Source organism: Ruegeria sp. BB10 (assembly GCF_056535725.1).
Genome location: NZ_JBQFIW010000001.1, coordinates 2,637,493 through 2,693,045, shown reverse-complemented (window position 1 = coordinate 2,693,045; position 55,553 = coordinate 2,637,493). Strand labels below are relative to the sequence as shown.

The window sequence follows — 55,553 nt, the reverse complement described above, 5'->3', positions numbered from 1 at the left end:
AATCTGCACTTTGCGACCAGTCAGGCCAAGACGAGCAGCAGCTACAGCCGTCGCGCAGGACGATGATCCCGAGGCCAGCGTGATCCCCACGCCCCGCTCCCAAACGCGCATACGGATGTGATCTGGCCCGATGACCTGCGCCACCTGCACATTGGTGCGCTCAGGGTACAGCGGGTGATATTCGTACCGCGCGCCAAATTCTTCCAGGGGAATCGCCTCGGCGTTTTCGACAAAGAACGTGCAATGGGGATTGCCCATACCGGTCGCGGTCGGAGTACCCTCGATCGGCAATTCCAGTGTATCAACCTCTTCGGCCAGCGGAATCTCGTGCCATTCCAGCTGCGGTTGCCCCATGTTCACCGATGTCATGCCGTCCCCGGCATCGCAGGCAAAAAGCGTGCCGCGTTCGGTGGTCAGCGTCAGTTCCGATTTGCCGCTTTCTTCCATCAGGAAACGGGCGATACAGCGCGTGGCGTTCCCGCACGCCGCTGAGGTCGTCCCGTCGGCGTTATAAAACACCAGATGCGCATCTGCGTTACCGTTTTCTATCACGGCCAGTTGGTCGAAACCCACGCCGAACTGTCGGTGCCCGATTCCCCTAGCAAGCGCAGGCGAAATCTCAACACTTTGCGCGCGCGCATCTACAATGACAAAGTCATTGCCAAGCCCGTGCATCTTCATGAAGGGCAAACCAGAGGTCATCATACGTTGCATGGCCGGCATATAACCACGCGTTTGAAAGGAATCCACCCTGCGATGCAGATTCCTGAAAAAAGGGGTTGACCCCCCCGCGTCACCTCCCTAATTAGGCCGCCTATCGGGACGCCGGAAACAAGTTAAGTGACGGTGAAACGAGGTGCAAAATAAGGGCTTGAACCCAGTTGGGAAAATACCTTAGAGAGCGCCACGGATCGAACAGATCCAGCAAAAGAGTGGGCCGTTAGCTCAGTTGGTAGAGCAACTGACTTTTAATCAGTGGGTCGCAGGTTCGAATCCTGCACGGCTCACCACTTTTTCAATAAAAGCAAGATTTGTCGTGGGGCAGAAGCTGACGTTACCACGAGGTTTGTTTGCACTCCTTCCCCGATAGCTATTCACGTGTGAGTGTGCTTGCGAACGAGAATTTTAAGCCGATCAGACCTGAAGTGGGCGCAGGTCCGACATGTAAGTCTGTTCGTGCCAGTGAGTGGACTGCGCGATGACAAATAGGACTGCCTGCAACTGCCCCAGTGACATCAACTAGAGCAGCACGCTGTTGCCCTTGACCCAGCAATAGGGTTGAACGGGTCGAAAATCGCACTTTATCACAAAGATGTCCGCAACCCTTTCGCGCCCCAGCGGTCTTGGATAAGACGGACATAGCGCTGTCAGAACCTCTGCCTGCGTGAAACAATTGGGAGCGTATTCATGAAGTTTCGCCCTTTAGCCCTTGCTGCCATCGTTAGCACGCTGCCCTTTGCGGCTCAGGCCCAAACGGCGAAGGATGCGCCGGGGTTGGTGGTCGAGCTGAACGCGACTGAAGATGTCGAAGGCGCCTGCCGTTTGACCTTTCTGGTCGAAAACGAAACTGCAACGGCGATCGACACTGCCAATTATCAGGTGGTGATTTTCGATGCCGCTGGTGTGTTCGAACGCTTTACCCTTTTTGGATTTCGGGACCTGCCAGCGGAACGCCCCCGCGTGCGCCAGTTTGATGTACGCGACATCGCCTGTGAAAATCTTGGGCGGGTTCTGATCAATGGGCTAAGCGGCTGTACCGTCGACGGTGCTGACAGCGAAATCTGCGACAAGACACCAACCTTGCGCAGCCGTACTGAAGTGGAGCTTTTGGGATGAGTATTCTTGACGCCCTGCGTGAAATTCTGGCCCTGGGCGGGCCGGTTGTGGCCATCCTGATCGCCATGTCCGTGGTGACGCTGGCGGTGACGCTTTACAAGCTTTGGCAATTCGCCGCCTCGGGTGTTGGTCGGCACCGGGTGCTGTCGCAGGCGCTGGACGCTTGGGATGCCGGTGACAAGCAAGCCGCCCGCGCGCGACTGGCCAAAAGCAACAGCTATCTTGCGCCGCTGGTCGGCGTGGCGATGGATGCGCCGGACGCACCCGGTCTGGATCAACGGTTGGATGCCGAGGCGGGGCTGGCGCTGGCCGGGCTTGAACGTGGGTTCCGTCTGCTGGATACGGTGGCGCAGCTGGCGCCGCTGTTGGGTTTGTTTGGTACGGTTCTGGGCATGATCGAAGCGTTCCGCAGTCTGCAAACCGCCGGGTCTTCGGTTGATCCGTCGCTGTTGGCGGGTGGTATCTGGGTGGCGCTGGTGACCACTGCGGTGGGCCTGGCGGTGGCGATGCCGACCTCGATGGTGCTGTCGTGGTTCGAAAGCCGCACCGCACGGGAACGGGTGTTCGCCGATAAGGCGCTGCGCACCGTACTGGTGCCGGGGCAGGCCATCCCGCTGGCCGAGGACGCACAGAGCATGGCGGCCACGCCCGGACATGCGTAACCTCGCACCCTTTGTCAGGCGACCACTGGCGATGACACCGCTCATCGACGTGATCTTTCTGTTGCTGCTGTTTTTCATGCTGACCTCGACCTTTTCCAAATATGGCGAGATCGAGCTGAGCGCTGCCACAGCGGGCAACCCGACCGCGGACACACCTCAAGATCGCGCCTTTGTGCAGCTGGGAGAAGAAAGGCTGGTTCTGAACGGTACTCCGGTCACGCTTGCGGACCTGACCACACAGGTGACGACCGGGCAGGTGCTGGTCAGTTTGGACCCTGACACGACGGCGCAGCGGCTGGTGGACCTGCTGGTTTTGCTGCGCGGGCGCGAGGGCCTCAGCGTTCTGGTGCTGGAATGATCCGTCCTGGCCGCCCCCGCCGCAAACGCGACTCGACCATTGCGCTGATCAATGTCGTGTTCCTGATGCTGATCTTCTTTTTGATCGCGGGAACGGTGGCCACGCCGCTGGACCCTGATCTGAATCTGGTCGACACGTCCGAGTTGGAAGGCCGCGAACCGCCCGACGCATTGGTGTTGCACCGGAACGGAACGCTCAGCTTTCGCGGCGCGCCGATGGACCCCGAAACCTATATGACAGGGCGCGACCCCGGACCGGTACGCATCGTCCCGGATCGCGAGGCGCCGGGCGCTCGGCTGATGGAAGTGACGGCTGAACTGCGGCGATTGGGCGCCGTATCCGTGTTTGTCGTGACCGAAAAGGCGCTGGAATGATCCGGGGGTCGGTGGTCATTGCGGTTCTGGCCGCGCTTCTGTCGCTGCTGCTGCATCTGACGGGGCTAAGCCTGACCGCACCCAGACTGACCGGACAATCAGGTGACACTGATACACCCGACAGGGTTGAACTGGGCAACAGTTTCGAAGATCTGGTTGAAGCCGTCGCTGAACCTGTTGAACCCGAACCGGAGGAAACGCCTGAACCTCCGGTCGAAGACCCGCCCGAACCTGCCGAGATTCCAACCAGCGAAGTGCATGTGGCCTCGGACGATCCCCAACAAACCTTTGCGCCCGATACGGGCACCTCAGAAGTGTTGCAGCCCGTTTCCCCCGAACCGGTCGAGTCAGAAGCCCCCGAACCCCAAGAGACCACGGATGGCGACCAGAGCGCCAGTGACGAGGTGGAAGAAACTCCGGACGTAGAAACTGCCGAGGTTGTCGAAGCCCCAGAAAGCAACCCCGAGGTGACCGAGCCGATTACTGAGGCCGCGGCACCTGAACCGGTTGAGGCCGAGCAGCTTGCCGCGCTGCCGGACCCGTCGGAAGACGTATTGCCATCAGTTGCGCCGGATATCCCCACCGAAAGCGAGGCGGTCGAGCCCGATATTCCCGCAGCCCAAGCCGAATCCGCACCGCAGGCAGAGGAAAGCAGCGAAGGATCAGAGCTGGCTGTGGCCTCTTCGATCCGCCCACAACTGCCGGATCGTCGCCCACAGTCTGAACCGCGGGACGTGTTGCGTAGCGTGCGGGATTTCAGCAACCTTCGGTATCCATCGCGCGAAATTGAATCCCCCCTGACCACATACGCGCGCCGGGGTGTCGACAGGTTTACTTCGGGCAATAGCGGCAGGCGCTCAGGCGGGCGAGGGCCCGGAAATTCTGACCGGACGAATTATGCCGGAGAGGTTCTGGTTCACCTGAACCGCGCGCCGATCGTCTATACAGCGGCGCGGGGCTTTGCGAGGGTGTTTTTCGTGATCAAGCCGGACGGAACCCTGGATTATGTCGAAGTGGTGGATACCAACGGCACACCGGATCTTGAACGGGCAGCCAAGGCACAGGTGGCAGCGGCCTCACCCTTTCCGAAACCGCCCGGAGGTGTCAGCCGGTCGCTGTCATTTGTCTATTACGGCAACTGATCTGCCGAAGAGCTTGGCAGGCTGAGCAGGTATATTCGAAAGCGTTGGATTTTACCGATCAGCGTGGCCGAAAGGCGTTGGCATGAGTATCGAAAACACCATTTACGGCTATTGGGCCAGTCTCTCTAAATTAAAGTGGTCGCGGCCTTTTTCTGCGATCAACTTTTTGTAACGGCTTCTGGAAGCTATGCTAATTATCTAAAAATAAACAATAAAAATTAGTTTATCTGATTTCACCTGTGCAAAGTTGCAACGCAAGCCGAGGGCAAGACGTTCGAATGTCCGGGGGCCCTGTTGAGCATGCCCGCGATTTGTTCGACTAGGCGCTCAGCCACACTTTGTAGCCAAACTCCACTCACTCTCATGGACTTATCATGAAACAACTTCTTTTTGCGTCGACCGCAACAATTGCAACCGCAGGCATCGCAGCGGCCGAATCCGGCATCAACCTCAGCGGCTATGGCCGTTTTGGTATTGGTTACCTTGAGGACCGTCAGAACACGACACTGACCACCACCACAGCCAATGGTACGGTAAACCAATTCACGGCAGATTCTGACGAGGCCATCCTGATCTCACGTTTCCGTCTGAATATTGACGGTTTCACGGAAACTGACGGTGGCGTTCGGTTTGAAGGTCGTGTTCGTCTGCAGGCCGACGAAGACTCCGACACTGGTGAGGCCAACAACGCCGGTCTGAACGGCGCGCGGTTCTCTGTTATCTATGGTGGCTTACGTGTTGACGCCGGCAACGTGGCCGGTTCATTCGACAACCTGGATGACTATTTCGGCACCGAGCCCGGCTTGGAAGAGTTTCTGGGTCAGTATTCGGGCGTGAACTACTCGTTCCTCGAGTATGAATCGACCGGTTCGGGCGACAATGCCGTGTTCTTCCAGTACACCGTCGGTGATTTTGCTGTTTCGGCGTCCTACGACCAGAACACCATCTTTGCAAACAATGGCACTGGCTCAACCACGGACCGTGACCGCTGGGACGTAAGTGCGGCTTATACTATCAACAACATCACCGCCTCGCTGGTTTATGGTGAAACCGATGAAGGTGATGGTGTCGAAAAGGAAAGCCTGACCGTCTTCACTTTGGGTGCCGAATTCAATGACTTCTACGGAACGCTGTTCCTGGCGGACGACGATGTGGCCGATGATGATGAAAACGGCACTGCTTACGGTTTCTCGGTCGCCTATAACCTGGGTGCAGCGACCACGTTGCAGCTGGTCTATGGTGACGGATCGGCCGATAATGACACGCGCAACATCGGTGTGGGCGCCATCTATGATCTGGGTGCGGGCGCTTCACTGCGTGGTGCCGTTGGCGAAGTTAAAGACGGTGACGACGACGGCCGGATTCAGGCCGACTTTGGTGTCTGGTTCAACTTCTAAAGTGACCTGATTGACCTAGATTCAAGGGCGGGCCTTTAGGTTCGCCCTTTTCGGTGGCCTACTGTTTTTCAAAGAACAGGATGACCTCGCCCAGCCGTACGCCATATCGCGAAACATAGGCGCGGTTCAGCAGACGATCATCGCTTAGCAGCCACATCCAGTCGTCAAAGTTGACCCGCATGGTGCCGTCTTTGATCGGCAGATCGATCTTGTATGTCCAGTTGAAGGTATCACCACGCTCGACCCCGCTGGCAGCGCCTAGAACGCCAGGCGCAGTTCCGGTCCAGGTGTCCTGACCGGTTTTGATTAGGGTCCAGATGCGTTGTTCGGTGGCGCCGTCGTCATAGACGAAATCCTCGATCAGGGTCAGGGTTTCACCATCCCAAGTGCCTTGGATATCCACCGTAAATCGGCGGGGGACATTGCCCAGAACATCCTGAAACTGACCATAGGCGACGGTTTTGCCTTCAAAGAACTCCTCAAGGTTCAACTGCCGGTCGGACAGAAAGCTTTTAGGTACGCGCGGCTTGGCGGAACAGGCGGTCAGCGCGGCAAGCCCCGCGATGGCAAGGGCCGCGATCAGGATGCGGCGGGGCGTCATTGCAAGGTCCTCGTTTCTACCGCGGTGTCATAGCCATTTGAACCGCTGACATGCGCAGCTTTAGCTTCGGGCGCGGGGCGCATGGTGGCGACCAGTTCAGCGACCTTGATGCCGAATTTGCGCATCTCGGACCGGTTCATGATCACACCGTTCTCGGTCAGGTACATCCAATCGGTGACGTCCAGTGTGTGCCCGCCCGCGTCTTGGGGCAGGATGATCCGATAAGTCAGCTTCACGGTCGATCCCGAAACTGTGCCGTGACCCTCACCGACGATATCATCTGCCGTCGCGGTAAACGTGTTGCCCGTGCCCAGCGTCAGATGCCATTTGCGGACCATCTTCTTGCCGTTGGAATAGGTGAAATACTCGGTCAGCGTGCCGGTGTTGCCATCCCATTTCCCCACCATACGGGCGACAAAGCTGTTCGACATCTTCCCATTGGGGCCATAGATCAGCCCTTCGGACAGGATTTCGCCGTTCAGGACTCCTTTCATTTTAAAGGCAGGCCCGGTGCCGCTGTAATCGGCAGGGGATTGCGAGCGAAAGCTTAGGAACCGGCGCTGAGCTGCGACCAGAACAAGGATGGCAAGCAGTAGGATAGCTACGATAGTCATTTGGCTGAGACCTCAGAAGGCAACGTCAGGAGCAGCCCGAACGCGCCGAGTTTCAGGATGCAGGGCAGCACGGCATAGGCGAGGGTGAGCGTCCGCAACGCCTCGGCCGAGTTTGCCTGTCCTGGGGTGAACCCGCTGCGTTCCAGCAGCGGCAGAGTGAAAAAGGCAGCGAGCGCGAGGCCCAGCTTGCCAGCGAATGACCAGATGCCAAATGCGGCGGATGCGTTCAGCCCCGCCCGCGTCAGCGCGACTGAGAACATCGCGGGTAGCACCACCATATCCGCCCCCAGTGCCGCGCCCGAAGCCAGGCAGATTGCGGCGAACCCGGTCAGATTACCGGCGGACAACAAAGCTGCGCCAACAAATCCCGCGATCGACAGGGGCATGGCGATGATCAGTGTTCGTTTCGGGCCAATCCGATTAGCCAGCTTTGCCCAAAGCGGAACGCTGGCCCCGGCGCTGAGGAAGAACAGGATCAGCAGTGGTCCGGCTTTTCCCGGCAATTGCAGGCGATCTTCGACAAAGAACAAAAACAGGGTCGAAGTGATGGCAACTGGCAGGCTGTTGACCAGCGCCAGCAGCAGCAAGCGCAGCGCACCAGCTTGTGCGAGCCCATTGAACGACAGGCCGTCGCCAGTAATCGGGGGTCGGCGCCAGATTGGGATCGTCAGGGTCAGGGTGAAGATCGCGATCAGGCCCAGAAACAGGCCAAAGGCGGGATAGCCCTGCGCGCTGGCTCCGAATCCTACGAAGAAGGCTGGGGCGCTGGCTGCAAGGATGACGCCTGTCAACTGCCCGCCTTCGCGCCATGCGGCCAATCTTATCAACTCTTTCGGCTCTGGCTGTATGGCAAGCGTCGCGCTGCGACCGTAAAGCAGGATGGTGCCTAAGCTGTAGGCTGAGAATAGTAGAATTAAAACAGAGACTAATAAGGCAATATTTGTTCCTGGCGGCAGTCCAAACAGCATTGGAAACCCGATCGCCAAACCAATCGCAGCGGTCGCAGCAAACAGCAGTTGCGCGTTTGGCCAGCGGTCTATGGCCCAACCAATCAGCGGATCCTGCACCAGATCGATTAACCGGATCACCAGCAGAACGGTGCCGATCACACCCAACCCGATACCAAGATTGACGGCAGCAAATCGCGGCAGATGGATATATAGCGGTATCCCCGCCGCAGCGAGCATCAGCGCATACAGACTGACACGCGGGTACAGCATCATCCGCCCTTCAATTGTCGGGTGAAACTGCCCGATCGGGTGTTGTCGCCCAGAAAAATGGACATAAAGGCGCTTTTGGCGCCGGGATAGGACAGGGTACAGGTCTTTTGGCCGTTTCGCCAAAATCCAACTTTGTTCGGGCCTTCCGAAATTGCAGTATAGTTGTCGCCCTTGCTAACCGCCTGAAAACACTTCTGTAACTGGGCCTGCGTCGGGGCAGGGTTTCCTTGTCGAGCCATCTCATCCAACGTCGATTCAACCAGTGCTTTCTGTTTCAGGGATTTGCGATAGGTCAGCTGCAATGCAAAGTCCTGCGTCCAATTGAGCGTGCTGCCTTGCGGCGTATACAGCTTGGCTTCGTAGATTGGCATGCCCAAAAACCGGAAGGTTGCGCTGCCTCTGAGTTGCGCATCAGTCAGCGTCTGGGTGATCGGTGACGCGGCCAACCCGCCCGGGGCCAGCACGATCACAGAAAACAGTGCAGCGCGGCAGGTATCAGAGATCAGCCGATGCAGGGATGGCCGGGTCTTGTGCAGGAATGCCATTGTCAGCTCCGAGTGTGTGCGGGGTGCCGTTAAGGCGCTCAACAACATGCATCGCGCTGGCAATCCCGTCTTCGTGAAAGCCATGCCGGTTGTAAGCCCCGGCAAACCAGGTTCGGTTCTGTCCCTGCATCTCGCGGATTTTTCCCTGAGCTTTCAGGGCCGCTTTGTCGAACACCGGATGGGCAAACTCGACCTTGTCATAGATTTTACCCGCGGGAATTTCCGAAGATGCGTTCAGCGTCACAAACAGCGGATCGCTGTCTGGAATATTCTGCAGTCGGTTCATCCAGTAAGTCACGCCAACATTCCCCGCTTGCGAACGGTAGGTCCAGCTGGACCAGCACGCGCGACGGCGGGGCATCTGGCTTGGGTCGCAATGCAGGATAGCCGTGTTCGGTTGGTAACGAATAGAGCCTAACGCAGCTCTTTCCGCATCTGTTGCAGTCTCGCCCAGAATGGCAAGGGACTGATCGGAATGGGTGGCCAATATGATTTCGTCGAACAGATCAACCTGACCCTGGCTCTGGACAGTCACACCGGCATCGCCGCGTTGAATATGCTCAACCGGGCAGGCCAGACGGATTTCACAACCGCGCTCACGTAACGCGGCATCGATGCGGCGGACATATTCGATGCTGCCGCCCTTGACAGTGTACCATTGATGCTGATTGGCGCGACCACTGGCCAGCAGGGCATGGTTGCGGAAGAATTGTACCAGCGAGCGGGCCGGGAACTGATCCACAAACTCCACCGGAGTGGACCAGATCGCGCCACACATCGGCATCAGGTAATTGTGGCGGAACCAATGGCCCAGGCGCAGTTGATCGACCAGCTCTCCGATCGTGGTGTCATCGTCACGTGCGGCTTCTGGGGCTTCTTTGCCAAAGCGCAGGATGTCCGCGATCATCTTATAATAGGCAGGCCGCGCGAGGTTGCGTTTCTGCGCCGTCAGGGTGCGCAGGTTGTTCAGACCGTATTCAATGCGGCCGTTGTCGATGGTGGCACCAAAGCTCATCTCGGATTTGATGACGGGCACGTTCAGCTCATCGAACAGGCGCGTCAGATAGGGGTAGGTGGCATAATTGAAGACGATGAAACCGGTATCGACAGGTTGGTCGCCGTTTTTGCCTGCCATGACGGTTCGGGCATGGCCGCCCAGTCGGGGTTCGGCCTCGAACACGGTCACATCGTTGTTTTTTGACAAATAGTAAGCGGCCGACAGACCTGAGATACCTGCACCTACTACCGCGATTTTCTTGCGTACGCCTCGGGTTTCGTCGAACATGCCATCCTCTTTGTGCGACATTTTACAATAGGATACGCAGGAAATGCCGGGGTGGATCAATCGGATTAGAAGTTTTTCGCAAAAGCACTATGTTGTCGCGTCTGGAGTTTTGATCCAGTGCGTCGCTCTGGCCGTAAAATCATAGACGCAACTGTATTGGCCAGGGCATGAGCAGCTTTGAAGGAAAAACCTATTGGATCGTTGGCGCCAGCGAAGGGCTGGGCCGGGCTTTGGCCGAGGCGCTGAGCCGTCAGGGCGCACATCTGATCCTGTCTGCCCGCAATACCGAGCGTCTGACCGAGATTTGTTCTGCCCTGCCAAATGCGCAAGCTGTTCCGTGCGACGTGACAGATTTGGACGCTGTACGTCGTGCCGCGGTCGAGGCCGGAGAGGTGGACGGGTTGGTCTATAACGCCGGAGCTTATGAACCGATGCGCTCTGCCGATTGGAATTCCGAGGCCGTGCTGGCGATGACGGATGTGAATTACACGGGTGCCCTGCGGGTTCTGGGTGAGGTTGTACGCAGGTTCGTACGCAGGGGGCGCGGGGATATCACGCTGATTGGGTCTTTGTCGGGGTATCGGGGTTTGCCTGCAGCGGTGGGGTATGCGGCCAGCAAGGCAGCACTTGTTTCGTTGGCCGAGACCATGCGGTTCGACCTGGCGGGCACAGGGGTGACGGTGCGCATCGTCAATCCGGGCTTTATCAAGACCCGCCTGACCGAGAAGAACACTTTTAAGATGCCGATGCTGATGACGCCCGAGGAGGCGGCAGATCGTGTGGTCAAAGCGATGTCACGTCGCCGATTCCGTACGGATTTTCCAGCACCATTTTCCTGGCTGGTGCGTCTGATCGACTATCTGCCTGATTGGCTGGTTTATCGTGGAAAATAGACTCTAACAAAACTGTCCCTGGCAAAACCATCCTGCCGACATGGTACCGCCATGGCCATAAAACAGCCACAGCCGCTCGCCCTGTTCGGTCACCACCACCCAGTAATCGCGCACGCCGCTGCGCCAGTTGGGATCGTCCAGCCACCATTCCGGCGCAATGCGTTCCGGGCCCGTGGCCTGCGCCAGTTGCCAGTCGCGCCCACGCCAGCGAAAGGCGCTGGGCACGTCCGGGGTTTCCGGCGCCATCACCGGTTCGGGTTGCCACATCTGCAAGGGGCGCGGGCGCGGAGGGGCAGGCCAGTCATGCGCCGGTTCCGACCAGGCTGCGGCCAGCGTCTGCGCCGTCTTCTCGGGGATATGTGAGGCCGCCGGGTGCCGCCGCGTGATCGCCTCCAGCCCCACGCGTGCGCCCAGCTTACCGATCAGGTCGTCGACGCCGGTGTTGCCTTCCAGCCGATCCCGTACGGCGCGACGGGCCTCGGCATGGCCCGCCATGGTGCGGGCGTGGATAGGCTCGGTCTGGACCGCCACAAGCCGCAACATGTCGATGCCATAGCCTGCATCAATCTTGTCGACTTTCATCTCTAACAACGGGCGAATGCGGTATTTGTCAAAGGTCGGACGGGCCAGACCGACTTCGACAATCTCAGCCGCCTGATCAGCGCGATGTGCCTCAAGCCGCAGGGTGCGAACGCCGCGGCCTTTCTCCTCCAGTTTTGCGCAAAGCGTGGGCAGTATCCGATCAATGGCGGCCATGACGTCTTCGATCAGACCGATTGGGTTGGGCAGGGTCATCCGCACCGCAAAGCGATGGGGCGGACGGGCGGGCGAGACCGGTTCGGGCGCGCTGCCCATGGCCTGATCCAGCCGCAGCACCAGACCCCGCCCGAACCGCCGCGCCAAACTGGCACGCGGCTGGCCCAACAGATCGCCGATCCGGCGCAGGCCCAGCCGGTTCAACTGCGCCACGGTCTGATCCTCCAACCGCAGCGCCGCGATGGGCAGGGGGCTGAGCGCGCCATAGGATTGTCCCGGCGCTGCAATCCGCGCGCCACCACCCAAGGCCATCACCTGCGGCGCGGCGCCACCTTTGGTCCAGTGCCGCCGTTTGGTGGCGCGGGCACGGGTGGCACGGGCCTCTTGGCTGATGGCGTCGCCGTTGCGGTCGGACGTGACTTCTTGCCCGGCGTATCGCGCCAACGCCCAGGCCGCGCCCAGCGTGTCGGCGATGCCCATCTGTACGCTCAGGCCCATATCGGCGCAGTCGACCTCAAGTACGCTCAGCAACGCCTCTTCGCCGCCGAACAGATGGGCGCAGCCCGACAGGTCGACAATCAGCCCGTCCGGTGATTCTTCGGCTACCCAGGGGCTGAATTTGCCTGCCCAGCGGCGCAAAGCGGTTAGAAACGCGGTCTCGGCGGGGGTATTGCGAGGGCGCGTCACAAGATTCGCGCACATGGCATGGGCATCGCGCACCGGCTGACCCACGCGCAACCCGGCGGCCTGAGCCTGTGCATTCAGCGAGGTGACAACCTGCATGTTCGCCTGCTCGGCCACCACGGCCAAAGGCCCATCCTGCAGGCCCCGCGCAGCGCGGACCAGCCGTTCAGCCCCCAGACGGGGAAACCAGAGTGAGAGTATTCGTCGTTTGGGCATCGGCAGACATCAAAATGTTCCCATTTTGTTCTTACCGTAGAATCATGCCCCGAGTCCACGCCTACCCGCAGGTCAGACGCTGAATGATCCCGGCGTCATTGACGAACACGTTCAACCGGTCGATGCGGTAATCCTGCGTGGCCAAATCATCCGGCCCTAACACACGCGCGCGTTCAGGCAGCTGGCCCTGAATGGTCGAAACCGGCTGACCAATGGAATCGCCAAAGGGTTCACCCTCGCAAAAGGCCAGATCGACCGGTGCGGCTTCGGGTGCAAGGCGGGCGTCTTCCGGTGCGGGTGGCGTTTCGGCACAAGCGGCCAGCAAGATCAAAATCGGAATAAATCGGCGCATTGGCGTTCCTCTTTGCGGCAATGTCGTTTCTGCAATATCAAATCATTAGCCGATCTGTCACCAAAGCGCAGTTGAAAACCCTCTGCGATTGACGCAGGGTCGGGGCAAAGAAGACAGGGAGACAACGATATGCGTACCCGTGCCGCCGTCGCCGTTCAGGCCGGCAAACCCTTGGAAGTGATGGAAGTAAACCTCGAAGGCCCCAAAGCGGGCGAGGTTCTGGTGGAAATCAAGGCCACCGGCATTTGCCACACCGATGAATTCACCCTGTCGGGTGCTGACCCCGAAGGGCTGTTCCCCGCCATTCTGGGCCACGAAGGCGCGGGCGTGGTGGTCGAGGTCGGCCCGGGAGTGACCAGCCTGAAGCCGGGCGATCACGTGATCCCGCTCTACACCCCGGAATGTCGCGAATGCGAATACTGTCTGCACCCCAAGACTAACCTGTGTCAGGCGATCCGCGAAACCCAAGGTAAGGGCCTCATGCCCGATGGCACCTCGCGCTTTTCGACGCTGGATGGCGATCCGATCCTGCACTACATGGGTTGCTCGACCTTCGCTAACCACACGGTCCTGCCCGAGATCGCGCTGGCCAAGGTGCGTGAAGACGCTCCGTTCGACAAGATCTGTTACATCGGCTGCGGCGTGACGACCGGTATTGGCGCGGTGATCAACACCGCCAAGGTCGAGATTGGTAGCCGCGCCATCGTGTTCGGTCTGGGAGGCATTGGTCTGAACGTGATCCAGGGCCTGCGTCTGGCCGGAGCGGATCAGATCGTTGGTGTCGACCTGAACCCTTCAAAAGTGGAAATGGCCACCAAGTTTGGCATGACCGATTTCGTGAACCCCAAAGAGGTCGAGGGCGATCTGGTCCCCTATCTGGTCAACCTGACCAAGGGCGGCGCGGACTATACTTTTGACGCCACCGGCAATGTCGGCGTAATGCGCGCGGCGCTGGAATCGGCGCATAAGGGCTGGGGTGAATCGATCATCATCGGTGTGGCACCTGCGGGGGCCGAAATCTCGACCCGCCCCTTCCAGCTGGTCACAGGCCGATCGTGGCGCGGCACCGCCTTTGGCGGCGCGCGGGGCCGGACCGATGTGCCCAAGATCGTTGATTGGTACATGGACGGGAAGATCGAGATTGACCCGATGATCACCCACACCATGGGCCTGGACGACATCAACCACGGGTTTGACCTGATGCATAAGGGCGAAAGCATCCGCTCGGTTGTGGTTTACTAAGCCTCTAGCTCCGAGAAATTTGCCTGCGGCGCGCTGATTGGCGCGCCGTATTCATTCACCCGGACGCGACGCACCCGTATCCGACCGCGGTGATCGCACCCGCAGAACCGGAGTGTTGGCGGATGCATTTGCCCGGCTCTCACGCCAAACCACAAACACGCCGGATGCAATGATGATGCTGGCTCCGACGGCGACCCAAGCGTCGGGTTTTTCGCCGAAGAAGATCATGCCAAACAGCGTGGCCCAGATGATCTGGCTGTATTGGCTGGGCGCAATGACACCGGCGGGCGCGGCGCGGTAGGCAAGGATGATCAGGTGCTGGGCGATGACCGAGAACACGCCGACCAGCGCCATCATTGCCAGATGCAGCAGCGAGGGCGGCAGATACACGGCGGGTTGGGCAAGGCTCATCGCTGCAATGGCTAACAGCATCGGGTATAAGATCAATACGGCCGAGCGTTCCTCATTCCCGATCTTGCGCACCAGAACGGATGCAAAGGCGCTGCAGAACGCGGCCGTCAGGGCGGCGAGGTGGCCCAATGTGATATCGGTCGCGCCAGGACGCAGGACGATCAGCACGCCGATCAGGCCGACGCCGACAGCAGCCCAGCGTTGGGCGCGCACGACCTCTCCCAATATCGGAATCGACAGGACGGTGACGATCAGCGGAAAGGAAAACAGCAGCGAGTAGACCTCAGCCAGCGGCAGAACCGAAAAGGAATAGAAAGCACAGACCATGGACGAAACCATCAAGGCTGAGCGAAGCAGTACCAGCCAAGGGTGATGGGGCAGGAAGTTCCCGGTTGTCCGGTCGGTCAGGATTGTCACCGCCATCGGCACGAAGGAAAACAGCGTGGCGAAAAAGATGATCTGCATCACCGAATAGGTCCCGCCCAGCACTTTGATCAGTGCGTCATGACTCGCAAAAACTGCAAAGCCTGCAAACGCATAGCCAAGACCCCGGAGGGTAGTGTTTTGAGTGCTCATGAGTCTGGCCTCGGGTGATGTGCGGTGTTTAGGGCGGCACGGAGTGATCTCGGGCTGTCTATTCGCGCTGCATAAACCCATTTTGCAGAGTCTGATAGCCCCTATTTTACCGCTAACATGTCAAAGCCGGTATGATATCCGATCATCGCAGGATCGGTGGCGCGTCCTTAGGCTGACGGGCAGACTGAACACCCGCTTTCATCCCCACACCGATACGACGCGCCAAGGCGACCCAGGGAATGGCGGTTTCCGGTGGCAGCATCCGGGTGGCGACCTCTTCGAACAGATCCAGCCAATGGGCGAAGAATTCGGGTTTTACATCGGGCCGCTCGATATGAACCCGCTGTGGATTGCCGTCATAGCTACGCTCGAACAGGATGGCGTTGCGCCAGAAGGCGGCAATTTTTTCCTCATGCGCGGGCCAGTCATCGACATGTCGGTCGAAGATTGGCCCCAGCACTTTGTCTTCCCGGACGCGAGCATAGAAGGCGCTGACCTGCGCGTTGATTTGCTCGGGCGTCGCGGGGAATCGCGGGGGCATGGTTGGTCTGGACATGCGTGATCTCGGGGTTTCGATTCTGTTCGCGGTCAATAGCCGGTTCAGGGGTTACGCTACAGGGGTGGTTTTGTCGCGCTGGTCCGGTGTCAGAATATGCCGCAGCAGGGCCACCGGATGCGCCTTGAGGCTGAGACGGGTGGCCACATAATCCTCGACCACCTGTTCGCCCAGCGTCATCTGGGGCAGATAGGCTTCGGGCTCGTCCAGCGCCTCGCCTTCCAGATTCTGTGAGAACAGCGGTAGAGGTTTGGCGGTGGCAATCGCCTTGGCTTGCCACAGCGCCTCGCGCCGGGTCAGGTCGCAGGCGGCGAAGGCATCGGCTTCGGCCAGCCGTTCGATCACCGACGGCCCCAGCCCGGCACGACGCCAAACATCGTCGACCTGGGTGTAGCCGTTGCCGCGCGCGGCGGTCAGCCAACTGGCGTCTTCCTCGCTGAGGCCTTTGATCTGGCGAAACCCCAGCCGCAGGGCCAGCCCGCCATGACCGTCGGGTTCCATCACATTGTCCCAGAAACTGGCATTGATGCAGACCGGGCGCACCTGAACCCCATGTTCGCGTGCATCCCGCACGATCTGAGCAGGCGCATAGAACCCCATCGGTTGCGAGTTCAGCAGCGCGCACGCGAAAATCCCCGGGTGATGGCATTTGATCCAGGCCGAGGCATAGACCAACAGCGCAAAGCTGGCCGCGTGGCTTTCGGGAAAACCGTAAGAGCCGAAGCCTTCGATCTGAGAAAAACAGCGCTCGGCAAAGTCGTCGTCATAGCTGTTGCGCTTCATGCCGCGCAGGAACAGCGCACGGAATTCGCTGACATTGCCATGTTTCTTGAAGGTTGCCAGCGACCGGCGCAGGCGGTCGGCCTGTTCCGGGGTAAACCCGGCACCGACAATGGCGATCTGCATTGCCTGTTCCTGAAACAACGGAACGCCCAGCGTTTTCCCCAGCACCTCGCCCAACGCGTCCGAGGGGAAGCTGACCTCCTCTTCTCCGTTGCGGCGGCGGATATAGGGGTGGACCATGTCGCCTTGGATGGGGCCGGGGCGGATGATGGCGACCTCGATCACCAGATCATAGAAATTGCGGGGCCGCATCCGGGGCAGAAAGTTCATCTGCGCACGTGATTCTACCTGAAACACGCCGATACTGTCTGCCTTGCACAGCATGTCATAAACCATTGGGTCCTCGGGCGGCAGGGTGGCCAGCGTATAGCTGGTCTGGTGGTGTTGGCCGATCAGGTCGAACGCCTTGCGGATGCAGGTGAGCATTCCGAGGCTGAGGACATCGACCTTGAGGATACCCAGAGAGTCGATGTCGTCCTTATCCCAGCAGATGACCGTGCGGTCCTCCATCGTGGCGTTTTCGATGGGGACCAGCTCGTCCAAACGCCCCTCGGTGATGATGAAACCGCCGACATGTTGCGAAAGGTGGCGGGGAAAGCCGTTGATCTCATAGACCAGCATTAGAGTCTGTTTTAGGCGGCGATCCTCGGGGTCGAGACCGATTTCGCGCATGCGTTCAGCCTCGAGCCCGGCGGCAGAGAAAAAGCCCCAGAGTTGTGAGGATAAGGCTGAAATGGTGTCTTCTGTCAGGCCCATCGCCCGTCCGACCTCACGAATGGCGCGTTTGCCGCGATAGTGGATCACGGTGGCGCAGAGACCCGCACGGTGGCGGCCATAGCGGTCGTAGATGTGCTGGATCACCTCTTCACGCCGTTCATGTTCGAAATCGACGTCGATATCGGGGGGCTCATCGCGGGCCTCGGACACGAAGCGTTCAAAGACCATGGTGCCCATCTCGGGGCTGACTTCGGTGATGCCAAGGCAGAAGCAGACCACCGAGTTGGCCGCCGAGCCCCGCCCCTGGCACAGGATACCGCGCGAGCGGGCGAAATGGACGATGTCGCGGACGGTCAGGAAATAGGGCTCGTATTTCAGCTTACCGATCAGGGTCAGTTCATGCGCCAGCATCTTTTGCGCCTTTTCCGACGCGCCCGCCGGATAGCGCCATTTTAAACCCTCATGCGCCAGGCGGTGCAGGCGTTGGGTCGGGGTTTCCTGATCGCTGCCCTCGCTGGGATATTCATAGCGCAGCTCGTCCAGAGAAAAGGTTAGCTGTTCGCTGAGTTGATGGGCGCGGGTGACCGCGCCTTCGTGGCCTTTGAATATCCGCAGCATCTCGGCCTCAGACCGCAGGCGCTGTTCCCCGTTGGCCAGCGCCTCGCGACCGAGCTCATCGACTTTGCGGCGTAGGCGGATGGCGGTCACCACATCGGCCAGCTTGCGACGGGTGCCGTGATGCATCAGCGGTGTGCCACTGGCTAGGGTGGGAATGCCGAGTTGCTTTGATTCAGTCTCTAATAAAGAGAAATAGACAGTATCTGCGCCATCATACCGGGGGTGCATCAACAGATGCATCCGTCCGGCAAAGCGGCGCGTCAGCTGTTGCGCCTGTGTCCGCCATCCGTTCGCGCCGCCCGGAGACGGTGTCGCCTGTGGCCAGAGCAGCAGGTGGAGACCGTCGGAAAACTCCAGCAGATCGGACAGCTGTAGAATGCAGTCGCCCTTTTCGGCGCGCAGGCGGCCAGCCGACAGGATACGGCACAGGTTGGCCCAGCCCTGCCGGTTCAGGGGGAGGGCGGTGACGGTGGGCGCGTCGGTAAAGATCAGCCGCGCCGCTGGGATCAGGCGCGGCACCGCGTGGATGGGGTAAGAGGGCGGTTTGGGGATGTGATCGGGGCAAGGTGGGCCGATAGAGGTGTTCTGCGCTTCCCACTCCAGCCGTTCACGTACCTTGCGGGCGATTTCGCGCGCTTGGGTATGGGCGCGGACGATTCCGGCGACCGAATTGTCATCGGCAATCGCGATGGCCGGTAGGCCAAGGGTGACGGCACGCTCCATATATTCCTCGGGATGTGAAGCCCCGGTGAGAAAGGTGAAATTCGACGTGATCGACAGTTCGGCATACATGGCGATTCCATATTATATTCACGTTTTGTTCTTTTTCGAGTCCTTTGCGCAGAAAACGGGTCGATTGGGATTTTCCGGGTGGGCATGATTGGGCAAAAGGAGACGCAAAATGTTCAAGATCACCGCATTGGCAACCGACGAAGTGCGCGCCCTTCAGGCTGGTCACCCGGATGCTTATGGTGCCACGCCAGAGCGCGCGACATCCACAGGCACAGGCAATCCATGCCGCCATTGCCTGCAGAATATTCCTGAGGGCGAAGAGATGCTAATATTGGCGCACCGGCCTTTTCTAGAGACACATCCTTACGCGGAAACGGGTCCGATATTTCTATGCGCTGCACAGTGTGAGCGGTACGAGGGGAAAGGGCTGCCTGAAATTCTGACCACGTCACCCGACTATCTGATCAAGGGCTACGGAACCGATGACCGAATCGTCTATGGCACCGGAGCGATCACAGCCACAGACCAGATTGCCACTGCGGTCAGGGATATCTTTGCCCGCCCCGATGTGAGCTATATCCACGTCCGATCCGCGCGAAACAATTGCTACCAGGCCCGAATCGACCGGGTCTAAAGCTTGACCCGGTGCATGCCCCGGCGCGGCTGATCCTGATCGTCCGCCGGGGTTTCATTCGCGCGGGATGAGGTGAGGGCGAGGAAGACATCCTCGAGATCCGCTTCTTCGGTACGAACATCGCGGATGCGAATGCCGGCAGAGCGTACGGATTCCAGAACCTGTTCGGCGCTGGTCTGGGCGCTGCGATAGCTCAATACCAGGGTGCCATCGTCTCGCAAAGCGGCTTCGACGCCTTCGGTTGTGGGAAGATTCACAATCGGGCTGTCCGGAGCAATCACCATGGTGCGGCTGTCCACCCGGCCCAGCAGGTTGGCGGTGCTGTCCTGCGCGATCATTTCGCCGTGGTTGATGATGGCGATCTCGTCGCACATTTCCTGTGCTTCTTCCAGATAATGCGTGGTCAGGATGATGGTCATGCCCTGTTCATTCAGCTTGCGCACATTGGCCCACAGCATCTGACGCAGTTCGATATCCACGCCCGCCGTCGGTTCATCCAGCACAAGGATCTTAGGATGATGCACCAGCGCCTTGGCCAACAGCAGCCGCCGCCGCATCCCACCTGAGAGCGTTCGCGCATAGGCCTCGGCCTTGTCGCTGAGGCCAACCAGCTCCAGAATCTCATAGCTGCGGCGCTGTGCTTTGGGCACGCCGTAAAGGCCAGCCTGCACCTCAAGCGCACCGCGCGGTGTGAAGAACGGGTCGAGGTTCAGTTCCTGCGGCATCACCCCAATGGAAGCACGGGACTGGCGTGGGTTCTGGTCCTGATCGTAGCCCCAGATCGATACATGGCCCGAGGTTTTCACCACCAGCCCGGCCAGGATGTTGATCAGGGTCGATTTTCCGGCCCCGTTCGGCCCCAGCAGGCCAAAGACTGACCCTCGTGGAACGGTCAGGTCGATGCCTTTCAATGCGCTCTTCTCGGGCTGGCCCTTGCCGCCACGATAGGTTTTGCGCAGCCCTTCGATCCTGATTGCCGCATCGGCCATGTGACCCTTGCCCCCGGTTTGCTCATCGCTCATAAACGCACCTAATGCATGCCCGCGAGGCCGACAACCGAAGAAGGATCGCCAGCCGTGACAATCGAAGCGCCGGAAACCAAGATCGTCGAAACCGCCCGTGTCGCCTGTGACGGCGGCGAAGGCGCATTGGGCCATCCGCGCGTCTGGCTGCAAATCCCCGAGGATATCGGTTGGGTCGAGTGTCCGTACTGCGATTGCAAATATGTGCTGTCCGGCAGCCAGGCACAAAGCTGACAGAGTGGCAGGTGCCGCGCGAAACGGAGGCCGGATGCCATATGCAGTGCAGCTTTTGCGGCTATCGGATCAGGAGCCTCTGGCAAAAGGCGGCCACAGAAATGTGTATGCCTACCCGGATCAGCCCGCGCTTTTGATCAAGGTGACACGGCCCCGTACACGCCGGAACCGCTCGTTCTCTAAACGGTTGGTGCGGCGGATTTTGCCGGACACCGCCTTTCGCAACGCCTTGAAAGAGATCGAATGTGAGATGAAAGCCGCGCTGAAAAGCGGTGAGGAAATCGCGCAGCTGCCATTGGCACGGTCGTTCGGCGTTGTGCAGACAGATGTCGGGCCGGGGGTTGTGGTTGAACGGATTCAATCCAGCGATGGCCAGCTTGCGAACCATCTTTTGTCGATGTGCCGACAGCAGGGGCTGAGCGATCAGATGCTGGGTGACCTCAACCGTTTTGTGAAAAAGTTGTTCGAACTGCAGATTGTGGGCCGTGACATCCACGCGGAAAACATCGTCTACGGGTTGCGCGGTCAGACCCGGATGTTTCTTCTGATCGATGGGTATGGTGAGCGTAACCTTGTTCCCTTGCGGTCACTGAGTCGTCGTTTGAATGATCGGTCCCTAAACAAGCAGATGCAGCAAATCGCAGATCGTACAGGGCTGGTCTGGGATAAGGCGCGCAGGGTATTCAACCTCGGCTAAGCAAGCGGATCCGCAGTTTGTTTGTCTTCTGCGCTGGTCACCTGCACGGCCCTGTGGCAGAACCGTTCCCAACCAGAACGGAGCGCGTACATGAGCAATTTCGGAAAAGGATGCCATCTGCATCTGATCGACGGATCAGCTTTTATTTTTCGGGCCTATCACGCGCTGCCCCCACTGACGCGGAAATCCGACGGGTTGCCGATTGGCGCTGTGTCTGGGTTCTGCAACATGCTGCAGAAATATGTCGAAGGAAACGCCGGGCCGGACGCGCCGACCCATGTGGCCGTGATTTTCGACAAGGGATCGCACACCTTCCGCAATGACCTGTATGACCAGTACAAGGCCAACCGCGAGGCGATGCCCGAAGATCTGCGCCCGCAGATGCCGCTGACGCGCGAGGCGACGCAGGCGTTCAACATCGCTTGCAAAGAGTTGGAGGGCTATGAAGCCGACGACATCATCGCGACCCTCGCCGTGCAGGCGCGCGATGCCGGCGGACGGGTGACAATCGTTAGCTCGGACAAGGATCTGATGCAGTTGGTCGGCGGCGGCGTGGAAATGCTGGACGCGATGAAGAACAAGCGCATCGACCGCGATGGGGTGTTCGAAAAGTTCGGTGTTGGGCCGGAACGGGTGGTCGACGTACAGGCGCTGGCAGGTGACAGCGTCGATAACGTGCCGGGCGCGCCTGGGATCGGGATCAAGACGGCGGCGCTGCTGATTAATGAATATGGTGATCTGGAAACCCTGTTGGACCGCGCCGAAGAGATCAAACAGCCTAAGCGCCGTCAGACGCTGATCGAAAAGCGCGATCAGATCGAGCTGTCGAAAAAGTTGGTGCAGTTGGACGAACAGACGCCGCTGGATTTCACCCTTGATGATCTTGAGGTGAAAGACCCCGAACCGGACACTCTGCTGGGTTTTCTGGCCGAGATGGAGTTCCGCACCCTGACCAAGCGCATCGCCGACAAGTTGGGGGCCGAGGCCCCGGTAATCGCCGATGCGCCCGCAACTGCGGTCGAAGAGGCCGAGGCTGAGGCCGTCCCCTTTGATGCGTCGAAATACGAATGCGTACGCGATGCCGGGGCGCTGCAAAAGTGGATTGATCAGGCATATGAGCGTGGCTGGGTCGCGGTGGACACCGAAACCACCGGTCTGAATGAGATGATCGCTGAACTGGTCGGCATTTCGCTTTGCGTTGAGGCGGGCGAGGCCTGCTATGTCCCGTTGATTCACCGCGAAAGCGCAACAGATGATCTGTTCGGGTCGGATGCGTTGGCCGAGGGGCAGATGCCGCTGGATGAGGCTCTGAACCTGCTGAAACCGATGTTCGAAGACCCGTCGATCCTGAAAATCGGGCAGAACATGAAATATGATGCCAAGATTTTTAAGCGGTACGGCGTCGACGTGGCACCGATCGATGACACCATGCTGATGTCCTATGCGATGCATGGGGGCGAGCACGGACATGGTATGGATACCCTGTCCGAGCGGTATCTGAGCCACACGCCGATCCCGATCAAACCATTGCTGGGCTCGGGCAAGTCGGCGATCACTTTCGACAAGGTTCCGATTGATCAAGCTACGGCTTACGCTGCCGAGGATGCGGATATCACTCTGCGCCTGTGGAAACTGTTCAAGCCGCAACTGCATCAGGTGCAGGTGACCACAGTATATGAGACGCTCGAACGCCCACTGGTGCCAGTTCTGGCCGAGATGGAGATGCATGGCATCAAGGTCGACCGCGATGTGCTGAGCCGCATGTCCAACGCATTCGCGCAAAAAATGGCCGGGTTAGAGGCTGAAATCCATGAGCTGGCGGGTGAGAACTTCAACGTCGGCTCGCCCGCACAACTGGGTGAAATCCTGTTCGACAAGATGGGTCTGGAAGGCGGCAAAAAGGGCAAGACCGGTAAATATTCGACCGGGGCGGATATCTTGGAAGATCTGGCAACCGAGCATGAGTTGCCGCGCCGGGTGTTGGATTGGCGGCAGCTGTCCAAATTGAAATCGACCTACACCGACGCGCTGCAGACCCATATCAATCCGGATACGGGCCGGGTGCATACTTCTTATTCGATCACTGGGGCGAACACGGGGCGTTTGGCCTCGACCGATCCCAACCTGCAAAACATCCCGGTGCGCACGGAAGAAGGGCGGCGCATACGCGAGGCGTTCATTGCCGAGCCGGGCAATGTGCTGGTCAGTCTCGACTATAGCCAGATCGAATTGCGGATTCTGGCGCATATCGCCGATATTTCGGCTCTGAAACAAGCGTTTTCAGATGGTTTGGACATTCACGCTATGACCGCGTCCGAGATGTTTGATGTGCCGCTGGACGAGATGACGCCGGATATCCGCCGTCAGGCCAAGGCGATCAACTTTGGTGTGATCTATGGCATCTCGGGTTTTGGACTGGCGCGCAACCTGCGCATCCCACGAGCCGAGGCGCAGGGTTTCATCGACCGTTATTTCGAGCGGTTCCCCGGTATTCGCCGCTACATGGACGACACCGTCGCCTTTGCCAAAGAGCATGGTTACGTGCAGACGCTGTTTGGGCGCAAAATCCATACGCCCGAAATCAACGCCAAGGGACCGCATGCAGGATTTTCACGCCGGGCGGCGATCAATGCCCCAATTCAGGGCACAGCAGCGGATGTGATCCGGCGCGCAATGGTTCGAATGCCGGATGCGATCAATGGGTTACCCGCAAAGATGCTGTTGCAGGTGCATGACGAATTGCTGTTCGAAGTGGCTGAGGACGCGGTGGATCAGGTGATCGACGTGGCGCGCGATGTGATGGAAGGCGCCTCGAATCCGGCGGTAAAGTTGGATGTAAAGCTGAGCGTGGACGCGGGGCAAGGGGCCAACTGGGCCGAGGCGCACTAGCTGTTAAAAACAAGGGCGGCGCAGTTCATCAGGCCCGGCGGGCCCTCTTCACAGCGGGTCAGTCCTGTGGCCTGACCAGGCGGTTGACCAACCGTTGCACGGATGGGCCAAGCAGCAGGATGACGGTGAAGGCGATGGGCCAGCAAAAGGCCCAGGACGCTATCCAGTCGCTGAAGGTGCTGGGGCCAAACCCGATGGCTTTTACCGTCGCGATCCCTGTCACCAGACAGGACATGAGGCCCGACATGATCAGGCTGAACAAGGCGCGGGAAAAGCGGGCGGGGATCATTGCGGGCATCCTGATGGTCTTGTTTCCCCTGATGTGCTGTATTTTCCGTCAAAACGCCAGAGCTAGCCCCGCATCCAGTCAAGGCTGTCCGTTGTTCGTGACGTGGAGGCAATATATTCGGCGCTGACCCAGCCGGAATAACCCGTTGCGTCCATCGCTGCGAACAGACGTTGGAAATCTGTCGGGCCGCGCCCCGGTTCACAGCGGTCGGGGGCGGCGCCGATCTGGGCGTGGACGATCCGCGGATGAAAGCTATTCCAGACAGTTTCCGCGTCATCGTGGATCATATGAGCATGAAAGCTGTCATATTGCAGGCCGACATTGGGGCGGTTCACATGGTCCAGCACCTGCATTGCCAGATCGTAATCGTTCAGAAAGTACCCGGGCTGGGAAACCGGATTCAGCGGTTCGATCGTGAACTGCTGTTGCGGGGCAAAATCGGCGGCCCATTGCAGGTTGTGCACGAAACAGTCCTGTGCGTCCGAACCCGTGGCATACCCCGACATGATGTGGATCAGCCCTGGTCGCAGGATCTCGGCATAGCGCAAGACACGGCGGATATCGGATTGAAACCGCGCCTCGCCACCCGGAACTGCGGCATAGCCGGGCTCACCCCCGGTGTAATTGGGCGGCGGCGCGTTGATCAGAACAAGTTCCAGTCCATTTGCCAGCAGCGCGCGGCGCGTTTCCTTTGCAGCCAGTTCATAAGGAAACAGAATTTCGACCGCTTTGAATCCGGCGTCGGCCGCCGCCTGGAAACGCTCCAGATACGGAAGCTCGGCAAAGAGCAGTGAGATATTGGCGGCAAATTTAGGCATGGGCGGTCTCGGGCAGCTGTTGGCCGGACCTTAACGGGACGGCGATTTTTGGGGAAGGGGATCAAAAACGACAGATTGTCGAAAATCGGCCAGATCGCCTGGATCAAATCAGAGACTTTTGGGGCAACGCGGCGAATCATTTTTGCGCGCCGTGCCAACAGAAGGTTTGAACACGATGGCAATGAGCCCTGACCCCGTGCGCGGGAACACCCTTACTGTGTCTGGCGGACGGACATCCGCGGTGTCTGGCAATGGTCTGGCGGTTGCATCCATGCTGACTTGGGCGGCGGGATTTCCGGCCGCCGAGGTGCTGTTGCAAAGCTGGCCTCCGGTGGCCCTGTTTGCAGCACGACTGGTATTGGCGGTGGCGTTTCTGGTTCCGGTCTGGTTGCTGATTGACGGTCCGTCACGCGTATTGCGCGCCCGTTGGGGACATGCGTTGTTTGTTGGCGGGACGCTGGGCGCTGGCATGTTCCTGATCATTGTGGCGCAAAAACTGACTGACCCGGTAACAGTGGCCATCATCGCCTCTTGCGCGCCTTTGTTCGCGACGCTGTTGGAACTGGCGACTGGCACACGGCGGTTGCGGTGGAATTTTGCGGTAGGTCTGGTCGTGTCGATCGTCGGCGGGCTGATTGCCACCAGTGCGGTAGCTCCGGCGCAGCTGGGGTTGGGTGCGGGCTGTGCCATCCTGTCAACCGGGCTGTTTTGTTGGGCCAGCATGGCGACAGCGCGGGATTTCCCCGACCTCAGTCAGACCGGGCGCAGCACGATTACCTTGGTTGGGGGGCTGATCGTGGCTGCATTCCTGTTCTTTGCGGCGGGTCAGGCTGGCATGGATATCCTGCCCTCGGCACCGATTGATGTGCAGCAGATGGGGATGCTGGTCATCTATGCGCTGGTTTCGCTGGGGCTGAGTCAGGTGCTGTTCATCGCGTCGGTGGGCAAGCTGGGCGTGGCGTTGGCCTCGTTTCATATCAACATCGCACCCTTCTATGTGATGCTGATCATGCTGGTATTGGGCGAAGAGTGGAATTGGACCCGCGCGCTGGGCGCGAGCATCGTCGCTGTCGCTGTGGTTCTGGCGCAGGATCGCCGGGTCCCGCGACGGGCTTAATCCGGCAGGTCCTCGGACGGAATCAAAGGAAAAAACCGCCCCCCCGACCGAACGCCGAACCAGCCATCCTGATGCTGGGCAAGGTCCACAAGGCGGTAAAAGCTTTTACGATCAATCCGCGCCTCAAGGTTTGTGCGCACCAATACATAGGGCGACGGCTCTTCTGTTTCCTCGTCGATGACAATGCGAATGGGATGATCCGGCCCCGCCACAGCGCGGTCACCGACATGCGTGCTAAAAGTCACCCTTTGCCCGTCACCTTCCCCTTCGACATCGAAATCGACGGCCACAAAGGGCGCATCCTCGACAGTGATTCCAACCTTTTCCACCGGGGTTACCAGGTAATACTTCCCGTCTTCTTTCTTAAGAATTGAGGAAAAAAGCTTCACAAGCTCGAACCGGTTGATGGGCGACCCTAAATAACTCCAGGTGCCATCTTTTGCGATCTTGATGTCCAGATCGCCGGAAAACGGAGGATTCCACAGGTGAACAGGCGGCAAACCCTTGGATTTGGTTGCTTTGACTGATGCTGCCAGACCATCAGGTGAAGGGGTCACAGGTTTTTGTCCGCTCATTGCTTTTGCCATTTCCTCTCAGCGCGATACACTTCAATCATAATAGTCCACGGAAGGGAAAGTCATGAGCGAACCTGCCGACCTCGTGTCCGAGATCGAAGCGCTGGAAAACAAGCTGCAAGAGGCCAAGGCTTCGATCACCCGTCGCTTTATCGGACAGGAACGGGTCGTTGACCTGACCCTGACTGCGCTGTTGTGCGGCGGTCACGCTTTGTTGATCGGCTTGCCGGGGCTGGGTAAGACGCGATTGGTTGAAACCTTGTCGACGGTGATGGGCCTGCATGGCAATCGTATCCAGTTCACGCCCGATCTAATGCCTGCCGATATTCTGGGGTCCGAGGTTCTGGACACCGCCGATGACGGCACCCGTCACTTCCGCTTCATCTCTGGCCCGATCTTCTGTCAGTTGCTGATGGCGGATGAGATCAACCGCGCCAGCCCGCGGACTCAGTCGGCTCTGCTACAGGCAATGCAGGAACGCACCGTAACCGTGGCGGGCGAAGATCGCTCGCTGGGCGAACCGTTCCACGTTCTCGCCACGCAAAACCCGATTGAACAGGAAGGCACCTATCCCCTGCCCGAGGCGCAGCTGGACCGGTTCCTTGTTCAGGTCGATGTTGAATACCCTGACCGTCAGACCGAACGAGACATTTTGCTTGCAACCACAGGGGTCGAAGAAGACGAAGCCCATCAGATTTTCACCAAAGATGAACTGCTGGCCGCGCAGGTTTTGCTGCGTCGCATGCCGGTGGGAGAGTCGGTTGTGGAGTTGATTCTTGATCTGGTTCGTGCGTTCCGCCCAGAAGAGGCAGGTGCGTCCGAGCGCGTCGCAGAAACAGTTGCCTGGGGTCCAGGTCCCCGTGCGGCGCAGGCGCTGATGATGACGGTGCGGGCCCGCGCGATGTTGCAGGGGCGGTTGGCGCCAAATGCCGAAGATGTCCTGGACATGGCCCGCCCGGTGCTCAGCCACCGGATGGCGCTGAACTTCGCGGCGCGCGCGCGTGGTGATAGTCTGGCTGAGCTGATCGACTCGACGGCCGCCGGGTTAATCCGTACCGAGGCCGCGGCGTGAATGCCGCGCTGACCCTTCGAGAAAGATCCGAGGCCGAGGCATCCCGGCTACCGCCGCTGTTGGCACGTGCCGAACATCTGGCCGGAACCGTGTTGCTGGGCGATCATGGACGCAGGCGCTCGGGCCTTGGTGACGATTTCTGGCAATACCGCCCGGCGCAGATCGGTGACAGCCGTCGGATGATCGACCACAGGCGCTCGGCCCGCGGGGATCAGCAGTTTGTGCGTGAACGGGAGTGGCAAATCGCGCAATCGGTGATGCTGTGGGTGGATCAGGGTGCCTCGATGCGGTTTGCGTCCAACAAGAACCTTCCAACGAAAGGTGACAGGGCCCGTTTGCTGGGTTTGGCAATCTCGATCCTGCTGGTACGCGGTGGAGAGCGCGTGGGCCTAACCGGCACCACGCTGCCGCCCCGGCGCGGAAACGCGCAAATCGTCCGACTAGCGCAGGCCTGGTCAGGCGATGTGCAGGACGATTACGCCTCGCCCGAGCATCGCGCCATGATCCCGCGCGCGCGTGCCGTGTTCATATCGGACTTTCTGGGCCCGATGAGCGAGGTGGAACTGGCCCTGACCAAAGCTGCCGACCGTGGTGTGCGGGGCGTTTTGATGCATGTTCTGGACCCCAGCGAGGAATCTTTCCCCTATCACGGCCGCACCGTGTTCGAGAGTGTCGGACGAACCTTGAAACACGAGACCTTGAAAGCTGGTGCTTTGCGTGGCCGGTATCTTGAGCGGCTGGTGGAGCGCAAAGAAGCGCTACAGCAATTGTGCCGGGCGACAAATTGGCAATATGGCCTGCACCACACTGAAGACAGCGCACAGGCGGCGCTGCTGTGGCTGTACCGCGCTTTGGACGGGAGCTTGCGATGACGGCATTTCTGTCAGTGATCAGCTTCACATCCCCTTGGGTATTGCTGAGCCTGCTGGCCCTGCCGATCCTGTGGCTGATTCTGCGCGCGGTTCCACCTGCACCGATCCGCCGCTTGTTTCCCGCGGTCACTTTGCTTTTGGGACAGAAGGACAAGGAAAGCGTTTCGGACCGTACCCCGTGGTGGTTGCTTTTGCTGCGGATGGTGGCAGTTGCCGCGATCATCATCGGATTAGCCGGACCGGTATTGAATCCGTCACGTATTCAGGCCGGGTCCGGCCCGTTGCTTTTGGTGTTGGATGCAAGCTGGGCCGGGGCTACTGGATGGCCAGCAACGCTGGAGCAAATTGACGCCCAGTTGGTTGAGGCCGGACGCGCGGGCCGTCCGGTATCCATTTTGCGCCTTACAGAGCCGGAAACCCCTGTCTTTCAGGCGGCAGAGGCCTGGCGCGGGCGGTTGCCGGGGATGGTTCCGGTGCCATGGCAACCAAGCGAAACCCAGATCACGCAGGTAATTGACGTGCTGGATCAGATCGAAGAGGACTTTGACACATTCTGGTTCAGCGACAAGCTGGCTTACCCGAACAGCGCCCGAATTCTGGACACTTTGCAATCGCGTGGTGACGTGACGGTGTATCAATCTGCCGCCCCGGTGCTGGCGATGGTTCCGGCAGTGTATCAGGATGGGGTTATTCAACTGACTGCAAGACGATCTGAACCCGGGCCGGCGACGGCTGTCACGCTTGTGGCTCAGGGCCGCGACCCGGCGGGTGTCATGCGCATTCTACATAGCGCTGATGCCGTTTTCGAAGAAAATGAAACAACGGCGCAGGTGGAGCTTGCCCTGCCATCCGAATTGCGGGGACGGATCACAAGGTTCGAGATTCAGGGGCAGCGTTCGGCCGGTGCGGTAACGCTGACGGATGACAGCCTTCGCCGACGCGAGGTTGCCCTGATCGCCGGAACGTTGAACCGTGAAGGGTTGGAACTGCTCTCACCGCTGCACTATCTGACCCAGGTCCTGAGCCCCACTGCGGATTTCGTGGATGGAGGGTTGCTGGAAGTTTTACCTGCCAATCCTGATGCCATCGTTCTGGCCGATGTGGCCAAACTGTCGCCCGGGGAGCAGACGGCATTGGTGGAATGGGTCGAACAGGGCGGATTATTGCTGCGCTTTGCCGGTCCACGCATGGCCGCCAGCGACCTGGGCCGCGATTCCGAGGATGTATTGCTGCCGGTACGTCTGCGCAGCGGCGGTCGCTCGGTCGGTGGCGCGATGAGCTGGGGTGAGGCCAAGGGGCTGGCACCCTTTCCGGAAAACTCGCCTTTCTACGGCTTGCAGGTGCCCGGCGATGTTACAGTCACAACACAGGTCATGGCACAACCAGACCCTAACTTGGCGGATCGGGTTATTGCGTCGTTGTCCGACGGCACGCCCCTGGTCACACGCAAGGCGCTGGGCTTGGGCCAGGTGGTTCTGTTCCATGTGACGGCAGATGCAGAATGGTCCAGCCTGCCGCTTTCGGGGCTGTTTGTTGAGATGTTGGACCGTCTGGCCGTGGCCTCAGCGGCGAAATCCCGGCAGGATTCGCAGCTACAGGGCACCACGTGGGAGCCGTTGCAAGTGATGGACGGCTTTGGCGCCCTGTCCGATGCGGGCAATCTGACTGGCGTGGACGGGGTCGAGCTGATCTCGGGCACAACCGGCCCCGATTTGCAGCCCGGCCTTTATGAAAGCGGCAAACAGAAGCTGGCCTTGAATGTTCTGACAGAAGAGGCAGTGATTAGCCCGGCAATCTGGCCTTCGGATGTACCGATCAAAGGGCAGGAGGTGAACTCTGAGACACCTGTCGGGGGCATTCTGCTCAGCCTCGCTCTGCTATTGCTGACGATTGATGTGATCGCCTCATTGGCCTTGTCTGGCCGCCTTGGTCTGGCCAAAGCGGCGGCGGTTGCGCTGGGTGCCATGCTGTTGGTGCCCGAGGCGCAGGCGCAGACGCCCGAGGATACAGAATTCGCACTGAATGCCACGCATGAGCTGGTGCTGGCCCATGTGCTGACCGGAAATGCGCAGGTTGACGATGTGGCAGGTGCTGGTCTGCGTGGCTTGTCGCAAACGTTGTTCTATCGCACATCGGTTGAACCTGCCGAGCCCTTTGGGGTGGATCTTGAGCGCGATGAACTGGCGTTTTTCCCGCTGCTGTATTGGCCGATCACTCCGGATCAGCCGCAGCCTTCGGCTGAGGCCTATGTTAAACTGAACGCTTATTTGCGATCGGGTGGCATGATCCTGTTCGACACACGTGATGCGGATATTGCGCGCTTTGGGGCCTCGAGCCCCAATGGGCGCAAACTGCAACAACTGGCGGCCCCGCTTAATATTCCCGCGTTAGAGCCTGTTCCAGGTGATCATGTTCTGACTCGTGCCTTTTACCTGCTGCAGGATTTTCCGGGTCGCTACGCTGGTACAGAAATCTGGGTCGAGGCCGCCCCAGTGGATGCCGAACAGATCGAGGGCATGCCATTTCGCAATCTCAACGACAACGTCACCCCTGTGGTGATTGGCGGCAATGACTGGGCCGGGGCCTGGGCGATCGATAGCAACGGACAGGCGCTATTGCCAGTCGGGCGTGGTTATGCCGGGGAACGTCAGCGCGAGCTGGCCAATCGCTTTGGGGTCAATCTGGTGATGCATGTGCTGACCGGGAATTACAAATCGGATCAGGTACACGTGCCTGCGCTTTTGGACAGGTTGGGACAATGACCGGAACAGTCATCTTTGATCCGCTTATCCCGTGGCCAGTACTGGCCATTGTCGCCGCGATTGCGGTCACAGGGGTTCTGCTGGCCCTTTGGCGCGGCCTGTCTGGTTGGGCCTTGCGCGGGCTGGCGGCGCTGGTGGTGATCGCGGCCTTGACGGGTCCGGTCTATCAGGTCGAAGACCGTGCGCCGCTGACTGATATCGTGCTGATGATCGAGGATGAAAGCGCCAGTCAGGCCCTTTCGGATCGCGCCGACCAAACCGCGCAGGCGGCCGAGGGTTTGGCTGCTGAAATCGAAGCCCGTGACAATACCGAGCTGCGCCGAATCAAGGTCGCCGATGGAGACGGCGACGAAGGCACGCAGGTTATGGCCGCGTTGAGCGCCGCACTGGCCGAAGAGCCGCGCGCACGGATTGCGGGTATTCTGGTGGTTTCAGACGGTCTGGTGCATGATGTCGAGCAGGCCCCCGACCTGCCCGCGCCGATGCACTTGCTGCAAACCGGACGTGAAAGCGACTGGGATCGCCGCCTGATCGTCCGCAATGCCCCCGCCTTTGCCATTATCGGTGAACCTGTCACCCTGACCTTGCGCGTGGAAGACAGCGGCGCTGCGCCTACCGGGGCGACCACTGCGCCGCTGGAGATATCAGTAGATGGGGCCGAGCCGGAACAATTCACCATTCCCATCGGCGTCGATGTCGAATTGCCCATCGCTCTGCCGCATGGTGGGCGCAATGTCATTCAGTTCACTGTGCCTCAGGCCGAGGGCGAATTAACCGACCGCAACAACACCGCGCTGATCCAGATGAACGGGGTGCGTGACCGGTTGCGTGTGCTGCTGGTGTCGGGTGAGCCGCATCCGGGTGGGCGGACCTGGCGCAATCTGCTGAAATCCGACAGCTCGGTCGATTTGGTGCATTTCACCATCTTGCGCCCGCCCGAGAAACAGGATGGCGTGCCGGTGGACGAGTTGTCCTTGATCGCTTTCCCAACGCGCGAGCTGTTTCTGGAAAAGATCAACGATTTCGACCTGATCATCTTTGATCGCTACAAACGGCGCGGCATCCTGCCCGCGATCTATCTGGACAATGTCACCAATTATATCAACGAAGGCGGCGCTGTTTTGATTGCGGCGGGGCCGGATTTTGCCAGCGCCGACAGCATCTTCCGTTCACCTTTAGCGCCGATTCTGCCGGCACAACCCACTGCCCGAGTGATCGAGGAACGTTTCGTGCCCATGGTGACCGATCTGGGCCATCGCCACCCGGTGACGACAGATCTGGGGGATTCCGAGGATTGGGGCGCATGGCTGCGCCAGATCGACGTCAACCACCGCACGGGTGAGCTGTTGATGACCGGTGTGGATGAGCGACCCCTGCTGGTGCTGGACCGCGTGGGCGAAGGGCGCGTGGCGCTCTTGGCGTCGGACCATGCCTGGTTGTGGAGCCGGGGTTTTGAGGGCGGCGGGCCGCAATTGGAACTGTTGCGCCGTCTGGCCCATTGGATGATGAAAGAACCCGAGCTTGAGGAAGAAGCCTTATGGGCCGAAGCCAACGGGCAGGTCATGCGTATCATCCGTCAGACATTGGAGGATGAGGTCGGACCGGTGACCATCACCCGCCCCGATGGCGAAACGCTTGAAATAACGCTCGATGAGGTCTCCCCTGGGCGATTCGAGGCGACCTATTTTGGACCCGAGATTGGCCTCTACCGTCTTCAGGAAGGTGACCAGATGGCAGTGATCGGGCTGGGCCCCGCTGCGCCGAAAGAGTTTGAGCGTACCATCGCCACTGATGAGGTGCTGAAACCCGTACTGGCCGAACTGCGCGGGGGTACAATCCGACTGGAAGACGGGTTGCCGTCTATCCGCAATGTCCGCGCCGGGCGTCCAGCTGCTGGGCGCGGATGGATCGGCCTGACCCCGCGAGAAGCCTATGAGACGCGCGATGTCACACAGGCCGGGCTTTTACCGCCCTGGCTGGTGCTGGTGCTGGCCGGTGGCTTCTTGCTGGCCGGATGGTTGCGCGAAGGGCGACGTTGATTACTCGAACACCACGCTGACCGTGGGATCACCGGGCAGACCCGCATAGGTGACGGACGCCCCGCCTTTTCCCTTTGCAGGCGGCACAAGCGGGCCGAAAGACCCGACGGAAATCAGGTCGCCGGCTTGAAACTCGATACCTTTCGACATCAGCCATAGGGCCGCATTTGCCGGGTGCCCCAAAACGGCCGCCCCTGGGGCTTGCGCCAGTACCTCGCCATCCGCGGCGCGGAGTGTGACCGTCATATCCTGCAACGCCTGCGTCATCGCTGTAGGATCGGATACGGGAATTTCAGAGCCTAACACGCCGAGTTTCGGGGCAACGCCAATGGCGGTTAGGGTAACCGGCGTGATTGGCTCCCCCTCGGCCAGGGTAAGATCCGGCAGCTCGATAAAGGGGCGGATGGCTGAGATATGGGCAAGAACTTCGGCCGGGGCAGTCGCCTGATTGATGCCAACGTCGCCGACAACCAGCACCAAATCGGCCTCAAAAACCGGACGCGCACCCCATGTGGCGGGTACAGTGGCCCCGTCGTCCAGCATCATATCGCGGTACAGAACGCCCTGAACCGGTTCAGATGCGCCGAACCGCTCTTGCGCGGGGGCGCTGGTCAGGCCTGCCTTATAGCCGATGATCGGCCCCAAATGTGGCTCTAACACACTGACTATCTTGGCCTGTGTACACAGCGCGTCTTCCATGCTGCCATCCGCAGACAGGGCCGCCGTCGGCGTGTTGGTCAGATAGTCCTGCACATACTGGTCGATCTGCGCTTCTGTGGCGCAATCCGCCACCGCATGAGACCCCAGCGTGATGGCGCAGAGTATTGGCAAGTATGTTTTACGCGGCATGGCGGACCTCCGGGTTTTCAAAAACTCTGGCACGATGGTCCGTGTTCGGGCAACGGCTTAAACACTTTTTCACGCTCTGTCTGGATGCTGGGCGCAAGTTACCCGGGATCAGCAACGATGAGTCTTGCAACCAAACTGGCACAGGAACGGCGTGCGCGGCTGGCGGCCGAGCGGCTGTTGGAGATGAAACAGGCCGAATTGTCAGCCGCCAATCGCAAGCTGGGTCTACACGCGATGGCCCTGACCAAACGCATCGGCGAAACCCAGGCCGAGGTCGAAACGGTTCGGGATGAAAACGAAAAAGTTAAATCCGACCTGACCGAAGCCAATGCCAAGATCGAAGTGGCCGAGCGCCGCTTGTGGCATTCGATGCAGACCATTCAGGATGGGTTTGCCTTCTTCGACGATCAAAGCCGCATGATTGGGGCCAATGGGGCCTATCTCAGCCTGTTTGATGGTTTGGATGAGGTGTCACCGGGTATTTCCTATGCCCGTATCCTTGAGATTCTGACCGACGAAGGGTTGATTGACATTGGCGCGGAATCTCCGGCCGATTGGCAGGCCAGAATGCTGAACCGCTGGACACAACCCCAGCCGGAATCGGTGGTGATCAAGCTGTGGAATGGTGAATATTTCAAGTTGATCGACCAGCGCGGCAATGGCGGTGACGTGGTCAGTTTGGGCCTGAACATCACCGCCTCGGTTCGGGATGAGGCTGAGTTGAAGGCCGCCCGCGAACGGGCCGAGGCCGCAAACCGGGCCAAATCTGCCTTTCTGGCCAATATGAGCCATGAAATCAGAACCCCGATGAACGGCATTGTCGGCATGACCGAGTTGATGTCGGAAACCCCGCTGGACGAGGAACAGCGGCTCTACCTCAACACCATCCGCAACTCGGGCGAGGCGTTGTTGGTGATCATCAACGACGTTCTGGATTATTCCAAGATCGAGGCGGACAAGCTGCTCCTGCACCCTGAACAGTTCGATTTTGAACGCTGCATTCTTGAGGTTGCGATGCTGATGCAACCCAGCGTGCGCGACAAAGGGCTGTCCTTGCTGGTCGATTATGATTTGTTCCTACCGACCTTGTTCGTGGGCGATCCCGGTCGCGTGCGGCAGGTATTGACCAATCTGGTGGGCAATGCGGTCAAGTTCACCACCGAAGGCCATGTGTTGATCCGCGTCACTGGTGTGCCGAATGCAGACACGAACACATGCGATATTCACGTTGCGATCGAAGACACCGGTATCGGCATCGAAGAGGACAAGATCGGGCACATCTTCGGTGAATTCAATCAGGTCGAAGATGAAAAAAACCGCGCATTCGAGGGTACAGGGCTGGGGTTGGCGATCACCAAGCGGCTTATCACACTAATGGGCGGGTCGGTCTGGGTGGAAAGCGAGCCCGAGCTGGGCTCCTGTTTTGGATTTCGCATCTCGTTGCCCACCATCGAAGGCCCGCAACCCACACCGCCTGATTTGGCTGGTCGGTTGCGCCACGTGGTCGTTGTCGAGGATCTGGCGGTGAACCGTGCCATCCTGTCGAAACAGCTAGGGCGATTGGGATCGAAAGTCACCGTTTGCGCCTCGGGGGGTGAGGCGCTGGCCGCTGTTGATGGCAGTGTGGACCTGTTGCTGTGTGATCACGACCTGCCGGACATGGATGGGTTGGAACTGGCGACCACGCTGAAAGATCGGGGTTGGGGGGATTTGCCCGTGGTGGTGATGTCGGCCAATCCCGGTGTCATCCACGCCAACCCGGCACGTAACCTGATTGACGGGGTTTTGCAGAAACCTATTCCCCGCGCCGAACTGTATTCGCGCTTGACGAAATTGGGGCGGCTGCCTGTCACGCCTGAAGCTGCTTCAAGTGACCCCGAGGCACCGTCAGAGCCGCAGGGTGAACGCCAGATGCGTGTTTTGGCAGCCGAGGACAATCGGACCAACCAGTTGATCCTGCAAAAGATGGTCAAGGATCTGAACATTGACCTGCAATTCGCCGCGAATGGGCTGGAAGCCGTGGACCAGCATCAGAAATTCGACCCGGACCTGATTTTTATGGATATTTCGATGCCCAAGATGGATGGGAAACAGGCCACGGCGGAAATCCGGCGGCGCGAGATTGACACGGATCGGCATGTGCCGATCGTCGCATTGACGGCGCATGCCATGGCTGGGGATGATCAGGGCATTCTGTCGGCCGGATTGGATCACTATCTGAGCAAACCGCTGCAAAAGCGGAGAATCCACCAGATGATATTGGACCATCAGCCCGAGGGTGTTTTGCCTGTCATTGCCGGAGATGCACAGGCTGAATAGGGTAAGCCATGACTGATCGTGGATTTCAGCCTCGTGCCTTGGGTGAGATTGCCATTCGCTGTGCCGATATGGGCGCGATGGTGGCGTTTTATGAAGATGTGATCGGGCTGGAACGCCTGAGCGGTGATCACAACAGCGCCATCACCTTTTTCCGCATCGCCGAAGGGTTTGGCGGACATACACAGGTGTTGGCTTTGTTCCACCATGCGGCCGCCCCGCGGCCTGGGTTGCACCCGACCGGCGCTAACAAGCCCACTACCGGCGCCGGGTCATCGCTGCATCATATTGCTCTGTCATTGCCCTTTGCTGAGCAAGAGGCCGTGATGCGCTGGTATGACAAAATCAGTCAGCCTTACCGCGTTGAACAATTCGGCTGGATCGGATGGCGCGGCATTTTCACCGAAGACCCCGAGGGCAACACGGTTGAGTTGGTTGCTTACGACCCATTGATGCTGGATCAGGCCTGATAGGGGCGCACGAAAACGGGTCTGTCCTCTTGCGACAGGTCCGAGCGGTATTCATATCCACCAGTGTCGAATTCCAGCAGCCCTTTGGGGTCGGTCAGGCGGTGTTGAACGATGTAGCGCGCCATGGCTCCACGGGCTTTTTTGGCAAAGAAACTGACGATCTTGGGCGTACCTGCCTTGTCTTCCATAAAGACCGGCGTGACCACCCGCAGCTTCAGCGCCTTAAGGTCAACCGCGCCGAAATATTCCTGACTGGCGCAATTCACCAGAATGTCCGATCCAACCTCATCAGCTTGTGCGTTCAGCGCCTTGCTCAGCTGATCGCGCCAGTATTCATACAGGTTTTTGCCGCGCCGGGTTTTCAGCTTGCTGCCCATTTCAAGACGATAGGGTTGAATCGCGTCCAGCGGGCGTAACACCCCATACAGACCGGACAGGATACGCAGGTGTTCCTGCGCCCAGGCCATTTCTTCGGCATCCAGCGAGGTCGCTTCCAGCCCCTGATAGGTATCCCCAGCAAAGGCCAGCGCTGCAGGTCGGGTCAATTCAGCGCCCGGCGAGTCCGAAAATGCTCGATACCGGTCACGGTTCAGACGGGCCAGATCATCGCTGAGGTCCATCAGTTTCTTCAGATCGCCCAGTGTCAGATTGCGGGCGGTTTTCGACAGTCGGATCGCGTCGTCCTGAAAGTCGGGTTGCGTGACCTCAACGTCCCGCTCTGCCCAATCCAGCCGCTTGGCCGGGGAAACCACTACCAGCATATCCGCCCTCGTTTCTTGCCTGATGCAGGGTATCTAGCCCGCCTGACGCAGCACGTCCAGAAACGCGGCACCAAACCTTTCGTGACGACGGTTGCCCAGCACCTGTTCCATCCCGCGCGGGTCATTGGGGCGCAGTTGTGCGACCTTGGCCAGTTGTGAGGCCGAACAGGTCAGCGGTTTGTCAATCCCGTCGGAGCCGCGTGAAAGCCGTGTTTGAACCTCAAGCAGTCGGTCATAGATATCCCCTTGTTCGCGGCCCGCCAGTTTGCGGCGTGCTGGGTGCAATTCTTCAACCGCGCCGGTCAGCACCTCAAGGAAGGTGTCGCCGTACCGTTCCAGCTTTTTCGCGCCAACTCCGCTGATCTGGGCCATATCGTCCAAAGAGGCCGGGCGTTTTTCGGCCATTTCAATCAGGGTGCGATCGGGAAAGATAACATAGGCCGGAACTCGCGCGCTTTCCGCCAGCACGCGACGTTTGGCCTTGAGCGCAGATAACAGCGGCGCGTCTTCCTCGGACACCATCATCTTGACGGCGGGTCTCCGGGTGGCCTTGCGGATCGTGTCTTTGCGCAGGTTGATCTGCGCCTCACCCTTCAGGATCGGCTTGGCTGCTTCGGTCATGCGCAACGCGCCGTGGCGTTCGGGATCGGGGCGGACAAGGTCGTGCCCCATCATCTGTCGGAAGATCGCCTGCCATTGTGGGCGCGACCAGTCCTTGCCGATGCCCCATGTGGACAGGTTGTCGTGCCGCCGGGCGCGAATCTTGTCGGTTTCATTACCCAGCAGAATGTCGATCAGATGGCCCGCGCCGAACCATTCCTCGGTGCGCAGGATCGCCGACAAGGCCATGCGAACGGGGGTGGTGCCATCGAACACTTCCGGAGGGCTGTCGCACAGGTCGCATTTACCGCAAGGTTCGATCTGTTCTCCGAAATACCCCAGCAGGGTCTTGCGTCGACATTCGAGCGCCTCGGCCAGCCCGAGCAGAGCGTTCAGCCGCGCATGATCCGCCATGCGCCGTTCCGGTGGTGCGAGCCCCTCGTCGATCTGGGACCGGCGCAAGCGAATGTCGTCGGGGCCGAACAGGGTCAGGGTTTCAGCAGGCCCGCCGTCGCGGCCGGCGCGGCCGATTTCCTGATAATAGGCTTCGATGGACTTGGGCAGGTCCGCATGCGCGACCCAGCGGATATCGGGCTTGTCGATGCCCATTCCGAACGCAACGGTGGCAACCACGATCAGCCCATCCTCGCGGGCAAAGCGGGTTTCGACGATGCGGCGGTCTTCGGCCTCCATTCCGCCGTGATAATGACAGGCGGTGTGGCCTTCGGCGCGTAAGGCCTGGGCCAACACTTCGGTTTTGTTGCGGGTGCCGCAATAGACGATACCGGATTGGCCTTTACGCGCTTCGGCGAAGTCGAGGATCTGTTTGCGTGGGCCGTCCTTGGCAGCAAAGGCCAGATGGATATTGGGCCGGTCAAAGCCGCGCAGGAACTTACGCGGGGCGGTGCCGTCGAACAGTTTTTCGACAATCTCGTCCTGCGTTTCGGCATCCGCAGTGGCGGTGAAAGCGGCCAAAGGCACGTCCAATGCGCGTCGCAGCTCTCCGATCCGCAGATAATCTGGGCGGAAATCATGGCCCCATTGGCTGACGCAATGGGCCTCGTCCACGGCGATCAGGCTGACATTGATCCGACGCAACATGCCCAAGGCTGACCCGGCGGCCAGACGCTCGGGGGCTATGTAGAGCAGTTTCAGACGCCCGGCCTCCAACGCCTCCCACACGGCGTCGGTTTCTTCGGGGGTGTTGCCCGAGGTCAGCGCACCGGCCTCGACCCCGGCCTCTTGCAGCCCGCGCACCTGATCGCGCATCAGGGCAATCAGAGGAGAGATAACCACCGTCACCCCGTCGCGCATCAAGGCAGGCAGCTGAAAACACAGGGATTTGCCGCCGCCCGTGGGCATGATCGCCAGCACGTTTTCACCCAGCGAAACGGCGTCGACGATCTCTTCCTGACCGGGGCGGAAGTCGTCGAATCCAAAGACATCTCGCAGCAAAGGCGCGGCGTCGAACATGTGCGGGGTTGCCCTGTTTTAAGGTTTATCTGCTCTTAAGACAGGACAATCACATACTAAGATTCGGTGAACAAGAGGGAACACGCGCCTCTAGATGAACCCAAACAATGTCGGCAGGATGAATTCTCGTAACGAGATAATTACAACCAATACCACAAGAGGAGTCAGGTCGATTCCACCGAGGTCGGGCATAATTCGGCGGATCGGCCGGTAGATTGGTTCAAGGATTTTGTTGAGCCCATACCAAATCTGAGCAACCACCTGTTGATGTAGATTTAAAACCTGAAAGTTGATTAGCCAACTCATGATCACGTGAATGATGACAAACCAATAGACAATGCTGAGGATGAGCATCAAGGGACCGTAAATCGCCATCATCTTCGTGAACTCCAAGTTTGTTTCGGGAGAGTTAGTAGTTGGGGCGACAAAGAGCAAGCCCGCGCCATAGAACGCTTGCGAATTGGCCCAAAGCCCCGTCATATGAAAACAACAATAAACAGGGGCGGTTATGGCAGAGATTTCCAAACGCAGGCGCATCTGGGGCTGGTGGTTTTTCGACTGGGCCAGCCAGCCGTATCACACCCTTCTGGTCACCTTTGTCTTTGGTCCCTACTTCGCCGGGGTTGCGGCGGGGTATTTTTCGGGCACCGGGCTAGAGCCGCAGGCCGCCGCCGCGCGGGCGCAGACGGTTTGGGCCAATTGCCTGACCATCACCGGGTTGATCATCGCCTTTGGCGCGCCTTTGCTGGGTGCGATGGCGGATGTGTCGGGGCGGCGCATTCCGTGGATCTTTGCCTTTTCGGCGATGTACGCGGTGGGATCTGCCGCGCTTTGGTACACGCTGCCCGATGGCTCGAACATGTGGCTGATGCTGTCGGCCTTTGGGCTGGGTTTTGTCGGCGCGGAGTATGCGCTGATCTTCATCAACTCTCAGCTGCCTGATCTGGGCGATGACAATGAAGTGGGCGAAATTTCGGGTTCGGGCTTTGCGTTTGGCTATTTCGGCGGGTTGATTTCATTGGCGATCATGCTGTTGCTGTTCGTCGAACAGCCCAACGGCAAGACGCTGATTGGCATGGACCCGATGTTCGGGCTGGATGCGGCGAGCCAGCAGGGCACGCGGTTCGTCGGTCCCTTTACCGCCGGTTGGTTCATCCTGTTCATGGTGCCCTATTTCCTTTGGGTGCGTGATGACCCGGACAGTAACAAGACTGGCAGCCTGCGTGAGGCGCTACACTTGCTGGGCAAATCCATCTCAGACTTGCGGCACCGGGTCAGTCTGGCGACCTATCTGGGTTCCTCCATGTTCTACCGCGATGCGCTGAACGGGCTGTACAGTTTCGGCGGTGTCTATGCACGGCTGGTATTGGAATGGGGGCTGATCAAGATCGGAGTGTTCGGGATTGTCAGTGTTCTGGCCTCGGCCATCTTTGCGTGGGTCGGTGGCAAGATGGATAAGAAATACGGCCCTAAACCAGTTATTTTGGTCGCGATCTGGGTGCTGATCTTTGTCTGCATCACCGTGGTGTCGATGGATCGGACGCAGATTTACGGCATCTCCTTGCCCGAAGGGTCAGGCCTGCCGGATCTGGTGTTCTTTGGCTGCGGAGTTCTGATCGGCGGTATGGGCGGTATCCTGCAATCGGCCAGCCGATCCATGATGGTGCGCCATACCGACCCAAAAACGCCAGTCGAAAGCTTTGGCCTTTACGGCCTGTCCGGCCGCGCGACATCTTTTGCCGCGCCTTTGCTAATCGGGATTGCCACAACTGTTACGGGCAGTGCGCGGTTGGGGGTGTCACCGATCATTCTGTTGTTTATTCTAGGCCTGTTCCTAATGCGCTGGGTTAAACCGGAAGGGGATCAGAGCAGATGATTTTACTACGTTTTTTAGCAATAATCGCCACGATGACATTGGCAGGAGCAGCCGGGGCGCAGCCCTTGGCCAAGCAATTGTTCGGGGCGCAAAAGCAAAGTTCACAGCAAAAACCAGCCGCGTTCGGCAGTTATTCGCGCGGATGTGCCGCGGGGTCGGTGCAACTGCCCGAAACGGGGCCGACATGGCAAGCCATGCGCCTGTCGCGTAATCGCAACTGGGGCCACCCGGAGGCGGTGGATTACGTACAGGACCTCAGCAAGTTTGCGGCCCGGCAACCGGGGTGGAATGGTCTCTATATCGGGGATATCAGCCAACCGCGTGGTGGTCCGATGACTTCTGGTCATCGCAGCCACCAGTTGGGGTTGGACATCGATATCTGGATGCTGCCCGGCGACAACATGCGGCTGTCGCGCAAAGCGCGCGAGAATATCTCGTCGATTTCCCTGCGCCGCGCCAACGGGGCCTATGTGAATGGCAATTGGACGGCACAGCACCACGCCGTGCTGCGTGAGGCGGCAAAGGACAAGCGCGTGGCGCGGATTTTCGTCTTTCCCGGCGCCAAGGTTCAGATGTGCAATGATGAGAAAGGCAACAAGGCCTATCTGCGTAAGATCAGGCCATGGTGGGGGCATCATTATCATTTCCACGTGCGTCTGAAATGCCCCAAGGGCTCGCGCGGCTGTGTCAATCAGGACGCGCCGCCCAAAGGTGATGGGTGTGCCGAGGCGCAGCAATGGGTGCGCAACATCCTCAACCCGCCGCCACCTGACCCGAACGCGCCTGCGCCGAAGAAACGCCGCGAGTATGTTCTGACCGATTTGCCCCAGCAATGCGCCGCAGTCTTGCAATCCAACTGATTGCTATTTTGCTGGCGGGTGCGGTTTGGGCGGTCGAGGTCAAGACGGCCACATACTTAAACAGCTTTGTCTGGCGCCACCCGGCGGAATGGTTTGGCGGGTTTTCGGCCCTGTATATCTCGGACAACGGTCGGCATATGCTTGCGCTTAGTGACCGGTCGGTTCTTGTCCGCGCGACCATTGCGCGGGACGAGGATGACATTACAGGGGTCCGGATCACCGGGAACTGGCCGGTTCTCTCTAGCACAGGACGGCCCCTATCCGGCGAAGCAGGGGATTCCGAAGGCATTGCGGTCGCACCGGACGGTAGCCATTACATCTCATTTGAGTCAGTGCATCGCGTTGCCCGGTACGCGACCCCCGACGCCGAAGCGCGGGTGCTGCCGCGCCCAAAGGCGTTTGAAAATCTGAAACTGAATGGGTCGTTCGAAGCCTTGGCAATCGACAATCAGGGGTGGCTGTATACCCTTCCCGAAAGAAGCCGGACCGAAGCAGGCGACATCCCCGTTTATCGCTGGGACGGGCAGGGTTGGTCGACCCCTTTCGTGTTGCCACAGCGGGGCAAATTCTTGCCTGTATCTGCCGATTTTGGTCCAGATGGTCGGTTCTATTTATTGGAACGAGCCCTGTCCCTGACAGGGTTCCGCACCCGCCTGCGGCGGTGGCAGATCACAGAGGATTCAGTCGGTGCCGAAGAAAACCTGTTTATGACCGGCACAGGCACGCATGACAACCTCGAAGGGTTGTCGGTTTGGCGCGATGATCAGGGGCGGTTGCGCGCCACGATGATCTCGGACGACAACTTTCTGGTCCTTCAGCGCACTGAACTGGTGGAGTATCTGCTACCGGATTGACACATCCCAACCAAAGGTCTAAACGCACGGCTTGCCTTGGGACGGTCCCTTGGCCAAGTCGCCGCTACCTTGTCAAAACGGGCATCTGAAAACATGCAACGCGCTTATATACCCGGCATTATTGCCATGGCCGCCATTGTTGTGGCCTCGAACATTCTGGTTCAGTTCCTGATTTTTGACGGGCTGCTGACCTGGGGTGCTTTTACCTATCCGCTGGCCTTTCTGGTCACCGACATCATGAACCGCGTCTATGGCGTGGCCACGGCCCGCAAGGTGGTGTTCGCCGGGTTTGTCACCGGCATCATCTGTTCGCTGATCGGCAGCCAGATCATGCTGCAAGGTGACGGATTTACCTATGCCGCCGTGCCGCTGCGGATCGCTGTTGCCTCGGGAACGGCGTTTCTGATTGCACAGCTGACTGATGTCACCGTGTTCAATTCGCTTCGCGGTGGTCGCTGGTGGCGCGCGCCGCTGGTGTCGACCCTGGTTGGCTCGGCGCTGGACACCGCGCTGTTTTTCACCATCGCATTCTCAGCTTCTGTCACGGTTTTCGGTGCCAATGCTGATGCGGCGATCAACTGGGCGTGGGAGCCTGTGCCCTTCATGTTGACTGGTCCGATGGTGCCCCTGTGGGTGACGCTGGCCTTTGCTGACTGGCTGGTGAAGTTGTCGCTGGCGATGATTGCGCTGATCCCGTTCAAGGTGATCGTTGCGCGGTTGACCGCGCAGCCTGCGTAAAAAAGTGCTTTGAGAATGGCGCATCTTGTGTCAGGCTCAAAGTTAACCGCAACAGATAGAAAAGGAGGTGATCCAGTGTCGAGAAAGAGATTGGAGAGAGGTGTCGGAACAACCGGGGGGATCGCCTGTTAGGGCAGCCCTTGGCGGAGCGCTCGCTCCGGCTGGTCGATTGATCTAACCGACCCAACCTCCTGTACTTTCGAAGGGCCGTCCCGCCGGGGCGGCCCTTTTTGTTTCTGCTTGTGCCGGATAAGGTCCACTTCATGTTGCGCATCACCGACGATATCACCCTGCAGGACTGGGAAATGACCGAGAGCTTTGTCCGCTCGTCCGGTCCCGGTGGTCAGAACGTGAACAAGGTCTCGACCGCAGTTGAGCTGCGGTTCGAGGCTGCGCGCTCGCCCTCCTTGCCCGATCCGGTCAAAAACAGGCTGAAACGGTTGGCCGGGCGGCGCTGGACCAAAGATGGCGCGATCATCATTCAATGCGAAGAAACCCGCAGCCAAGCCCGCAACCGCGAGATTGCCCGCGCCCGTCTGGCTGAACTGATTGTCCGCGCACTGGAGAAACCCAAGCGGCGGATTGCGACGAAACCCACCTATGGCTCGGTCAAACGGCGGCTGGCGGCCAAAAAAGCGCGCTCGGATGTGAAGGCGCTGCGCGGCAAGGTCGCAGAAGATTGAACTGGCAGTTTCACGGTGCCTTGCTAGTTTGATAGGGCAAGGGAGAGCAAGATCATGAGGTTAGAGGGGAAAACCGCGATTGTAACCGGTGGCGCGTCTGGCTTTGGTGCCGGGATCGTGCAGAAATTCCTGTCCGAAGGCGCGCGGGTCATGATTGCCGATATCAATGGTGACGCGGCCGAGGTTCAGGCAAATCAGCTTGGGCCGAATGCGATTGCTCAGATGGTCGACGTGGCGAATGCAGTCTCGGTGCAGGCCATGGCGGATATGGCGATGGATCGGTTCGGGCAATTGGATATTTTGGTGAACAATGCCGGTGTCACGCATCTGCCGACGCCGCTAGAGGATGTCACCGAAGAGGAATTTGACCGCGTCTTCAACGTGAACATGAAATCGGTCTATCTGACCGCACGGGCGCTGGTGCCAGCGATGAAAGTGCGCGGGGCGGGTGCGATCCTGAACGTGGCCTCGACCGCGGGGCTGTCGCCACGTCCGAACCTGAATTGGTACAACGCGTCCAAGGGCTGGATGATCACGGCCACCAAGACAATGGCGGTGGAACTTGCGCCTTCGGGGGTGCGTGTAAACGCGCTCTGCCCGGTGGCCGGGGAAACACCACTGCTGAAATCCTTCATGGGAGAAGATACGCCTGAAATGCGCGCCAAGTTCCTGTCGACCATCCCGCTGGGGCGTTTCTCGACCCCCGACGACATGGCCAACGCCGCCTGTTTCCTGTGTTCGGACGAGGCGAGCATGATCACCGGCGCTGCTTTGGAGGTCGACGGTGGCCGTTGTATCTGAGGTCCATCCATGATCCCCGGACCCCGTAACCTGATCACCGATGTCTCTGGCCTGAGGGTCGGAAATGCGCAGGACGCTGCGTTGAAATCGGGAACAACTGTCCTGACGGCAGATCAGGCCTTTACCGCGTCGGTCCATGTGATGGGTGGTGCGCCGGGTTCGCGGGAAACCGATCTGCTGGCGCCGGATAAATCGGTCTCGCAAGTGGATGCAATTGCTTTGTCCGGTGGGTCGGCCTTTGGGTTGGATGCCTGTTCTGGCGTCTCGGATGCATTGCGGTCGCGGGGCAGGGGATATCCGGTGGGCGATACTGTGGTGCCCATTGTGCCGGGCGCGATCCTGTTTGATTTGTTGAACGGCGGAGACAAGGATTGGGTTGAAAACCCCTATCGCGCGCTGGGACAGGAGGCCTTTGACGACGCAGATGTGGATTTTGCGTTAGGCACAGCGGGGGCCGGAACCGGTGCTTTGGCGGCGCGGCACAAGGGGGGGCTCGGGTCCGCCTCATTGGTTCTGGACAATGGGGTGACCGTCGGTGCCCTGGTTGCGGCCAACCCGCTGGGCAGTGTGACAACACCCGGCGACCGCCATTTCTGGGCAGCGCCGTTCGAGTTTGGAGACGAATTTGGCGGTTTAGGATCTGATTCAAGTGCCGGTCTCGGCTTTCCTGCACCCAGCCTCAAGGCGCAGGCGATGCGGCTTGCCGAGCCGGATAAGGGCAACACGACAATCGCTATTGTGGCCACGGATGCTGCCTTGTCGAAATCGCAGTGCCAGCGACTGGCAGTGGCAGCACATGATGGCATTGCCCGCGCCATTCTGCCGGCACACACACCAGGGGACGGAGATCTGGTCTTTGCGGTCAGCACTGGCGCGCAGACCATCGACGCCGAAGCCGGCTTGGGGCTGATCGGGCATGCGGCCTCGGTCTGTCTGGCACGAGCTATTGCGCGGGCTATTTATCTGGCGACCCCGGCAGCGGGCGATCTATTGCCCTGTTGGACCGCACCACATGACAAAAGTTAAGGACTGTCTTTATGCCGCAGGGCACATTACCCTCGCGCGGCAATCTGCGCGTTGACTCTTTTTTGCGCCGACGGTCCATTCGGTGCAGCCAATTCGTATCGGAGCAAAACTCATGAATCGTATCCTCGCTACCGCAATTGTCGGCCTGCTGGCCCTTCCTGCCTATGCGGAAGGTGACGCCGAGGCCGGCAAAAAGGCCTTCAATAAATGCAAATCCTGCCATCAGATCGCTGACCCGGCCGGTGAAGTCATCGTCAAGGGCGGTAAGACCGGTCCGAACCTATACGGTATCGCGGGCCGCACCGCGGGTACCGTCGAAGGGTTCAAATACGGAGACAGCATCGTTGAGGCTGGTGAAAACGGTCTGGTCTGGGATGAAGCCACATTTGTCGAATACGCGCAGGATCCCAAGGCGTTTTTGAAAGATTACCTGGGTGAGACATCGGCCAAGTCGAAAATGACCTTTAAGTTGAAGAAGGGCGGCGAAGACGTCTATGCCTATATCGTCAGTGTCTCGGGCGAATAACGTCTGAAAAACCAGACCATTCGAAAGATTGCAAAAGGCCGCAGCCCCCTGCGGCCTTTCGTGCGATTGATAACAGCTTGGATCAAGGTCACCTTGGGGATACGCGGTTCATCATGCCCTTGCATGACTTCGCAGAGCCAAGCCGGTCCGGCGGCAGCCAATTCCATACATCCCGCCGCCCTGGCGGATCGGCAGCAGGAGACGACAGATGGGAATCATGATCCCGGCCTGGGTTGATGGTGAATTGACCCCCGTGGACAAGCTTGAGGCGCATGAAAAGGGCCTGCGGCACAAAGCAGTGTCGGTCTTTGTCGTGCGCGGCACCGAGATCTTGATGCAACGCCGGGCTTTGGGCAAATACCATACGCCGGGCCTGTGGGCGAATACCTGCTGCACCCATCCCGATTGGGGCGAGACGCCCTCGGAATGTGCCGTGCGTCGTTTGCGCGAAGAGTTGGGGATCACCGGCTTGTACCCGGAATACCGGCACCGGCTGGAATATCACGCCGATGTTGGCAACAACATGATCGAACACGAAGTGGTCGATATCTTTCTGGCTCATGTTCGTGGGCCACTTAAAATCGAGCCTAATCCGGACGAAGTCATGGATATCCGGTGGATCGACTACCATGATCTGCTGGCTGAAGTGCAACGACATCCGCAGCGGTTCACGCCGTGGCTGAAGATCTATCTGCACAGTCACGCCGACACGATTTTCGGTCCTGATCTGATCATCTCGGCCACGTCCTGAACGCAACGGCTTGCAAGGGCCGCTCAAGCCGCCTAAATCAACGCGTCATGGCCAAGCAAAAGACAGACCCGAATTACAAAGTCATCGCCGAAAACCGGCGCGCGCGCTTCGATTACGCGATCGAGGACGATATCGAGTGCGGCATCGTGCTGGAAGGGTCCGAGGTCAAATCCCTGCGCGTTGGTGGGTCAAACATTGCCGAAAGCTATGCTTCGGTCGAGGATGGCGAGCTGTGGCTGATCAACAGCTATATCGCGCCTTATGAGCAGGCGAAGGTTTTCAAGCACGAAGAACGCCGCCGCCGCAAGCTGCTGGTGTCGCGCAAAGAGCTGTCGAATCTGTGGAATGCGACCCAGCGCAAGGGCATGACGCTGGTGCCGCTGGTTTTGTATTTCAACCACAAGGGCCGGGCGAAGCTGAAGATCGGCATCGCCAAAGGTAAAAAGCTGCACGACAAGCGTGAGACTCAGGCCAAGCGGGACTGGTCACGGCAGAAACAGCGGCTGATGAAGGATCACAGCTAGAAGGCCATCGCGGCCTCAACCGCGCGTTTCCAGCGATCATAGGCGGCGTCGCGTTCTTGGGCGGACAATTCCGGTTCAAACCGACGATCCAGTGCCCAGGTTTCGGAAAAACCCTGTTGGTCCGGATAAACACCGGCGCGCATGCCGGCCAGCCAGGCCGCCCCTAATGCCGTGGTTTCCTGCATCACCGGGCGGTCGACCTCGGCCCCCAGATAGTCCGACAGCCCCTGCATCGCCCAGTCCGAGGCGCTGGCGCCGCCATCCACGCGCAGTGTCACGTCGGTATCCGCGCCCCAGTCGCCCTGCATGGCGTGCCACAGATCGCGGGTTTGATAGGCGATGCTTTCCAGCGTGGCCTTGGCGAACTCCGCGCGGCCGGAATTACGGGTCAGGCCAAATATCGCGCCACGGCAATCAGGTTTCCAATAGGGCGCGCCGAGGCCAGTAAAGGCGGGGACCAACACGACATGCTGGTTCGGATCGGCTTGTTGCGCCAACTCGCCGCTTTCGGGGGCCGATTCGATGATCTGCAGCGCATCGCGCAGCCATTGCACAGCGGCCCCAGCGACAAAGATCGATCCCTCCAGCGCATAGGTCCGCTTGCCGTCCAACTGATAAGCGATGGTGGTCAGCAGGCGGTTCTTCGATTCAACCGGTTTGTCTCCGGTGTTCAAAAGGGCAAAACACCCCGTGCCATAGGTCGATTTCATCATTCCGGGTTGGAAACAGGCCTGCCCGATAGTGGCAGCCTGCTGATCCCCCGCCACGCCTAGAATCGGGATATTTCCCCCAAATAGGGTCGTATTTCCGAAATCCGAGGCGCAATCGTGTACCTCTGGCAGCATGTTCATCGGCACGTCCAGCAGATCGCAAATCTCGGCGCTCCACGCGCCTTTGTTGATGTCGAACAACAGGGTGCGTGCAGCATTGGTGGCGTCGGTGGCGTGGCTGCGCCCCTCGGTCAGACGCCAAATCAGGAAACAGTCGATGGTGCCAAACATCAACTCTCCGGCCTCGGCGCGGTCGCGTGCGCCCGGCACGGTATCGAGCAGCCATTTAACCTTGGTGCCCGAGAAATAGGGGTCCAGCAACAGCCCGGTCTGGGCGGTCACGTCATCTTCGCACCCCGCCCGTTTATAGCGCGCGCAAATCTCGGCGGTGCGGCGGTCCTGCCAGACGATGGCGTTGTGGAGTGGTTGACCGGTGGTGCGGTCCCAGACCACAGTGGTTTCGCGCTGGTTGGTGATGCCGATGCCTGCGATCTGGTCGGCGGTGACGCCGGTGGAGTCCAACACTTCGCGGCAGACGCGCAGAACGCTCTCCCAGATTTCTTCGGCGTCGTGCTCGACCCAGCCTTCCTGCGGGAAATGCTGGGTGAATTCGTGCTGCGCGGTGCCTACGCGCTGCATATCCGCGTCGAACAAAATGGCCCGCGATGATGTGGTGCCCTGATCAATGGCAAGAATATAGGTCACGCCTGCGCCCCCCCTCCGGTCTGGTTTTGCCGGACTTTAGCGCAAACAATGACGATCGTGCCAGAGCGTTCAGACAGGAATATTGTCGATCAGGCGCACGCCATCCGCCCAAGCCGCCGCAAACAGCCGAGCGGGCCGTGTGGCATGGGTCAGCGGGTCCAGTGTGTCGGCGCAGCGCAGTTGAATATATTCAACTTGAGTGAAGCCTGCCGCCAGCAGATCAGACTCGGCCCGCGCGGCCACAGTTTCAAACGCGGCCCCTGCTTTCAGCGACTGGACCACACCCTGCATGATCCGGTGCTTGTTGGCCGCAATGTTCAACCCCTCGGGCGAGAGGAGGAGGTTGCGCGATGACATCGCCAACCCCGAGGGTTCGCGCACCGTGGGGCAGCCGATCACCTCGATGGGGATGTCCAGATCGCGGGCCATGCGGCGGACGATCATCAATTGTTGATAGTCTTTTTCCCCGAAATAGGCTCGATCCGCCTGCGTTTGCAGGAACAGCTTAGCGACCACAGTGGCGACGCCGTCAAAATGGCCGGGGCGGAATTCACCCTCCATCACATCGGTCAAACCGGCGACTGATACGGTGGTGGCGAAGCCCCGCGGATAGATCTCCTCGGGATCGGGGACATAGATCGCGTCGACACCGTAAGGGGCCAGTTTCTGCGCATCTTCGTTCTCGGTCCGCGGGTAATTGGCCAGATCGTCGGGGTTGTTGAACTGTTTGGGGTTCACAAAAACCGTAACGATCACCCGGTCGGTTCCGACCTTGGCGGCTTCGGCCAGAGACAAGTGCCCCTGATGCAGCGCACCCATGGTGGGGACGACACCGATCGTTTCGCCGTTGCCGTGCCATTTGGTCGTCAGCGCGCGCAAATCACTTAGGCGGCGCAGAATGGGTGCGGTCATGTCTTAGGTCCTTTGGACGGAGCCTGATCGGCAAAGACATGTTCATCCGCTGGAAAGCTGCGGGCGCGCACATCGGAGGCATATTCCGCGATGGCGGCCTCGGCTTGCGGACCAAGTTCGGCATAGCGTTTGACAAATTTCGGTTTAAACGCGGTGAAAAAGCCCACCATGTCGTCCACGACCAGAATCTGCCCATCACATCCGGCTGAGGCGCCAATGCCGATGGTCGGAATCGCGACCTCGGCGGTGATCTGATCAGCCAGGCCTTGCGGTACCTTCTCAAGCACAACGGAAAATGCACCAGCCTCGGCCACGGCATGGGCATCGGCCAACACCGCCTTCGCCTGTTCGTCGCGACCCTGCACCTTGTAGCCGCCCAGCGTGTTGATCGATTGTGGCGTCAGGCCGATATGCGCCATCACCGGGATACCGCGCTTGACCAGAAAGCGGATGGTCTCGGCCATTTCCACGCCACCTTCCAGCTTGACCGCGCCTGCGCCGGTTTCGGCCATCAGGCGGGCAGCATTCTTGAAGGCGTGGGCCGGGTCGTGTTCGTAACTGGCAAAGGGCATGTCGATAACCATCATCGCCCTGTCCAGACCTCGCGCAACGGCCTGACCATGCATCACCATCATCTCCATCGTCACACCCAGGGTCGAGGTCAGCCCATGCAGCACCATGCCGACGCTGTCGCCGACCAGAACAAAGTCGCAATGGGCATCCATCAGCCGTGCCATCGGTGTGGTATAGGCGGTCAAACTAACCAATGGTGTGCTGCCTTTGCGGGCACGGATGTCCTCGGCATTCGGGGCTGTTTTGCGGGCGGTGGCGCTCATGATCGCTCCTGCGGGGTTCATGTTGCAGTGCGGCATAGCAGATTGAACAAGGTTATAGAAACCCCGGTTGCGCGAACATTTCCTTGATTGACCCGAGGTTTAAAGGGACATTGAGTGTAGAAAAGCCTGTAAAACAGCCGGTTCCAAGGATTCAAACAGGGAGAGTTTTTCATGACAAAGCAGATGTTTCGGAGCATTGCGTCGGCTCTGGCGGTGGGTGCCAGCCTGTTTGCCTCGCAGGCTTTGGCCAAATCGGACATTACGATTGCGATGCAGTTGGAGCCGCCACACCTGGACCCGACCAGCGCCGCCGCGCAGGCCATTGATTCGGTGGTTTACACAAATATCTTCGAGGGTCTGACCCGCTTTATGGGTGACGGCTCGGTCGTGCCCGGCCTGGCCGAAAGCTGGGAAATTTCCGAGGACGGCACCGTCTATACATTCAAGCTGCGCGACGGGGTGACCTTTCATGACGGCACCGTCATGGATGCCGAGGACGTCAAATTCAGCCTCGACCGCGCTACGGCCGAAGACAGTGCCAATGCGCAAAAGGCGCTGTTTGCAGGCATCGAAAGCGTTGAGGTTGTGGATCCGCTGACCGTAAAGGTCACCCTGTCCGAGCCGAACGGCAATTTTCTGTTCAACATGGCTTGGGGGGATGCGGTGATCGTCGCGCCCGAAAGCATCGACAACATCAAGACCAACCCGGTGGGGACCGGTGCCTTTACCTTTGGTGACTGGGTGCAGGGCGATAGCATCACGCTAAACCGGAACCCCAACTATTGGGGCGAACAACCTGCGTTAGAGACTGCTACGTTCAAATTCATTTCGGACCCCACTGCCGCCTTTGCCGCGGTGATGGCCGAAGATGTGGACGTCTTCGACAACTTCCCCGCACCCGAAAACCTGCCTCAATTCGAGGCTGACCCGCGTTTTCAGGTGCTGGTGGGGTCGACCGAGGGGGAAACCATCCTGTCGACCAACAACAAGAAACCCCCGTTTGATGATATCCGCGTGCGGCAGGCGCTGGCCCATGCCATTGACCGGCAGGCGGTCATTGACGGTGCGATGTTCGGCTACGGCACGCCCATCGGCACTCATTTCGCACCGCACAACCCTGCCTATGTCGATCTGACCGGCACCTCGGCCCATGACCCGAAACAGGCCGCCAAACTTCTGGCCGATGCGGGGTATGAAGAGGGGTTCGAGACCACCCTGCACCTGCCGCCGCCCTCTTATGCCCGACGCGGAGGCGAGATCATCGCCGCGCAACTGGCCGAGGTTGGAATCAAGGCCGAGATTATCAATGTGGAATGGGCGCAGTGGCTGGAATCTGTGTTCAAGGGTAAGGATTACGGACTGACCATCATCAGCCATACTGAGCCAATGGATATCGGCATCTATGCCCGCCCCGACTATTATTTCCAGTATGACAGTCTGGATGCCCAGACGTTGATGGAGACATTGAACGCGACCACCGATCCGGAGGAACGTAAAAAGCTGTTGGGCGATATGCAGCGCCTGATCGCCACGGACTATGTCAACGGCTACTTGTTCCAATTGGCCAAGCTGGGGGTCGCCAAGGCCGGTGTTCAGGGCCTGTGGGAGAACGCGCCAACGGCCGCCATCGACCTGACCCAGATCAGTTGGTCCGAATAATCGGGTCCGGGGCCGATATCGGCCTCGGATTACCTGTTTCCGAGTGAGCCTGAAAATGAATCTGGTCCGTTTCTTGTGTTTTGTTGCTGTGACTGCCTGCCTGTGTGCGCTGGGCGGCAAGGGACAGGCGCAAAATGTGCTGGATGGTGGGCTCGGTGGTCTGGTTGGCACGCTGGAAAACCCGCTGAAGGTGGGGATCGGCATCCGTATCGATCAGGTTACCAGCGTGGATCAAAAGGCCGAGAATTATGGCGCCGTCGTCGTATTGCGCGCCGAATGGACCGATCCCGCGCTGGCCTTTGACCGCGACACTGTCGGGCGCGAGTTTCAGGTTTTCAATCCGAGGACGCTGGCTGAACATGCCACGGATATCGGGGCGGTGGTTCCGGCGTTTGTCATTCACAACCAGCAATCCAACAAATGGATACACGAATCTGCAGCCTCGCTGCACTATGACGGGCATGTGGTCTATGTCGAGAAGTCCTCTCTGACGTTGCAGGCTCCGCATTTTGATTTCCGAAAATACCCGTTCGACACCCAGGAGTTTTTCTTCGAAGTTGTCTCGATCTTCCCGTCCGAATACGTATCCTACTATCCGCTGGAAAAGTATTCTGGCCTGGGTGATCTGCTGGGCGAGGAAGAGTGGATACTGGACAACCCACAAGTCCTGCATTCGACGGTCATTGGCCTTTCGGGCCGGGACAGCGATCAGGTTGTGCTGGCGTTCGAAGGAAAGCGGCACCTGACCTATTATGTGATCCGGGTGTTCCTGCCGATGCTGGTTCTGGTCTCGGTGGGCTGGGCGCTGTTTTTCCTCGACGAATACCGCCGCCGAATCGAGATTGCCGGGGGCAATCTGCTGGTCTTCGTGGCCTTCAACTGGGCCATCTCTGCTGACCTGCCCAAGCTGGGCTACCTGACGTTTCTGGATTTCATCCTGCAATGCATGTTCCTGATGACAGGGGCACTGATCGTGTTCAACGTGGCCTTGCGCAAACTGAAAGTGTCCGGGCATGAGGACGGGGCCAGAAAGCTGGACAATTACGCAATTAAGTGGATTTATCCGCTGGGCTATGCGTCCATCGTCGCTTACGCGGTTTTTGCCTATCTGTTGGTGCCTTAGGTGCTGGACCCGCGCGATATGTGATCCTAACGTGGCCTCAATGCTCCGCTATGCCCTGAAACGTCTGATATCGCTGTTTATCAGCCTTGTGGTCGCCTCGGTGGTCATCTTCGCCGTGATCGAGGTGGCACCAGGCGATCCGGCCTCGTTCATGTTGGGCGTCAACGCGCAAGAGGACACACTGGCCGCCCTGCGGGCCGAGCTGGGATTGGACGGGTCCAAGATCCAGCGCTATTTCAACTGGGTTGGCGGTATGATGGTGGGGGATTTTGGGATCTCTTACACCTATCGCACACCGGTGTCGCAGATGATTTCGGACAGGCTATGGGTGTCATTGCCGCTGGCGCTTTATGCCCTGACCTTATCGACCCTGATTGCCTTCCCCGCCGGTATTTACGCCGCAGCCCGTCGTGGCAAGCCGGGGGATCTGACGGTGATGGGGGTGACGCAATTAGGTATCGCAGTGCCGAATTTCTGGTTCGCGATGATGCTGGTGCTGATCTTTGCCATCAACTTTCGCTGGTTCAACGCCGGAGGTTTTGCGGGTTGGGACAAAGGCGTCTGGACCGGCCTGCATTCTCTGACATTGCCCGCCATTGCGCTGGCCTTGCCGCAGGCGGCGATCTTGGCGCGGGTCATGCGGTCTTCGCTGCTGGATATACTGGGTGAAGATTTCATGCGCACTGCCCGCGCCAAGGGATTGTCACGCCGTCAAGCACTGTGGCGGCACGGTGTGCGCAACGCGCTGATCCCGGTTCTGACCATCCTCGGGCTGCAGTTCTCGTTTCTG

54 protein-coding genes and 1 tRNA gene (2 of these 55 only partly in view) are annotated in these 55,553 nt (G+C 59.3%); 33 read left to right on the top strand and 22 right to left on the bottom strand.

Annotated features, from left to right (window positions below; genetic code table 11):
* On the bottom strand, positions 1-723 hold the 5' portion of the coding sequence (gene dapF / locus ACR3EP_RS13920; RefSeq protein ID WP_480638375.1) for a diaminopimelate epimerase. 120 nt of this gene lie to the left of the window's left edge; 723 of the gene's 843 nt are visible here — the first part of the coding sequence; its start codon is at positions 721-723; the stop codon falls past the left edge of the window.
* Between the two features lie 211 nt (positions 724-934).
* On the opposite strand from dapF, the gene ACR3EP_RS13915 reads away from it, so the two are divergent.
* The 7 genes from ACR3EP_RS13915 (at position 935) to ACR3EP_RS13885 (ending at position 5,769) form a co-directional block, all read left to right on the top strand.
* Positions 935-1,010: transfer RNA gene (locus tag ACR3EP_RS13915), tRNA-Lys, on the top strand.
* Between the two features lie 397 nt (positions 1,011-1,407).
* Entirely contained in the window at positions 1,408-1,836 is a 429-nt protein-coding gene (locus ACR3EP_RS13910; protein ID WP_170349678.1) for a hypothetical protein, read from the top strand.
* On the top strand, positions 1,833-2,498 hold the full coding sequence (locus tag ACR3EP_RS13905) for a MotA/TolQ/ExbB proton channel family protein (protein WP_170349679.1): 666 nt from the start codon (positions 1,833-1,835) through the stop codon (positions 2,496-2,498). The genes ACR3EP_RS13910 and ACR3EP_RS13905 overlap by 4 nt, the downstream gene beginning before the upstream one ends.
* Before the next feature lie 31 nt (positions 2,499-2,529).
* Positions 2,530-2,856, top strand: a complete 327-nt coding sequence (locus ACR3EP_RS13900; RefSeq protein ID WP_170349680.1) for a biopolymer transporter ExbD — start codon at positions 2,530-2,532, stop codon at positions 2,854-2,856.
* A complete protein-coding gene (locus ACR3EP_RS13895; protein ID WP_170515635.1) occupies positions 2,853-3,230 on the top strand; it encodes an ExbD/TolR family protein in 378 nt (125 codons plus the stop codon). Before ACR3EP_RS13900 ends, ACR3EP_RS13895 begins: the two co-directional genes overlap by 4 nt.
* On the top strand, positions 3,227-4,372 hold the full coding sequence (locus tag ACR3EP_RS13890; protein ID WP_226689059.1) for a TonB family protein: 1,146 nt from the start codon (positions 3,227-3,229) through the stop codon (positions 4,370-4,372). The genes ACR3EP_RS13895 and ACR3EP_RS13890 overlap by 4 nt, the downstream gene beginning before the upstream one ends.
* Before the next feature lie 374 nt (positions 4,373-4,746).
* Positions 4,747-5,769, top strand: coding sequence for a porin (locus tag ACR3EP_RS13885; protein ID WP_480638372.1), 1,023 nt, complete (start codon positions 4,747-4,749; stop codon positions 5,767-5,769).
* 58 nt (positions 5,770-5,827) lie between these two features.
* Here ACR3EP_RS13885 and ACR3EP_RS13880 read toward each other — a convergent pair whose 3' ends face one another.
* Genes ACR3EP_RS13880 through ACR3EP_RS13860 form a run of 5 tightly spaced genes read right to left on the bottom strand, consistent with a single transcriptional unit; the run spans position 5,828 to position 10,034 of the window.
* Positions 5,828-6,370 (bottom strand): DUF3833 domain-containing protein, encoded by a 543-nt coding sequence (locus ACR3EP_RS13880; protein ID WP_170349684.1) that lies wholly within the window; start codon positions 6,368-6,370, stop codon positions 5,828-5,830.
* Positions 6,367-6,984 carry a DUF3833 domain-containing protein gene (locus ACR3EP_RS13875; protein ID WP_480638370.1) on the bottom strand — a complete coding sequence of 206 codons (618 nt, stop codon included), beginning with the start codon at positions 6,982-6,984 and terminating at the stop codon, positions 6,367-6,369. The genes ACR3EP_RS13880 and ACR3EP_RS13875 overlap by 4 nt, the downstream gene beginning before the upstream one ends.
* The gene (locus ACR3EP_RS13870; protein WP_226689127.1) at positions 6,981-8,204 is read right to left on the bottom strand and encodes an MFS transporter; all 1,224 of its coding nucleotides are present in this window, start codon (positions 8,202-8,204) and stop codon (positions 6,981-6,983) included. Before ACR3EP_RS13870 ends, ACR3EP_RS13875 begins: the two co-directional genes overlap by 4 nt.
* Positions 8,204-8,749 (bottom strand): chalcone isomerase family protein, encoded by a 546-nt coding sequence (locus ACR3EP_RS13865; protein WP_226689062.1) that lies wholly within the window; start codon positions 8,747-8,749, stop codon positions 8,204-8,206. Before ACR3EP_RS13865 ends, ACR3EP_RS13870 begins: the two co-directional genes overlap by 1 nt.
* The gene (locus tag ACR3EP_RS13860) at positions 8,700-10,034 is read right to left on the bottom strand and encodes an NAD(P)/FAD-dependent oxidoreductase (RefSeq protein ID WP_480638368.1); all 1,335 of its coding nucleotides are present in this window, start codon (positions 10,032-10,034) and stop codon (positions 8,700-8,702) included. Before ACR3EP_RS13860 ends, ACR3EP_RS13865 begins: the two co-directional genes overlap by 50 nt.
* Positions 10,035-10,201: 167 nt before the next feature.
* On the opposite strand from ACR3EP_RS13860, the gene ACR3EP_RS13855 reads away from it, so the two are divergent.
* On the top strand, positions 10,202-10,927 hold the full coding sequence (locus ACR3EP_RS13855) for an SDR family NAD(P)-dependent oxidoreductase (RefSeq protein WP_170396700.1): 726 nt from the start codon (positions 10,202-10,204) through the stop codon (positions 10,925-10,927).
* Between the two features lie 3 nt (positions 10,928-10,930).
* Here ACR3EP_RS13855 and ACR3EP_RS13850 read toward each other — a convergent pair whose 3' ends face one another.
* Positions 10,931-12,583, bottom strand: a complete 1,653-nt coding sequence (locus tag ACR3EP_RS13850; RefSeq protein WP_480638366.1) for a DUF6504 family protein — start codon at positions 12,581-12,583, stop codon at positions 10,931-10,933.
* Positions 12,584-12,644: 61 nt separating this feature from the next.
* The gene (locus ACR3EP_RS13845; RefSeq protein ID WP_170349690.1) at positions 12,645-12,935 is read right to left on the bottom strand and encodes an I78 family peptidase inhibitor; all 291 of its coding nucleotides are present in this window, start codon (positions 12,933-12,935) and stop codon (positions 12,645-12,647) included.
* A 129-nt stretch (positions 12,936-13,064) separates the two neighbouring features.
* Between ACR3EP_RS13845 and ACR3EP_RS13840 the strand changes: the two genes are divergently transcribed.
* The gene (locus ACR3EP_RS13840; RefSeq protein ID WP_425081306.1) at positions 13,065-14,177 is read left to right on the top strand and encodes an S-(hydroxymethyl)glutathione dehydrogenase/class III alcohol dehydrogenase; all 1,113 of its coding nucleotides are present in this window, start codon (positions 13,065-13,067) and stop codon (positions 14,175-14,177) included.
* A 51-nt stretch (positions 14,178-14,228) separates the two neighbouring features.
* On the opposite strand, the gene ACR3EP_RS13835 is transcribed toward ACR3EP_RS13840, so the two are convergent.
* The 3 genes from ACR3EP_RS13835 to ACR3EP_RS13825 form a co-directional block, all read right to left on the bottom strand.
* Entirely contained in the window at positions 14,229-15,164 is a 936-nt protein-coding gene (locus ACR3EP_RS13835; RefSeq protein WP_480638364.1) for a DMT family transporter, read from the bottom strand.
* Between the two features lie 142 nt (positions 15,165-15,306).
* Positions 15,307-15,720 (bottom strand): group III truncated hemoglobin, encoded by a 414-nt coding sequence (locus ACR3EP_RS13830; RefSeq protein ID WP_170349694.1) that lies wholly within the window; start codon positions 15,718-15,720, stop codon positions 15,307-15,309.
* A gap of 51 nt (positions 15,721-15,771) precedes the next feature.
* Positions 15,772-18,690 (bottom strand): error-prone DNA polymerase, encoded by a 2,919-nt coding sequence (locus ACR3EP_RS13825; RefSeq protein ID WP_480638363.1) that lies wholly within the window; start codon positions 18,688-18,690, stop codon positions 15,772-15,774.
* Between the two features lie 109 nt (positions 18,691-18,799).
* Between ACR3EP_RS13825 and ACR3EP_RS13820 the strand changes: the two genes are divergently transcribed.
* Positions 18,800-19,264, top strand: a complete 465-nt coding sequence (locus tag ACR3EP_RS13820; protein WP_170410922.1) for a DUF1203 domain-containing protein — start codon at positions 18,800-18,802, stop codon at positions 19,262-19,264.
* Here ACR3EP_RS13820 and ACR3EP_RS13815 read toward each other — a convergent pair.
* Entirely contained in the window at positions 19,261-20,253 is a 993-nt protein-coding gene (locus tag ACR3EP_RS13815) for an ABC transporter ATP-binding protein (protein WP_480639029.1), read from the bottom strand. The two genes, ACR3EP_RS13820 and ACR3EP_RS13815, sit on opposite strands and share 4 nt — an antisense overlap.
* An 87-nt stretch (positions 20,254-20,340) precedes the next feature.
* Between ACR3EP_RS13815 and ACR3EP_RS13810 the strand changes: the two genes are divergently transcribed.
* From ACR3EP_RS13810 to polA, 3 genes are all read left to right on the top strand, one after another.
* Entirely contained in the window at positions 20,341-20,520 is a 180-nt protein-coding gene (locus ACR3EP_RS13810) for a zinc-finger domain-containing protein (protein WP_170396688.1), read from the top strand.
* Between the two features lie 34 nt (positions 20,521-20,554).
* A complete protein-coding gene (locus tag ACR3EP_RS13805; RefSeq protein ID WP_480638360.1) occupies positions 20,555-21,217 on the top strand; it encodes a YrbL family protein in 663 nt (220 codons plus the stop codon).
* 90 nt (positions 21,218-21,307) lie between these two features.
* Positions 21,308-24,106, top strand: coding sequence for a DNA polymerase I (gene polA / locus ACR3EP_RS13800; protein WP_480638359.1), 2,799 nt, complete (start codon positions 21,308-21,310; stop codon positions 24,104-24,106).
* A gap of 58 nt (positions 24,107-24,164) precedes the next feature.
* Here polA and ACR3EP_RS13795 read toward each other — a convergent pair whose 3' ends face one another.
* Both ACR3EP_RS13795 and ACR3EP_RS13790 read right to left on the bottom strand, forming a co-directional pair.
* Positions 24,165-24,395, bottom strand: a complete 231-nt coding sequence (locus tag ACR3EP_RS13795; protein WP_170515669.1) for a DUF2798 domain-containing protein — start codon at positions 24,393-24,395, stop codon at positions 24,165-24,167.
* A 62-nt stretch (positions 24,396-24,457) separates the two neighbouring features.
* Positions 24,458-25,213, bottom strand: coding sequence for a hydroxypyruvate isomerase family protein (locus ACR3EP_RS13790; RefSeq protein ID WP_480638358.1), 756 nt, complete (start codon positions 25,211-25,213; stop codon positions 24,458-24,460).
* 181 nt (positions 25,214-25,394) lie between these two features.
* Between ACR3EP_RS13790 and ACR3EP_RS13785 the strand changes: the two genes are divergently transcribed.
* Positions 25,395-26,330: a DMT family transporter gene (locus tag ACR3EP_RS13785; protein ID WP_480638357.1), complete on the top strand. Its 936-nt coding sequence runs from the start codon at positions 25,395-25,397 to the stop codon at positions 26,328-26,330.
* Here the strand turns inward: ACR3EP_RS13785 and ACR3EP_RS13780 are convergent.
* A complete protein-coding gene (locus tag ACR3EP_RS13780; RefSeq protein WP_480638356.1) occupies positions 26,327-26,905 on the bottom strand; it encodes a DUF1285 domain-containing protein in 579 nt (192 codons plus the stop codon). The genes ACR3EP_RS13785 and ACR3EP_RS13780 overlap by 4 nt on opposite strands.
* Positions 26,906-26,969: 64 nt before the next feature.
* Between ACR3EP_RS13780 and ACR3EP_RS13775 the strand changes: the two genes are divergently transcribed.
* Genes ACR3EP_RS13775 through ACR3EP_RS13760 form a run of 4 tightly spaced genes read left to right on the top strand, consistent with a single transcriptional unit; the run spans position 26,970 to position 33,650 of the window.
* Entirely contained in the window at positions 26,970-27,977 is a 1,008-nt protein-coding gene (locus tag ACR3EP_RS13775; protein WP_170360874.1) for an AAA family ATPase, read from the top strand.
* Positions 27,974-28,849: a DUF58 domain-containing protein gene (locus ACR3EP_RS13770; RefSeq protein WP_480638354.1), complete on the top strand. Its 876-nt coding sequence runs from the start codon at positions 27,974-27,976 to the stop codon at positions 28,847-28,849. Before ACR3EP_RS13775 ends, ACR3EP_RS13770 begins: the two co-directional genes overlap by 4 nt.
* Complete coding sequence (locus tag ACR3EP_RS13765; RefSeq protein WP_480638352.1) at positions 28,846-31,611, top strand: DUF4159 domain-containing protein; 2,766 nt, start codon at positions 28,846-28,848, stop codon at positions 31,609-31,611. Before ACR3EP_RS13770 ends, ACR3EP_RS13765 begins: the two co-directional genes overlap by 4 nt.
* Positions 31,608-33,650: a hypothetical protein gene (locus tag ACR3EP_RS13760; RefSeq protein ID WP_480638350.1), complete on the top strand. Its 2,043-nt coding sequence runs from the start codon at positions 31,608-31,610 to the stop codon at positions 33,648-33,650. The genes ACR3EP_RS13765 and ACR3EP_RS13760 overlap by 4 nt, the downstream gene beginning before the upstream one ends.
* Here the strand turns inward: ACR3EP_RS13760 and ACR3EP_RS13755 are convergent, their stop codons facing one another.
* On the bottom strand, positions 33,651-34,499 hold the full coding sequence (locus ACR3EP_RS13755) for a 2-keto-4-pentenoate hydratase (protein WP_480638349.1): 849 nt from the start codon (positions 34,497-34,499) through the stop codon (positions 33,651-33,653).
* A 117-nt stretch (positions 34,500-34,616) separates the two neighbouring features.
* Between ACR3EP_RS13755 and ACR3EP_RS13750 the strand changes: the two genes are divergently transcribed.
* Entirely contained in the window at positions 34,617-36,818 is a 2,202-nt protein-coding gene (locus ACR3EP_RS13750) for a response regulator (protein ID WP_480638347.1), read from the top strand.
* 8 nt (positions 36,819-36,826) lie between these two features.
* Positions 36,827-37,285, top strand: a complete 459-nt coding sequence (locus tag ACR3EP_RS13745; RefSeq protein WP_480638346.1) for a VOC family protein — start codon at positions 36,827-36,829, stop codon at positions 37,283-37,285.
* Here the strand turns inward: ACR3EP_RS13745 and yaaA are convergent.
* The 3 genes from yaaA to ACR3EP_RS13730 form a co-directional block, all read right to left on the bottom strand.
* Positions 37,276-38,046: a peroxide stress protein YaaA gene (gene yaaA / locus ACR3EP_RS13740; RefSeq protein ID WP_480638345.1), complete on the bottom strand. Its 771-nt coding sequence runs from the start codon at positions 38,044-38,046 to the stop codon at positions 37,276-37,278. The two genes, ACR3EP_RS13745 and yaaA, sit on opposite strands and share 10 nt — an antisense overlap.
* 33 nt (positions 38,047-38,079) lie before the next feature.
* Positions 38,080-40,119, bottom strand: a complete 2,040-nt coding sequence (gene recQ / locus ACR3EP_RS13735; RefSeq protein ID WP_480638344.1) for a DNA helicase RecQ — start codon at positions 40,117-40,119, stop codon at positions 38,080-38,082.
* Between the two features lie 90 nt (positions 40,120-40,209).
* Positions 40,210-40,497, bottom strand: coding sequence for a YggT family protein (locus tag ACR3EP_RS13730; RefSeq protein WP_480639028.1), 288 nt, complete (start codon positions 40,495-40,497; stop codon positions 40,210-40,212).
* 130 nt (positions 40,498-40,627) lie between these two features.
* Between ACR3EP_RS13730 and ACR3EP_RS13725 the strand changes: the two genes are divergently transcribed.
* The 10 genes from ACR3EP_RS13725 (at position 40,628) to smpB (ending at position 48,758) form a co-directional block, all read left to right on the top strand.
* Positions 40,628-41,995, top strand: coding sequence for an MFS transporter (locus ACR3EP_RS13725; protein WP_480638342.1), 1,368 nt, complete (start codon positions 40,628-40,630; stop codon positions 41,993-41,995).
* Positions 41,992-42,855, top strand: a complete 864-nt coding sequence (gene mepA, locus ACR3EP_RS13720; protein WP_480638340.1) for a penicillin-insensitive murein endopeptidase — start codon at positions 41,992-41,994, stop codon at positions 42,853-42,855. The genes ACR3EP_RS13725 and mepA overlap by 4 nt, the downstream gene beginning before the upstream one ends.
* Entirely contained in the window at positions 42,828-43,709 is an 882-nt protein-coding gene (locus ACR3EP_RS13715; protein ID WP_480638339.1) for an esterase-like activity of phytase family protein, read from the top strand. The genes mepA and ACR3EP_RS13715 overlap by 28 nt, the downstream gene beginning before the upstream one ends.
* 93 nt (positions 43,710-43,802) lie before the next feature.
* A complete protein-coding gene (locus ACR3EP_RS13710; RefSeq protein ID WP_058282690.1) occupies positions 43,803-44,447 on the top strand; it encodes a queuosine precursor transporter in 645 nt (214 codons plus the stop codon).
* A 263-nt stretch (positions 44,448-44,710) separates the two neighbouring features.
* Positions 44,711-45,130, top strand: coding sequence for an alternative ribosome rescue aminoacyl-tRNA hydrolase ArfB (gene arfB / locus ACR3EP_RS13705; RefSeq protein ID WP_170396658.1), 420 nt, complete (start codon positions 44,711-44,713; stop codon positions 45,128-45,130).
* Positions 45,131-45,184: 54 nt separating this feature from the next.
* On the top strand, positions 45,185-45,931 hold the full coding sequence (locus tag ACR3EP_RS13700) for an SDR family oxidoreductase (protein WP_170410867.1): 747 nt from the start codon (positions 45,185-45,187) through the stop codon (positions 45,929-45,931).
* A 9-nt stretch (positions 45,932-45,940) separates the two neighbouring features.
* Positions 45,941-46,957 (top strand): P1 family peptidase, encoded by a 1,017-nt coding sequence (locus tag ACR3EP_RS13695; protein WP_170376301.1) that lies wholly within the window; start codon positions 45,941-45,943, stop codon positions 46,955-46,957.
* Positions 46,958-47,069: 112 nt separating this feature from the next.
* Entirely contained in the window at positions 47,070-47,483 is a 414-nt protein-coding gene (locus ACR3EP_RS13690) for a c-type cytochrome (protein WP_170349719.1), read from the top strand.
* 208 nt (positions 47,484-47,691) lie between these two features.
* Complete coding sequence (gene idi, locus ACR3EP_RS13685; RefSeq protein ID WP_170349720.1) at positions 47,692-48,234, top strand: isopentenyl-diphosphate Delta-isomerase; 543 nt, start codon at positions 47,692-47,694, stop codon at positions 48,232-48,234.
* 47 nt (positions 48,235-48,281) lie between these two features.
* Positions 48,282-48,758, top strand: coding sequence for an SsrA-binding protein SmpB (gene smpB, locus ACR3EP_RS13680; protein ID WP_170360845.1), 477 nt, complete (start codon positions 48,282-48,284; stop codon positions 48,756-48,758).
* Here the strand turns inward: smpB and glpK are convergent.
* The 3 genes from glpK to panB form a co-directional block, all read right to left on the bottom strand.
* Complete coding sequence (glpK, locus tag ACR3EP_RS13675; protein WP_480638335.1) at positions 48,755-50,233, bottom strand: glycerol kinase GlpK; 1,479 nt, start codon at positions 50,231-50,233, stop codon at positions 48,755-48,757. The two genes, smpB and glpK, sit on opposite strands and share 4 nt — an antisense overlap.
* A 69-nt stretch (positions 50,234-50,302) precedes the next feature.
* Complete coding sequence (gene panC, locus ACR3EP_RS13670) at positions 50,303-51,145, bottom strand: pantoate--beta-alanine ligase (RefSeq protein WP_480638334.1); 843 nt, start codon at positions 51,143-51,145, stop codon at positions 50,303-50,305.
* A complete protein-coding gene (gene panB / locus ACR3EP_RS13665; RefSeq protein WP_170396649.1) occupies positions 51,142-51,981 on the bottom strand; it encodes a 3-methyl-2-oxobutanoate hydroxymethyltransferase in 840 nt (279 codons plus the stop codon). Before panB ends, panC begins: the two co-directional genes overlap by 4 nt.
* 171 nt (positions 51,982-52,152) lie before the next feature.
* On the opposite strand from panB, the gene ACR3EP_RS13660 reads away from it, so the two are divergent.
* The 3 genes in view from ACR3EP_RS13660 to ACR3EP_RS13650 are tightly spaced (at most 55 nt apart) and all read left to right on the top strand, a layout consistent with a single transcriptional unit that may run on beyond the window.
* Complete coding sequence (locus ACR3EP_RS13660) at positions 52,153-53,640, top strand: ABC transporter substrate-binding protein (RefSeq protein WP_170396647.1); 1,488 nt, start codon at positions 52,153-52,155, stop codon at positions 53,638-53,640.
* Positions 53,641-53,695: 55 nt separating this feature from the next.
* Positions 53,696-54,763 (top strand): ligand-gated ion channel, encoded by a 1,068-nt coding sequence (locus ACR3EP_RS13655; protein WP_480638332.1) that lies wholly within the window; start codon positions 53,696-53,698, stop codon positions 54,761-54,763.
* 40 nt (positions 54,764-54,803) lie between these two features.
* On the top strand, positions 54,804-55,553 hold the 5' portion of the coding sequence (locus tag ACR3EP_RS13650) for an ABC transporter permease (protein WP_480638331.1). 198 nt of this gene lie beyond the right edge of the window; the window shows 750 of its 948 coding nt (coding positions 1-750); it begins with the start codon at positions 54,804-54,806; its stop codon lies beyond the right edge, outside the window.

Bases quoted from the DNA above. Each gene is read 5' to 3' on its own strand.
- ACR3EP_RS13825 (WP_480638363.1), bottom strand. From the start codon at position 18,690: ATGTATGCCGAACTGTCGATCACGTCGAATTTCACCTTTCTCACCGGG.
- ACR3EP_RS13805 (WP_480638360.1), top strand. From the start codon at position 20,555: ATGCCATATGCAGTGCAGCTTTTGCGGCTATCGGATCAGGAGCCTCTG.
- ACR3EP_RS13750 (WP_480638347.1), top strand. From the start codon at position 34,617: ATGAGTCTTGCAACCAAACTGGCACAGGAACGGCGTGCGCGGCTGGCG.
- recQ (WP_480638344.1), bottom strand. From the start codon at position 40,119: ATGTTCGACGCCGCGCCTTTGCTGCGAGATGTCTTTGGATTCGACGAC.
- smpB (WP_170360845.1), top strand. From the start codon at position 48,282: ATGGCCAAGCAAAAGACAGACCCGAATTACAAAGTCATCGCCGAAAAC.
- ACR3EP_RS13790 (WP_480638358.1), bottom strand. From the start codon at position 25,213: ATGCCTAAATTTGCCGCCAATATCTCACTGCTCTTTGCCGAGCTTCCG.
- ACR3EP_RS13715 (WP_480638339.1), top strand. From the start codon at position 42,828: ATGCGCCGCAGTCTTGCAATCCAACTGATTGCTATTTTGCTGGCGGGT.
- ACR3EP_RS13815 (WP_480639029.1), bottom strand. From the start codon at position 20,253: ATGGCCGATGCGGCAATCAGGATCGAAGGGCTGCGCAAAACCTATCGT.
- panC (WP_480638334.1), bottom strand. From the start codon at position 51,145: ATGACCGCACCCATTCTGCGCCGCCTAAGTGATTTGCGCGCGCTGACG.
- ACR3EP_RS13840 (WP_425081306.1), top strand. From the start codon at position 13,065: ATGCGTACCCGTGCCGCCGTCGCCGTTCAGGCCGGCAAACCCTTGGAA.
- ACR3EP_RS13655 (WP_480638332.1), top strand. From the start codon at position 53,696: ATGAATCTGGTCCGTTTCTTGTGTTTTGTTGCTGTGACTGCCTGCCTG.
- ACR3EP_RS13910 (WP_170349678.1), top strand. From the start codon at position 1,408: ATGAAGTTTCGCCCTTTAGCCCTTGCTGCCATCGTTAGCACGCTGCCC.
- ACR3EP_RS13785 (WP_480638357.1), top strand. From the start codon at position 25,395: ATGAGCCCTGACCCCGTGCGCGGGAACACCCTTACTGTGTCTGGCGGA.
- ACR3EP_RS13695 (WP_170376301.1), top strand. From the start codon at position 45,941: ATGATCCCCGGACCCCGTAACCTGATCACCGATGTCTCTGGCCTGAGG.
- arfB (WP_170396658.1), top strand. From the start codon at position 44,711: ATGTTGCGCATCACCGACGATATCACCCTGCAGGACTGGGAAATGACC.
- ACR3EP_RS13780 (WP_480638356.1), bottom strand. From the start codon at position 26,905: ATGAGCGGACAAAAACCTGTGACCCCTTCACCTGATGGTCTGGCAGCA.
- ACR3EP_RS13895 (WP_170515635.1), top strand. From the start codon at position 2,853: ATGATCCGTCCTGGCCGCCCCCGCCGCAAACGCGACTCGACCATTGCG.
- ACR3EP_RS13700 (WP_170410867.1), top strand. From the start codon at position 45,185: ATGAGGTTAGAGGGGAAAACCGCGATTGTAACCGGTGGCGCGTCTGGC.
- panB (WP_170396649.1), bottom strand. From the start codon at position 51,981: ATGAGCGCCACCGCCCGCAAAACAGCCCCGAATGCCGAGGACATCCGT.
- ACR3EP_RS13830 (WP_170349694.1), bottom strand. From the start codon at position 15,720: ATGTCCAGACCAACCATGCCCCCGCGATTCCCCGCGACGCCCGAGCAA.
- ACR3EP_RS13795 (WP_170515669.1), bottom strand. From the start codon at position 24,395: ATGATCCCCGCCCGCTTTTCCCGCGCCTTGTTCAGCCTGATCATGTCG.
- ACR3EP_RS13905 (WP_170349679.1), top strand. From the start codon at position 1,833: ATGAGTATTCTTGACGCCCTGCGTGAAATTCTGGCCCTGGGCGGGCCG.
- polA (WP_480638359.1), top strand. From the start codon at position 21,308: ATGAGCAATTTCGGAAAAGGATGCCATCTGCATCTGATCGACGGATCA.
- ACR3EP_RS13775 (WP_170360874.1), top strand. From the start codon at position 26,970: ATGAGCGAACCTGCCGACCTCGTGTCCGAGATCGAAGCGCTGGAAAAC.
- ACR3EP_RS13860 (WP_480638368.1), bottom strand. From the start codon at position 10,034: ATGTTCGACGAAACCCGAGGCGTACGCAAGAAAATCGCGGTAGTAGGT.
- ACR3EP_RS13755 (WP_480638349.1), bottom strand. From the start codon at position 34,499: ATGCCGCGTAAAACATACTTGCCAATACTCTGCGCCATCACGCTGGGG.
- yaaA (WP_480638345.1), bottom strand. From the start codon at position 38,046: ATGCTGGTAGTGGTTTCCCCGGCCAAGCGGCTGGATTGGGCAGAGCGG.
- ACR3EP_RS13745 (WP_480638346.1), top strand. From the start codon at position 36,827: ATGACTGATCGTGGATTTCAGCCTCGTGCCTTGGGTGAGATTGCCATT.
- ACR3EP_RS13885 (WP_480638372.1), top strand. From the start codon at position 4,747: ATGAAACAACTTCTTTTTGCGTCGACCGCAACAATTGCAACCGCAGGC.
- ACR3EP_RS13845 (WP_170349690.1), bottom strand. From the start codon at position 12,935: ATGCGCCGATTTATTCCGATTTTGATCTTGCTGGCCGCTTGTGCCGAA.
- ACR3EP_RS13765 (WP_480638352.1), top strand. From the start codon at position 28,846: ATGACGGCATTTCTGTCAGTGATCAGCTTCACATCCCCTTGGGTATTG.
- ACR3EP_RS13690 (WP_170349719.1), top strand. From the start codon at position 47,070: ATGAATCGTATCCTCGCTACCGCAATTGTCGGCCTGCTGGCCCTTCCT.
- ACR3EP_RS13855 (WP_170396700.1), top strand. From the start codon at position 10,202: ATGAGCAGCTTTGAAGGAAAAACCTATTGGATCGTTGGCGCCAGCGAA.
- ACR3EP_RS13880 (WP_170349684.1), bottom strand. From the start codon at position 6,370: ATGACGCCCCGCCGCATCCTGATCGCGGCCCTTGCCATCGCGGGGCTT.
- ACR3EP_RS13850 (WP_480638366.1), bottom strand. From the start codon at position 12,583: ATGCCCAAACGACGAATACTCTCACTCTGGTTTCCCCGTCTGGGGGCT.
- ACR3EP_RS13870 (WP_226689127.1), bottom strand. From the start codon at position 8,204: ATGCTGTACCCGCGTGTCAGTCTGTATGCGCTGATGCTCGCTGCGGCG.
- ACR3EP_RS13900 (WP_170349680.1), top strand. From the start codon at position 2,530: ATGACACCGCTCATCGACGTGATCTTTCTGTTGCTGCTGTTTTTCATG.
- ACR3EP_RS13865 (WP_226689062.1), bottom strand. From the start codon at position 8,749: ATGGCATTCCTGCACAAGACCCGGCCATCCCTGCATCGGCTGATCTCT.
- ACR3EP_RS13835 (WP_480638364.1), bottom strand. From the start codon at position 15,164: ATGAGCACTCAAAACACTACCCTCCGGGGTCTTGGCTATGCGTTTGCA.
- ACR3EP_RS13890 (WP_226689059.1), top strand. From the start codon at position 3,227: ATGATCCGGGGGTCGGTGGTCATTGCGGTTCTGGCCGCGCTTCTGTCG.
- ACR3EP_RS13710 (WP_058282690.1), top strand. From the start codon at position 43,803: ATGCAACGCGCTTATATACCCGGCATTATTGCCATGGCCGCCATTGTT.
- ACR3EP_RS13725 (WP_480638342.1), top strand. From the start codon at position 40,628: ATGGCAGAGATTTCCAAACGCAGGCGCATCTGGGGCTGGTGGTTTTTC.
- idi (WP_170349720.1), top strand. From the start codon at position 47,692: ATGGGAATCATGATCCCGGCCTGGGTTGATGGTGAATTGACCCCCGTG.
- ACR3EP_RS13820 (WP_170410922.1), top strand. From the start codon at position 18,800: ATGTTCAAGATCACCGCATTGGCAACCGACGAAGTGCGCGCCCTTCAG.
- mepA (WP_480638340.1), top strand. From the start codon at position 41,992: ATGATTTTACTACGTTTTTTAGCAATAATCGCCACGATGACATTGGCA.
- ACR3EP_RS13875 (WP_480638370.1), bottom strand. From the start codon at position 6,984: ATGACTATCGTAGCTATCCTACTGCTTGCCATCCTTGTTCTGGTCGCA.
- ACR3EP_RS13730 (WP_480639028.1), bottom strand. From the start codon at position 40,497: ATGATGGCGATTTACGGTCCCTTGATGCTCATCCTCAGCATTGTCTAT.
- ACR3EP_RS13760 (WP_480638350.1), top strand. From the start codon at position 31,608: ATGACCGGAACAGTCATCTTTGATCCGCTTATCCCGTGGCCAGTACTG.
- ACR3EP_RS13660 (WP_170396647.1), top strand. From the start codon at position 52,153: ATGACAAAGCAGATGTTTCGGAGCATTGCGTCGGCTCTGGCGGTGGGT.